General features: G+C 67.4%; 48 protein-coding genes and 1 pseudogene (1 of these 49 cut by a window edge). 31 read left to right on the top strand and 18 right to left on the bottom strand.

What is annotated here, in order from left to right; translation table 11 throughout:
* Positions 1–873, bottom strand: partial view of an ABC transporter ATP-binding protein gene (locus AB0N75_RS16475; RefSeq protein WP_364652026.1) — the 5' portion only. 93 nt of this gene lie to the left of the window's left edge; 873 of the gene's 966 nt are visible here — the first part of the coding sequence; it begins with the start codon at positions 871–873; its stop codon lies off the left edge, out of view.
* Positions 870–1,964 carry a hypothetical protein gene (locus AB0N75_RS16470; RefSeq protein ID WP_364652025.1) on the bottom strand — a complete coding sequence of 365 codons (1,095 nt, stop codon included), beginning with the start codon at positions 1,962–1,964 and terminating at the stop codon, positions 870–872. Before AB0N75_RS16470 ends, AB0N75_RS16475 begins: the two co-directional genes overlap by 4 nt.
* A 284-nt stretch (positions 1,965–2,248) precedes the next feature.
* On the opposite strand from AB0N75_RS16470, the gene AB0N75_RS16465 reads away from it, so the two are divergent.
* The gene (locus AB0N75_RS16465) at positions 2,249–3,391 is read left to right on the top strand and encodes an acyl-CoA dehydrogenase family protein (protein WP_364652050.1); all 1,143 of its coding nucleotides are present in this window, start codon (positions 2,249–2,251) and stop codon (positions 3,389–3,391) included.
* A gap of 27 nt (positions 3,392–3,418) precedes the next feature.
* On the opposite strand, the gene hrpB is transcribed toward AB0N75_RS16465, so the two are convergent.
* Entirely contained in the window at positions 3,419–6,154 is a 2,736-nt protein-coding gene (gene hrpB, locus AB0N75_RS16460; RefSeq protein WP_364652024.1) for an ATP-dependent helicase HrpB, read from the bottom strand.
* Between the two features lie 143 nt (positions 6,155–6,297).
* Here hrpB and AB0N75_RS16455 point away from each other — a divergent pair, with 143 nt between their 5' ends.
* The 3 genes from AB0N75_RS16455 to AB0N75_RS16445 all read left to right on the top strand — a co-directional run bounded on the left by AB0N75_RS16455 (position 6,298) and on the right by AB0N75_RS16445 (position 8,429).
* Positions 6,298–6,714: a ChaB family protein gene (locus tag AB0N75_RS16455; protein ID WP_364652023.1), complete on the top strand. Its 417-nt coding sequence runs from the start codon at positions 6,298–6,300 to the stop codon at positions 6,712–6,714.
* A gap of 54 nt (positions 6,715–6,768) precedes the next feature.
* On the top strand, positions 6,769–7,704 hold the full coding sequence (locus AB0N75_RS16450) for a hypothetical protein (protein WP_364652022.1): 936 nt from the start codon (positions 6,769–6,771) through the stop codon (positions 7,702–7,704).
* Positions 7,705–7,823: 119 nt separating this feature from the next.
* Positions 7,824–8,429, top strand: a complete 606-nt coding sequence (locus AB0N75_RS16445) for an isochorismatase family cysteine hydrolase (RefSeq protein ID WP_364652021.1) — start codon at positions 7,824–7,826, stop codon at positions 8,427–8,429.
* Between the two features lie 14 nt (positions 8,430–8,443).
* Here AB0N75_RS16445 and AB0N75_RS16440 read toward each other — a convergent pair whose 3' ends face one another.
* Complete coding sequence (locus AB0N75_RS16440) at positions 8,444–8,935, bottom strand: DUF2127 domain-containing protein (RefSeq protein WP_364652020.1); 492 nt, start codon at positions 8,933–8,935, stop codon at positions 8,444–8,446.
* 42 nt (positions 8,936–8,977) lie between these two features.
* On the opposite strand from AB0N75_RS16440, the gene AB0N75_RS16435 reads away from it, so the two are divergent.
* The 12 genes from AB0N75_RS16435 to AB0N75_RS16380 all read left to right on the top strand — a co-directional run bounded on the left by AB0N75_RS16435 (position 8,978) and on the right by AB0N75_RS16380 (position 21,915).
* Positions 8,978–9,568 (top strand): helix-turn-helix transcriptional regulator, encoded by a 591-nt coding sequence (locus AB0N75_RS16435; protein ID WP_364652019.1) that lies wholly within the window; start codon positions 8,978–8,980, stop codon positions 9,566–9,568.
* A gap of 312 nt (positions 9,569–9,880) precedes the next feature.
* Positions 9,881–11,188, top strand: coding sequence for an ABC transporter substrate-binding protein (locus tag AB0N75_RS16430; protein WP_364652018.1), 1,308 nt, complete (start codon positions 9,881–9,883; stop codon positions 11,186–11,188).
* A complete protein-coding gene (locus AB0N75_RS16425; RefSeq protein ID WP_364652017.1) occupies positions 11,185–12,012 on the top strand; it encodes an ABC transporter ATP-binding protein in 828 nt (275 codons plus the stop codon). The genes AB0N75_RS16430 and AB0N75_RS16425 overlap by 4 nt, the downstream gene beginning before the upstream one ends.
* A complete protein-coding gene (locus AB0N75_RS16420) occupies positions 12,009–12,734 on the top strand; it encodes an ABC transporter ATP-binding protein (RefSeq protein WP_364652016.1) in 726 nt (241 codons plus the stop codon). The genes AB0N75_RS16425 and AB0N75_RS16420 overlap by 4 nt, the downstream gene beginning before the upstream one ends.
* A gap of 7 nt (positions 12,735–12,741) precedes the next feature.
* Positions 12,742–13,608: a branched-chain amino acid ABC transporter permease gene (locus tag AB0N75_RS16415; protein WP_364652015.1), complete on the top strand. Its 867-nt coding sequence runs from the start codon at positions 12,742–12,744 to the stop codon at positions 13,606–13,608.
* Positions 13,609–13,610: 2 nt separating this feature from the next.
* Complete coding sequence (locus AB0N75_RS16410) at positions 13,611–14,693, top strand: branched-chain amino acid ABC transporter permease (RefSeq protein ID WP_364652014.1); 1,083 nt, start codon at positions 13,611–13,613, stop codon at positions 14,691–14,693.
* Between the two features lie 140 nt (positions 14,694–14,833).
* Positions 14,834–15,949 carry an NAD(P)-dependent alcohol dehydrogenase gene (locus AB0N75_RS16405; RefSeq protein ID WP_364652013.1) on the top strand — a complete coding sequence of 372 codons (1,116 nt, stop codon included), beginning with the start codon at positions 14,834–14,836 and terminating at the stop codon, positions 15,947–15,949.
* A gap of 65 nt (positions 15,950–16,014) precedes the next feature.
* Complete coding sequence (locus AB0N75_RS16400) at positions 16,015–17,472, top strand: benzaldehyde dehydrogenase (RefSeq protein ID WP_364652012.1); 1,458 nt, start codon at positions 16,015–16,017, stop codon at positions 17,470–17,472.
* Positions 17,473–17,662: 190 nt separating this feature from the next.
* On the top strand, positions 17,663–18,319 hold the full coding sequence (locus AB0N75_RS16395) for a maleylpyruvate isomerase family mycothiol-dependent enzyme (RefSeq protein ID WP_364652011.1): 657 nt from the start codon (positions 17,663–17,665) through the stop codon (positions 18,317–18,319).
* A gap of 145 nt (positions 18,320–18,464) precedes the next feature.
* A complete protein-coding gene (locus AB0N75_RS16390; protein WP_364652010.1) occupies positions 18,465–19,691 on the top strand; it encodes an amidohydrolase in 1,227 nt (408 codons plus the stop codon).
* Positions 19,692–19,704: 13 nt separating this feature from the next.
* Positions 19,705–21,234 (top strand): MFS transporter, encoded by a 1,530-nt coding sequence (locus AB0N75_RS16385; protein WP_364652009.1) that lies wholly within the window; start codon positions 19,705–19,707, stop codon positions 21,232–21,234.
* Between the two features lie 81 nt (positions 21,235–21,315).
* Positions 21,316–21,915, top strand: a complete 600-nt coding sequence (locus AB0N75_RS16380; protein ID WP_364652008.1) for a protoglobin domain-containing protein — start codon at positions 21,316–21,318, stop codon at positions 21,913–21,915.
* Positions 21,916–21,989: 74 nt separating this feature from the next.
* On the opposite strand, the gene AB0N75_RS16375 is transcribed toward AB0N75_RS16380, so the two are convergent.
* From AB0N75_RS16375 to AB0N75_RS16360, 4 genes are all read right to left on the bottom strand, one after another.
* A complete protein-coding gene (locus AB0N75_RS16375; RefSeq protein WP_364652007.1) occupies positions 21,990–22,460 on the bottom strand; it encodes a hypothetical protein in 471 nt (156 codons plus the stop codon).
* Between the two features lie 43 nt (positions 22,461–22,503).
* Complete coding sequence (locus tag AB0N75_RS16370; protein ID WP_364652006.1) at positions 22,504–23,736, bottom strand: cytochrome P450; 1,233 nt, start codon at positions 23,734–23,736, stop codon at positions 22,504–22,506.
* Positions 23,733–25,421, bottom strand: a complete 1,689-nt coding sequence (locus AB0N75_RS16365; RefSeq protein WP_364652005.1) for an FAD-dependent oxidoreductase — start codon at positions 25,419–25,421, stop codon at positions 23,733–23,735. Before AB0N75_RS16365 ends, AB0N75_RS16370 begins: the two co-directional genes overlap by 4 nt.
* A 189-nt stretch (positions 25,422–25,610) precedes the next feature.
* The gene (locus AB0N75_RS16360) at positions 25,611–26,900 is read right to left on the bottom strand and encodes an MFS transporter (RefSeq protein ID WP_364652004.1); all 1,290 of its coding nucleotides are present in this window, start codon (positions 26,898–26,900) and stop codon (positions 25,611–25,613) included.
* A gap of 302 nt (positions 26,901–27,202) precedes the next feature.
* Between AB0N75_RS16360 and hpaH the strand changes: the two genes are divergently transcribed.
* The 4 genes from hpaH to AB0N75_RS16340 all read left to right on the top strand — a co-directional run bounded on the left by hpaH (position 27,203) and on the right by AB0N75_RS16340 (position 30,828).
* Entirely contained in the window at positions 27,203–27,988 is a 786-nt protein-coding gene (hpaH, locus tag AB0N75_RS16355; RefSeq protein WP_127512373.1) for a 2-oxo-hept-4-ene-1,7-dioate hydratase, read from the top strand.
* The gene (locus AB0N75_RS16350) at positions 27,973–28,791 is read left to right on the top strand and encodes an HpcH/HpaI aldolase/citrate lyase family protein (RefSeq protein ID WP_364652003.1); all 819 of its coding nucleotides are present in this window, start codon (positions 27,973–27,975) and stop codon (positions 28,789–28,791) included. The genes hpaH and AB0N75_RS16350 overlap by 16 nt, the downstream gene beginning before the upstream one ends.
* Before the next feature lie 167 nt (positions 28,792–28,958).
* Positions 28,959–30,026, top strand: coding sequence for an alcohol dehydrogenase catalytic domain-containing protein (locus tag AB0N75_RS16345; protein WP_364652002.1), 1,068 nt, complete (start codon positions 28,959–28,961; stop codon positions 30,024–30,026).
* Positions 30,027–30,075: 49 nt separating this feature from the next.
* Entirely contained in the window at positions 30,076–30,828 is a 753-nt protein-coding gene (locus AB0N75_RS16340; RefSeq protein WP_364652001.1) for an SRPBCC domain-containing protein, read from the top strand.
* 208 nt (positions 30,829–31,036) lie between these two features.
* Here AB0N75_RS16340 and gap read toward each other — a convergent pair whose 3' ends face one another.
* The gene (gene gap, locus AB0N75_RS16335) at positions 31,037–32,056 is read right to left on the bottom strand and encodes a type I glyceraldehyde-3-phosphate dehydrogenase (RefSeq protein ID WP_364652000.1); all 1,020 of its coding nucleotides are present in this window, start codon (positions 32,054–32,056) and stop codon (positions 31,037–31,039) included.
* 52 nt (positions 32,057–32,108) lie between these two features.
* Here gap and AB0N75_RS16330 point away from each other — a divergent pair, with 52 nt between their 5' ends.
* The gene (locus AB0N75_RS16330; protein ID WP_364651999.1) at positions 32,109–33,347 is read left to right on the top strand and encodes an ROK family transcriptional regulator; all 1,239 of its coding nucleotides are present in this window, start codon (positions 32,109–32,111) and stop codon (positions 33,345–33,347) included.
* A 54-nt stretch (positions 33,348–33,401) separates the two neighbouring features.
* Here AB0N75_RS16330 and AB0N75_RS16325 read toward each other — a convergent pair whose 3' ends face one another.
* Together AB0N75_RS16325 and AB0N75_RS16320 are read right to left on the bottom strand one after the other, a co-directional pair.
* Complete coding sequence (locus AB0N75_RS16325; RefSeq protein ID WP_364651998.1) at positions 33,402–34,349, bottom strand: D-2-hydroxyacid dehydrogenase family protein; 948 nt, start codon at positions 34,347–34,349, stop codon at positions 33,402–33,404.
* Between the two features lie 143 nt (positions 34,350–34,492).
* On the bottom strand, positions 34,493–35,035 hold the full coding sequence (locus AB0N75_RS16320) for a YceI family protein (RefSeq protein ID WP_364651997.1): 543 nt from the start codon (positions 35,033–35,035) through the stop codon (positions 34,493–34,495).
* 407 nt (positions 35,036–35,442) lie between these two features.
* Between AB0N75_RS16320 and AB0N75_RS16315 the strand changes: the two genes are divergently transcribed.
* The 6 genes from AB0N75_RS16315 to AB0N75_RS16290 all read left to right on the top strand — a co-directional run bounded on the left by AB0N75_RS16315 (position 35,443) and on the right by AB0N75_RS16290 (position 42,578).
* The gene (locus AB0N75_RS16315; protein ID WP_364651996.1) at positions 35,443–37,071 is read left to right on the top strand and encodes a molybdopterin-dependent oxidoreductase; all 1,629 of its coding nucleotides are present in this window, start codon (positions 35,443–35,445) and stop codon (positions 37,069–37,071) included.
* 212 nt (positions 37,072–37,283) lie between these two features.
* Positions 37,284–37,919 carry a uracil-DNA glycosylase gene (locus tag AB0N75_RS16310; RefSeq protein WP_364651995.1) on the top strand — a complete coding sequence of 212 codons (636 nt, stop codon included), beginning with the start codon at positions 37,284–37,286 and terminating at the stop codon, positions 37,917–37,919.
* Between the two features lie 160 nt (positions 37,920–38,079).
* The gene (locus AB0N75_RS16305; RefSeq protein WP_364651994.1) at positions 38,080–38,829 is read left to right on the top strand and encodes a ZIP family zinc transporter; all 750 of its coding nucleotides are present in this window, start codon (positions 38,080–38,082) and stop codon (positions 38,827–38,829) included.
* A 25-nt stretch (positions 38,830–38,854) separates the two neighbouring features.
* Positions 38,855–39,814 carry a cation diffusion facilitator family transporter gene (locus AB0N75_RS16300; protein ID WP_364651993.1) on the top strand — a complete coding sequence of 320 codons (960 nt, stop codon included), beginning with the start codon at positions 38,855–38,857 and terminating at the stop codon, positions 39,812–39,814.
* A gap of 110 nt (positions 39,815–39,924) precedes the next feature.
* Entirely contained in the window at positions 39,925–41,898 is a 1,974-nt protein-coding gene (locus AB0N75_RS16295) for an amino acid transporter (protein WP_364651992.1), read from the top strand.
* 62 nt (positions 41,899–41,960) lie between these two features.
* A complete protein-coding gene (locus tag AB0N75_RS16290; protein ID WP_364651991.1) occupies positions 41,961–42,578 on the top strand; it encodes a hypothetical protein in 618 nt (205 codons plus the stop codon).
* Here AB0N75_RS16290 and AB0N75_RS16285 read toward each other — a convergent pair.
* From AB0N75_RS16285 to AB0N75_RS16265, 5 genes are all read right to left on the bottom strand, one after another.
* Positions 42,486–44,060: a dynamin family protein gene (locus tag AB0N75_RS16285; protein ID WP_364651990.1), complete on the bottom strand. Its 1,575-nt coding sequence runs from the start codon at positions 44,058–44,060 to the stop codon at positions 42,486–42,488. The two genes, AB0N75_RS16290 and AB0N75_RS16285, sit on opposite strands and share 93 nt — an antisense overlap.
* The gene (locus tag AB0N75_RS16280; RefSeq protein ID WP_364651989.1) at positions 44,057–45,886 is read right to left on the bottom strand and encodes a dynamin family protein; all 1,830 of its coding nucleotides are present in this window, start codon (positions 45,884–45,886) and stop codon (positions 44,057–44,059) included. Before AB0N75_RS16280 ends, AB0N75_RS16285 begins: the two co-directional genes overlap by 4 nt.
* 110 nt (positions 45,887–45,996) lie before the next feature.
* On the bottom strand, positions 45,997–47,316 hold the full coding sequence (locus AB0N75_RS16275) for an IniB N-terminal domain-containing protein (protein WP_364651988.1): 1,320 nt from the start codon (positions 47,314–47,316) through the stop codon (positions 45,997–45,999).
* Positions 47,317–47,526: 210 nt separating this feature from the next.
* Positions 47,527–50,094, bottom strand: coding sequence for a LuxR C-terminal-related transcriptional regulator (locus AB0N75_RS16270; RefSeq protein ID WP_364651987.1), 2,568 nt, complete (start codon positions 50,092–50,094; stop codon positions 47,527–47,529).
* Between the two features lie 20 nt (positions 50,095–50,114).
* A complete protein-coding gene (locus tag AB0N75_RS16265) occupies positions 50,115–52,115 on the bottom strand; it encodes an Hsp70 family protein (RefSeq protein ID WP_364651986.1) in 2,001 nt (666 codons plus the stop codon).
* Positions 52,116–52,583: 468 nt separating this feature from the next.
* On the opposite strand from AB0N75_RS16265, the gene AB0N75_RS16260 reads away from it, so the two are divergent.
* The gene (locus AB0N75_RS16260; RefSeq protein ID WP_364651985.1) at positions 52,584–53,153 is read left to right on the top strand and encodes a DUF1697 domain-containing protein; all 570 of its coding nucleotides are present in this window, start codon (positions 52,584–52,586) and stop codon (positions 53,151–53,153) included.
* Positions 53,154–53,312: 159 nt separating this feature from the next.
* A complete protein-coding gene (locus AB0N75_RS16255; protein WP_364651984.1) occupies positions 53,313–53,576 on the top strand; it encodes a PLD nuclease N-terminal domain-containing protein in 264 nt (87 codons plus the stop codon).
* Here AB0N75_RS16255 and AB0N75_RS16250 read toward each other — a convergent pair.
* Entirely contained in the window at positions 53,549–54,469 is a 921-nt protein-coding gene (locus tag AB0N75_RS16250; protein ID WP_364651983.1) for a LysR substrate-binding domain-containing protein, read from the bottom strand. The genes AB0N75_RS16255 and AB0N75_RS16250 overlap by 28 nt on opposite strands.
* A gap of 106 nt (positions 54,470–54,575) precedes the next feature.
* On the opposite strand from AB0N75_RS16250, the gene AB0N75_RS16245 reads away from it, so the two are divergent.
* Positions 54,576–55,898 (top strand): glucarate dehydratase family protein, encoded by a 1,323-nt coding sequence (locus AB0N75_RS16245; RefSeq protein WP_364651982.1) that lies wholly within the window; start codon positions 54,576–54,578, stop codon positions 55,896–55,898.
* On the top strand, positions 55,892–56,917 hold the full coding sequence (locus tag AB0N75_RS16240) for a 2-hydroxyacid dehydrogenase (protein ID WP_364651981.1): 1,026 nt from the start codon (positions 55,892–55,894) through the stop codon (positions 56,915–56,917). Before AB0N75_RS16245 ends, AB0N75_RS16240 begins: the two co-directional genes overlap by 7 nt.
* Before the next feature lie 48 nt (positions 56,918–56,965).
* Here the strand turns inward: AB0N75_RS16240 and AB0N75_RS16235 are convergent.
* A pseudogene (locus AB0N75_RS16235) lies at positions 56,966–57,151 on the bottom strand (integrase core domain-containing protein); the annotation flags it as partial.

The following is a 57,151-nucleotide window of genomic DNA, read 5'->3' as shown; positions in this document are numbered from 1 at the left end:
GTCCGCCACCAGCGCGGCGGCGATGTCCTCGGGCAGCAGCTCGGGACGGTTCATCGGAGTGCTGACGTGTCCGTCGAGTGCCGCTTCAGGACCTTCGGGTTCCAGGCCGAGCCGGCGAAGCACGCCGCGGGCAGCCTCGGTGTCGGGCGTCTGGATGCTCAGGTGGGTCAGGCCCACGCGGCGCAGTTCGTTCAGGGTCCCCTGCGCCACCAGCTGGCCGGCGCGCATCACGGCGGCGTGGCTGCAGATCTGTTCCACCTCGGAGAGCAGGTGGCTGGAGACGAACACCGTGGTTCCTTCGCCGGCCAGCGAGCGCACCAAGCTGCGGACCTCACGGGTACCCTGCGGATCCAGCCCGTTGGTGGGTTCGTCCAGTACCAGAAGTTGGCGAGGCATCAGCAGCGCGTTGGCGATGCCCAGCCGCTGCTTCATGCCCAGCGAATAGGCACGCACCTTCTTGTTGGCCGCATGCGTCAGCCCGACCCGCTCCAACGCCTCGCCGGTCCGGCGGCGGCGCGTTGCTGCCGGGGCGTACCGGTCGGCGGTATCCAGCCGGTGCAGGTTCGCGGCGCCGGAGAGGAAAGGGTAGAACGCCGGGCCTTCGATCAGTGCCCCTACCCGCGGAAGCACGCACCGCAGCGACCCGGGCATGTCCTGGCCGAGGATCCGGATGCTCCCGCCGGTGGCGCCGGCCAGCCCGAGCATCACCCGGATGGTGGTGGTCTTCCCGGAGCCGTTCGGGCCCAGGAAGCCGAAGACCGAGCCGTGCGGCACGGCCAGATCGAGGGAGTCGACGGCGGTCTGCCGGCCGAAGCGTTTGGTCAGTCCGGAGGTTTCGATGGCCAGCGCGGCAGAAGTGCCGCTGCCGTTCACCGGCCCTCCGCGGCTGCCTGCAACTGCCCCAGCGGAACGGAGCCGGCGAAGACGCGGCCGTCGTCGGTCAAGTAGACGTTGACCAGCGACGTGGAGATCAGCCGGCCGCCGTCCACTGCTTGCGTGGCCTGGGCCAGCAGCGGAGAATCCGCCCAGCCGTCCGGCAGAGCCGCCGCGGGAACTTCCGTCACGGTTTCCCAGCCGGTGCCGTGCTTGGTGACCTGATCCCGAGCGCCCGCACCACCGTCGTTGCCTTTGTGCTGAGGCATCTTGGCGTCCGGGCTGTGCTGCGGCACCGCGTGCTCGGTCACGGTGGCGCCGGCCGGCGGGGTGAAGTCGAACAGGTTGGCGTCCGGCGCCCCGAGGGTCAGCTTGGTGTAACCCAGCTGGAACGCCGGCTCCTGCTGTCCGCGTGCCTGCACTTGGACGTTCAGCGGCAGGCCGGTCTCGGCGTCGATGGCCACCACCATGGACCCGACCAGCGTTTCGGTACTGTTGGGCTCCACCACCAACTGGTACGCGCTGCGGCCGGCGACCGAGGTGTCGTTGCCGACGGACACCCTGGATTCCGGCGTGATGTTCTGCAGCAGGTGATCGGAGAGACGCTCCGGCGTGTACTCCTCGGCTCGCGGGGAGGCGCCGCCGTCGGATTTTTCCCCCGTGCCAGCCGGCAGGGTGAGACGGACAGCCTCGTTCTTCTTCGAGTCGTAGAACCAAGCCGTGCTTCCGTTGCGGATCACGTCACGCTCGGCAAAGCGGTCGAAAACCTGCAGCCGCGCCCGGTCCGGGCCGTCCAGATAGACGCGGGCGGAGTGGGAGCCGGTGAGCAGTGCGAGCGCATCCGCCACCTGGCCGCCCTCGCCCGCGGGCTTGTCCTGCGGCAGTTCGGGAAGCCCCAGCGCGGAATCCTGCACCACCGTCCCGGCCAATTCCCGGACGTCGCTGCCCGCCGCCATCTCCAGCAACTGCTGCGGAGTTTTATCCGGCAAATCGGCGGCGGCGTTGGCCTGCAGCGAACCGGTGAGCACGCCGCCGGCAATCACGGCAGGCACGACGGCGGCTGGCACCCACCGCTTCCAGGTCCGGGCCATGTCACATCACCTTCCGATGCTGAAGCGCTGGGTCCCAGACTACGCCCGCCGGACGCCGCGGTCACTGGGCAAGCGAACCCGGACCGTTGGACGGCACTCGGCGAACTTGGCGCGGCGGCCGGGATCGTGATGTGCATGTGCTTGTACCCGCCCGGGGCCCGTGTTGTAGTTGACGCACGCAATGAACATACGGATACTCCGCGGCTCGGCGGCGAACCTGCCGGCGCTGTGGACATCCTGAAGCCGGCCAATACCCAGGCCGGCAGCCGGAGGAGTGAGTGACGATGGTTGTGCAGCGCTTGTTGCCAACGGAGGAAGCGCAGGACCTGCTCGAACTGGTGCGCGACCTCGCCGCCCGCGAACTGATGCCGCAGGCCGCCGCAGCCGAAGAAGCCGAACGGTTCCCGCGCGAGGTCTTCCGGACGCTGGGGGAAGCCGGGCTGCTCAGCCTCCCGTACCCGGAAGAGTTCGGCGGGGGCAGCCAGCCGGCCGAGATCTACCTGCAGGTCCTTGAGGAACTCGGCGCGGCTTGGAGCAGCGTGGCCGTGGGCGTCAGCGTGCACGCCCTCTCCTGTTTCCCGCTGGTTCACTTCGGCAGCGATGCGCAGCGCAAGACCTGGCTGCCGGACATGCTCTCGGGCGAAACTTTGGGCGCCTATTGCCTCTCGGAGGCGCACGCCGGCTCCGATCCGTCGGCGATGCGGACCCGGGCCGTGCGGCACGGCGACGGCTATCTGATCCGTGGCGCGAAGGCCTGGACCACGCATGCCGGCCAGGCCGACTTCTACACGGTCATGGCCAGGACCTCCGACGATCCGCGGCGCGGGGTCTCGTGCTTTCTGGTGCCGGCCGACGCCGCCGGACTGACGGCCGCGCCGCCGGAACACAAGATGGGCCTGACCGGCTCCACCACGGCCACCATGCATTTCGACGACGTCCACGTTGCCGCCGACCGGATGATCGGCGAGGAAGGCCAGGGCCTGGCCATCGCTTTCGCCGCGCTCGATTCCGGCCGGCTGGGCATTGCCGCTGTGGCCACCGGGCTGGCGCAGGCCGCGCTGGACCTGGCGGCGTCCTACGCCAACGAACGGGAAGCGTTCGGCAAGCGGCTGATCGAGCACGAGGGGCTGGCCTTCCTGCTCGCCGACATGGCCGTGGAAACGGAGACCGCGCGCGCCGTGTACCTATCCGCCGCCCGGTTGAAGGACGCCGGACTGCCGTACGGCCGGGAGGCCTCGATCGCCAAACTGGTGGCGACGGACAATGCCATGAGCGTGACCACCAATGCGGTGCAGGTGCTGGGCGGGGCCGGCTACACCCGGGACTTCCCGGCGGAGCGGTACATGCGCGAGGCGAAGGTGATGCAGATCTTCGAAGGCACCAATCAGATCCAGCGCCTGCTGATCTCCCGCCAACTCACGCGGTAACCCCTCTGCCCTCGCCCCGTGTGGGGGCTACATCCGGTTCTTGGTCCGGGCGGTGGCCGGCGCCGTCCACGGGTCCTCCGGCCACGGATGCTTCGGGTACCGGCCGCGCATTTCGGCGCGCACCTGGGCATACGGTCCGGACCAGAACGACGCCAGGTCGTCGGTCACGGCCAGCGGCCGGCCCGCGGGCGAGAGCAGGTGGAACAGCACCGGGACCCGGCCGTCCACCAGTCGGGGCGTATCCGCCCAGCCGAAGCATTCCTGCAGTTTCACCGCCACCACCGGGCGGCCGGCGCCATCCGGTGCCGGGTAGTCGATCCGCACCCGCGAGCCGCTGGGCACCTGGAGGCGCTCGGGCGCCAAGTCATCGAAGCGGGCGGCGTCGGGCCAGGGCAGCAGCCGGCGCAGCGGTTCGACCAGGTTCACCGCCGCGGCCGGCTTGCCGCCGGCCAGCGCCTCCAGTTCCGGCGAGAGCCAGTCGGAGAGCCGGGCCAGCAGTGCCGGTTCCGCAACATCCGGCCACGGCTCCCCCAACTCGCGGTGCAGCAGGGCCAGCCGGCTGCGCAGCGCCTCGGCCTGTTCCGACCAGCCGATGATGCCCAGCCCGCCAAACTCCAGCGCGCGCGCCACCGCTTCCCGGCCTTCGGCCGCCGAGGCTTTGACCGGCGTCGAGGACAGCACAATCGCCCCCAGCCGGCGTTCGCGGCGGGCGGCCACCCTGCCCGCGTCGAACCGCGCCTCCACCCGGTCGCTCAGCAGCGTGCCCGCGGCGGCTTCAGCCGTGTCCTCCTCAAGCGGGGCCGCGGCACGGATCACCGCCCCGGTCCCGGCGGCGTCGCGGCCCTGAGCCCGGGACACTTCGGCCACGGCCAGCCATTCGTGGCCGGCCAGCGAACTGCCCGCGGGCAACCCGGCACGGGTCCCGGACGCCAGCAGGTAGGTCTGGCCGGCACCGCCGGTGACGCGGCGGGCGACCCGCTCGGGGAAGGCCAGCGCCACAATATGTCCCGCAGTTTCCGCCGTGCCCACCGGTACACCGCTGCGGGAAGGCACGACGGCGGTGCCCTCCTGCCGTGCGATCTCCGCCAGCCGCCGTGCCTCCTCGCGCCAGCGCCGGGCTGCCGGGTCGCCCCGGCCGGCGGAGCGGAGGGACGCCAGCAGCCTGGCCAGGTCGGCGCCGGGCGCGCGTTGGTCTCCGGCCACCAGCGCCACCACGTCGGCGGCGCCCTGCGGCCCGGCGACCGCCGCGCCGTCCAACAGCGCCCGGCCCAGCCGCGGGTCGGCCGGTACCCGGGAGAGCGTCCGGCCCAGCCCGGTGGCCCGGCCGTCGTCGTCGATGGCACCCAGATCGTGCAGGGTGCGCAGCGCATCCGCCATGGCCGCGGCCGGCGGCGGGTCCGGAAGCTGCAGCCCCTCGCCGCCGGGGGCGCCCCAGCAGGCCAGCACCAGGGCGGCGGCGGTGAGGTCGGCGACGGCGATCTCCGGCGTGGGGTGCGCCGGGGCGGCACCGAAAGTCTTTTGGTCGTAGCAGCGCAGCACCATGCCCGGCCCCTGGCGCGCGGCGCGGCCTGCGCGCTGCTCGGCCGAGGCGCGCGAGGCGGAGACGGTGACCAACCCGGACATCCCCCGGGCGGCATCCCGGCGCGGTTCCCGCGACAATCCGGAGTCAATGACCAGCCTCACTCCGGGCACCGTGAGCGAGGACTCGGCCAGCGAGGTGGAAACGATGACGCGCGCCGCGCCGCCGGGTTCCCGCCCGGAGACGGCACGGTCCTGCGTGGCGGCATCGGCCTGGCCGTGCAGTTCCAGCACCTCGGTGTTCCGGATGCTGGCCTCAGTGGCACCGGTGCGGCCGCCGGCGTTGCGAACCTTGTCCCGGATCAGCGCCGCCACCTGCTGTACTTCCCACGCCCCGGGAACGAAGACCAGGGCATCCACGGCGGGATCGCCGGCGAGAGCTTCGGCATGGGCGGCTGCCGCGGTGGAGGCAATGTGGTCCAGGAAACCACGCGCCACGCCCCGCTCGTCGAGGCGCGGTCCGGCCGCAGGCGCCCACCGGACCTCCAAGGGGTGCAGAGCGGAAGAGCAGTCGACCACCGGAGCCGGCCCATCGCCGTCGTGCGCGCCGATCAGGGCCGCGAAGCGCGGCGCATCCAGGGTGGCGGACATCGCCACCAGCGTGAGCTCCGCGCGCAGCTGGCGCACCTCGCCGAGCATGCCCAGCAGCAGGTCGGTTTCCAGCCCGCGCTCGTGCACTTCGTCCAGGATCACCGCGTCCGTGCCCTCCAGGCCGGGGTCGGAGAGCAGCCGGCGCAGCAGAATCCCCGGCGTGGCAAACTCGACCAGGGTCTGCGCCCCGGCCTGGCGCTCGCCGCGGACCGTGTAGCCGACTCGGCCGCCCAGCTTGCTGCCGTCCAGGAAGGCCAGCCGCCGTGCTGCCGACCGGGCCGCGACCCGACGCGGCTGGGTGACCACGATCCGCGGCTGGCGGCCGGCCGCGGTTCCAGCCGCCAGGTTCGCCACCAGCGGCGGCACCAGCGTGGTCTTGCCAGTGCCGGGCGGAGCCTGTACGACGGCGGTGCCGCCCTGAAGGGGCTCCGTTGCGGAAGTGCCGGGCGCGGAAGCCGCCGCGCCCGCCGTCAGCGCCGTGGCCAGATCGTCCACGGACCGGGCGAAAACCAATCCCGCGCCGATGGTTTCCAGATTGAACGGCCGGAACCGGCTGCGTGGAGGTTCGGTGGTGCGGGAGGCTGGCTGGGTCACCCTTCCATTGTGCCGTGGTGGGGTGCGGTCTCTCGGCCCTCCTTCCCCTCCACAAGCGCGCTTTGTCCCTTGGCAGAGCCGGGGAACTGTGCCACGTTGGAAGTGGAAACGGAAACAATCTCTGGTGAAGGGACGTGGTCCGGATGCCGAAGACGACCAAGAGCGGGAAGCCGAAGCAGAGCGAGCTGCCGAGCACGCTGCAGCGTTCGGGTAAGAAGGCGCAGGAGACGTTCGCGGAGGCCCATGATTCGGCCGCCGAAACGTACGGCGACGAGGAACGCGCGCACCGCGTGGCCTACAGCGCGCTCAAGCACTCGCACGAAAAAGTCGGCGACCATTGGGAGCCGAAGGATGAATACGGCCCCTCGGACCAGCAGGCCAAGGGCGGCAAGGGCACCTCGCGGGAGACCAAGGGCGGCGTGGATGCGAACGCCTCCAAGGAGCACCTCTACGACCTGGCGAAGAAGCTTGACGTTCCCGGCCGGTCCAAGATGGACAAGTCCGAGCTGGTCGAGGCGCTGCGCAAGGCCAACGACCGGGAGACTCGGAAGTCCCGGTAGGCGGCTGCGCCGTGCCTAGGAGTCGTCGGGGACAGGCCCGATTAGGCTAGGCGCATGGACCTGGAGAGCGCGGCGCGGGAGTTGTATGCGCTGTTGCCCGGCGACTTCACCGCCGCCCGGAATGCGAAGGCCAAGGAAGCCGCTCAGGACGGAGACAAGGCCTTGGCCGCCCGGCTGCGCAGCCTGCCGAAACCGACGGCGGCGGCATGGCTGCTCAACATGATGGCACGCCACCGCCACGACGAGATTGACGGGGTCATCGAGTTGGGCGCGGCGATGAGCCAGGCGCAGCAGGAACTGGATCCGGATCAGATGCGGACACTGGGCGATCAGCGCCGCGGGCTGCTGTCCGCCATGGCGTTGAGCGGCCGGCAGTTGGCCGACGAACTGGGTCATCCGGTCAGCTCGGCCGTCGTCACCGAAGTGGAGCAGACACTGCGTGCCGCAATGTCCGACCCTGCGGCGGGAGCTGCGCTGGCCAGCGGACTGCTCACCGAGTCGTTCTCCTCGACCGGTTTGGACCCGGTGGACCTGGACGGCATCGTGGCCGTGCCGGAAGCCGTCGGATCGCCGGCGCCGGCGTCCGCTGCCCCGACCCGCCGCAGCCCCAAGGCTCCGGGGCGGGACGAGCTCGCCGAACGCCGGACTGCCAGGGCCGACCGGGCCGCCAAACAGGAAGCCGAGGAGGCGGAGCGGCGGCGCCGGCTGGCCCGGGCCGAGGTGGAGAAAGCCGAGCAGCGCAAAGAGGACGCCGAAGCGAAGGAACAGAAGGTCCTGGACAAGCTGGACCAACTGCAGAACCGCCGCGATGCCCTCGCCGGCGAACTCACCGAACTGAAACAGCGCATCGAAGAGCTGAAGCGCGAGGTCGCCGCCACCGACCGAAAGATCGAAGCGGCCGAAGAAGATCTGGTGTCTGCGGCCAGAACCGCCGACCGGACGCGGAAAGCTGCCGCCGCCGCACAACGGGAGCTGGAAGAGCAGGCGTAGCCCACCCGTCACCGCCCGCCGGCGCTGCCGGCTGCCGGTTGCCCGTGCGGGGCCATGTACCCTAGGTCTCAAGTCCAGTCAGCTGCCGCGCGCCGGCCAGAACCTCATCAGGGGGCACCATGTGGAGTATTGATGCGGCCAGGTCCGCGCTGCTGGTGATCGATATGCAGAACGATTTTGTGTTGGAGGGCGCGCCGATGGAGGTGCCGATGGCACGCAGGCGGCTGCCCGAGATGGTGACCGCCGTCGCCGCCTGCCGGCAGGCCGGCATCCCGGTGATCTACACCCGGCACGTGCTGCTGGACTCGTTCGATGTGTCGCCGCTGGAGACCACCTACAACCAGCGGCTGCAGACGGTGGGCATGCGCCGCGGAACCACCGGCGTGGAAGTGGTCGAGGAACTGAAGCCCGAAGCCGAGGACTACGTACTGGACAAGCACCGCTACGACGCGTTCCACAACACCCCGCTCAAGAGCGTGCTGGCCACCATCCGCGGGCTCAACACCGTGGATACGGTGATCATCGCCGGCACACTGACCGAAGTCTGCTGCGAGTCCACCGCCCGAAGCGCCTACATGAATGACTACAAAGTAGCGTTCCTGTCGGACGCCACCGGCGGCCGGTCCGAGGCAGCCCAAGCCGCCACGCTGGACGCCGTCGGCACGTTCTTCGGCCGGGTGCTGAGCACGGCGGACATGGAACGGGAAATCGGCACCACGGCGTAGCCCGCCGTCACCGGTCAGGCGAAGCGGCGTTCCCGCTGCCGGCGGTATTCGTGCCAGGTCAGCACCACCACCAGTGCGTCGAAGACGGTCAGCGCAACCAGGCCCGGCGTGGGCGAGACCGCGAACTGGTACAACTGGTACGCGATGAACGCCACCAGGACCGCGATCATCCACGGATACGCCCAGAGCTTGTTCATCAACACGGCCGTCACCAGCACAACCTTCACCGCCCCGTGCACCAGCAGGTAGACGGCCGCATACGCCACGGCGCTGCCGGTCAAGCTGCCCGATGCGTGCAGCAGATGCGAGGCGATGAAGTCTTGCGGGTCTTCAGCGAGTTCGGGCTGGGTCAGCCGCAGGACAAGGCCGTGGATCTGCGCTGGATCGGCCACCAGCAGCAGCAAGCCGCCGATGATTTCGATTGCTCCGTCCAGTCCCTTGAGGATCACTCCGGCGATGAACAGCCAATCCCACCAGTCCTTGGACTCGCCCCTCCACAGGCCCACGTTCCGAATGTACAGCTTTCATGCGTAGTGCAGAATGTTTCCATGAGTGAGCTTTTGGAGCATCTGGCTGCCAACGTCCGCCGGTTGCGCGATGTCCATGGGATGTCGCTGTCCCAGCTGGGCGAAAAGTCAGGCGTGGCCAAGGGGACCCTGTTCAAAGTGGAACGGGCCCAAACGAACGCAAACATCGAGACGCTGCAGGCAATCGCGCAGACGTTCGACATCCACGTCACCGAACTGCTGTCGCCGCCGCAGGCCCCCGCCGTCGAGATCATGCTGGACGGCGAAGGCGAGGAAATCACCGATGAAGCCGCCGTCGGCCATGTGCTGCGACGGCAACTGGTCGGTGCCGGAACTGTGGAAATCCATGCCAAGACGTTCCACCACGGGAAGGTACAGCTCTCCGTCTCCCACGGTCCGGGCACGCGCGAACATGTATTCATCCGGACCGGTTCCATCCGGTTGGGACCGCTCGGGCAGGAGGTCCTGGTCCACGCCGGCACCTACGTCACCTACCTCGCCGACCAGTCGCACCGCTGGCAGGCCGAGGGCGGCGACTGCACCCTGTGGATCGTGCACACCTTCCCGCGAACCACGGCGCTGAAAGAAGTTCCGGCACCCGAAAACGGCTGAGCCGGCTAGCGGAGCGCCTCGAACAGCGGCCGGCTAGCCCGGTTGTTCAGCGGGCGCCACATTCACCGAAGAAGGTCCAGCATCCCTCTCCGCGGAACGGGGATACCAGCCCCGCCGGACACCGAACGGTCGACGGCGCCTCCGCATCGTGACGCGAATGTGATCCAGACCATTTGACCTGCGGTGATGTGCACCATATCTTGGTGTGGTCAGTGTTCATTCAGTAATGTTGGTTGTTCATTCGGCGGTTACGCCGGGTTCGTGTTCCGGCGCCCACCCCGTTCACATTCTTGTGCGTCAAAGGAGACACGTATGTCCAAAACGATCGTCGGCGGCATGGACCGCCGCCAGCTGCTCAAGGTCCTCGGCCTGAGCGCTGCCGCGATCGGCGGCGCTTCCACGCTCACCGCCTGCGGTGGCCTGAAGGGTTCAGCCGGCAGCACCAGCGATGTACTCAAGATCGGCTTTGTGAGCCCGCAGACCGGGCCGCTGGCCAGCTTCGCCAGCGCGGACAACTACGTGGTCAAGCAGGTCCAGCAGGCGCTGGCGAAGGGATTCTCCGCCGGCGGCTCCACCCGGCAGATCGAAATCATCGTCAAGGACACCCAGTCCAACTCCACCCGCGCCACCGCCGTGACCAAGGAACTGATCACCCAGGACCAGGTGGACATCGTGGTCGGTTCCGGCACCCCGGACACCACCAACCCGGTGGCCGACCAGTGTGAAGCGTCAGGCGTCCCGAACATCACCACCATTGCGCCATGGGAGGCTTGGTTCCACGGCCGTAGCGGCGTCGCCGGCGAGGGCTTCAAGTACACCACCCTGTTCTTCTTCGGCATGCAGGAATTCGCTGACTGCTTCACCCCGATGTGGAAGCGCATGGACGTGGCGAACCAGAATGTTGCGGCGCTGTGGCCGGACGACACGGACGCCAATGCCTTCCGCAAGGGCCTCACCCCGCTGGCCGAAGCGCAGGGCTTCAAGATGATCGACGGCGGTGCCTTCCAGAACGGCGCCAGCGATTACAGCTCTCAGATTGCCAAGTTCAAGGGCGAAAACGCCGAGCTGTTCACCTGCACCCCGATCCCGCCGGACTTCCAGACCTTCTGGAAGCAGGCCGCGCAGCAGGACTACCGGCCGAAGCTGGCCACGGTGGCCAAGGTGATGCTGTTTCCGTCCGAGGCCGAGGCGCTGGGCAAGCTGTCCAACAACATCGCCACTGACATCTGGTGGAGCCCGTACCACCCCTACCAGTCCTCGCTGGACGGCACCACCGCGCAGCAGCTGGCCGACGGCTTCGCCGAAGAGACCGGCAACCAGTGGACCCAGGCCCTGGGCTCGGTCTACTCGCTGTTCGAACTGGCGGTTGAAGGTTTCAAACAGGCCAGCGACCCCAAGGACCGCGACGACGTGGCCGACAAGCTGCGCAACATGAACACCGTGGGCATGTCCGGTCCGCTGGACTTCACCAAGGGACCGGAGCCGGGCATTGCAGTCCAGCACCCGGTGGGCGGCCAGTGGCGCAAGGGCACCAAGTTCGACTGGGACATCACCATTGTGGACAACACGCCCAACCCGGACGTCCCGGTCGGCGGCGATCTCGAGGCGACCAACGCGTGAGTCCTTTGCTCCAACTGTCCGGACTGGACAAGCGCTTCGGCCAGGTAGTGGTGGCCGAAGCGCTTGACCTCACCGTCGCCGAAGGCGAGGCCGTCGGCATCGTCGGGCCCAACGGCGCCGGGAAGTCATCGCTGTTCGCGATGGTTTCCGGCGACCTGAAGCCCGACGCCGGCCGGGTCGCCTTCGACGGCGAGGATGTCACCTCCCGCCCGGCGCACCAGCGCTGCCGGGCGGGCATCGGCCGCACCTACCAGGTGCCGCGGCCCTTCGAGGGGATGTCCGTCTTCGAGAACGTGCTCGTCTCCGCCGCCCAGGGCGCCGGGCTGCACGGGCGCACCGCGCAGCAGCAGGCCGCCGAAGTGCTGGCCGAATGCGGCCTGGCCGGCGCGGCGAACCAGCGCGCCGGCTCCTTGTCGCTGCTGCAGCGCAAGCGGCTGGAGGTGGCCCGCGGCCTCGCCACCGGCCCCAAGCTGCTGCTGCTGGACGAAGTCGCCGGCGGGCTGACCGAGCCCGAAGTGCTCGAACTGGTCGAACTGATCGGCCGGGTCAAGGCCCGCGGCGTCGCCGTGGTCTGGATCGAACACGTGGTCCACGCCCTGGTGAAATCCGTGGACCGGCTGCTTTGCCTGGCCGGCGGCCGTTTCATTGCCGACGGCGATCCCGCCACTGTGCTGGCCGATCCGCAGGTGCTGGAACTGTACTTCGGTTCCGGCCCCGAGGCCGTCACCATCCCGGACGAGGATGCGGCCGGCAGCCCAGCGGAAGGCGGAGCGCCGGCGTCGCAATCCCTGCCTGCCGCACCCGGAGAGGAGGCGGCGCGATGACGCTGCTGGAAGTTGAGAACCTGGACGTCCATCACGGCCAGCTGCATGCCGTGCGCGGTTTCAGCCTGTCGGTGGAACCCGGTGCCACGGTCGCGGTGATCGGCGCCAACGGTGCCGGCAAGTCCACCCTGATGCGCGCCATCGCCGGCTCGCACCTGCCCACCGCCGGCACCATCCGGCTGGACGGCAAGGACATTACCGGGCTTCCCGCGCACCGCCGCGTGGCTCAGGGCATTTCACTGGTGCCCGAGGGCCGCCGGCTGTTCAAGTCGCTGAGCGTGCAGGAAAACCTGGAAACCGGCGCCTACCGCGCGGCCACCGGGCCGTGGAACGTGGACGCGGTGATGGAACTGTTCGCGTGGATGCGCGAACGCGCCCGGCAGAACGCCGCCTCGCTCTCCGGCGGCCAGCAACAGGCCGTCGCGATCGGCCGGGCCCTGGTCGCCAACCCTAAGGTCCTGCTGATCGACGAGCTCTCCCTCGGCCTGGCCCCGGCCGTGGTCAAGCAGATGTACGCGCTGCTGCCGCGCATCGTCGAACGCGGCACCGCCGTGCTGCTGGTCGAACAAGACGTCTCCCAGGCCCTGGCCGCCGCCGACCTGGTGCATTGCCTGCTCGAAGGCCGCACCGTGCTCACCGGCAACCCGCACGATCTCACCCCCGCCCAGGTGGAACAGGCCTACTTCGGTTTGGCCCACGCCGGCGGCCCGGAAGGACACTGACTACCCCATGGATCTGCTCAATACCCTGGTGCAGGGGCTGATGCTCGGCGGCCTCTACGCCCTGTTCGCCGCCGGCCTGTCCATCATGTTCGGCGTGATGCGCATGGTGAACCTGGCCCACGGCGACCTGGCCGTGATCGCCGGCTATCTGGTCCTGGTGCTGCTCGGCGGCACCATGTTCCCGCTCTGGCTGGTCGTGCTGGTCACCCTGCCACTCTTCGCCGTGATCGGCTACGGCATCCACCGCAGCCTGTTCAGCCGCAGCCTCAAGGCCGGCCCGCTCTCCGCCCTGCTGGTGACGTTCGGCCTGTCGATCGTGATCCAGAACGGGTTGCTGGAAGGCTTCTCCGCCGACACCCGCACCATCGACATGGGCGCCCTGAACACCGGAGCCTTCCACCTCAACAACCAGCTCTCCATCTCCTATCTGGGCCTGCTCACGCTGGTCCTGGCCGTCGTGGTGATCGTGGGCGTGCAACTTTTCCTCTCCCGCACCAGGACGGGAAAGATGATGCGCGCGGTCTCCGACGACGCCGACACCGCCTCGCTGGTGGGCGCCAACTCCAAACACCTGTATGCGATCGCCACCGCCATCGCGTTCGGCACGGTGGCGCTGGCCGGCATCATGTCCGGTGCGCGGTCCTCCTTCGATCCGTCGATCGGACCCACCCAGCTGATCTTCGCGTTCGAGGCAGTGGTCATCGGCGGCCTCGGCTCGCTCTGGGGAACCCTGGCCGGCGGCGTCGTCCTCGGCCTGACCCAGGCCTTCGCCGCGCACCTGGACCCGTCCTTCACCATCCTGGCCGGACATCTGGTCTTCCTGGCCGTGCTCGCCTTCCGCCCGCAGGGCCTGATCCCGCAAAGGACGGTGTGACCATGGCACACACCCCGCAACCCACCAAACAAAGCACGACGCCGGCCCCGGCCGCCGCCACTGGATCCCCTTCTTTCGCAGGCGCCCTGGTCACCCGCGCCGGACGCGCCTCCAAGGCCAGCGCCGGCCTGCTGGCCCTGGCCGTCATCGTGCTCGCGGCGCTGCCCTACATCGCGTTCGCCGGCACCACCAGCTCCATGGTCACCTTCTTCGTGCTGCTGATCATGGCCAGCATGTGGAACCTGCTCGCCGGCTTCGGCGGCATGGTCTCCGTGGGCCAGCAGGCCTTCGTCGGCGTCGGTGCCTACACCGTGCTGGCCTTCGCCAACTTGGGCATGAATCCGTTCGTCGCGCTGCCGCTGGCGGCCCTGACGTGCGCGGTGTTCGCCATTCCCACCTCCTGGCTGGCCTTCCGCCTGCGCGGCGACTACTTCGCCGTCGGCACCTGGGTCATCGCCGAGGTCTACCGGCTGATCATCATCCGCTTCGACAGCCTGGGCGGGCCAAGCGGCATGTCCCTGCCCGGCCTGACCGGGATGGACCCGGTGCTGCGCGGCGCGCTGACGTACTGGGCCGCGCTGGCCCTGGCCGCCCTGACCATCCTGGGCTGCTACCTGCTGATGCGCGGCCGCACCGGCCTGGCACTGACCGCCGTGCGCGACGACGAAACCGCCGCCCGCGCCAACGGCGTGGACGTCACCTGGTCCAAACGCCTGGTATATCTGGTCTCCGCCGCCGGCTGCGGCGCCGCCGGCGGCATCCTGATCATCGACTCGCTCAGCGTCCAGCCCAACGCCATCTTCTCCGTCCAATGGTCTGCCTACATGATCTTCATCGTCATCATCGGCGGCATCGGCTACCTCGAAGGCCCCTTGCTCGGAGCCATCGTCTTCTACGCCCTGCAGCAGCTGCTCGCCGGCTACGGCTCCTGGTACATGATCATCCTCGGCGCCATCGGCATCGCCGGAGCCATCTGGCTCCCCCGCGGCCTCTGGGGCACCATCACCAACAAAACCGGCATCCAGCTCTTCCCCGTCGGCTACCGCCTCAACCAACCATGGACCACGCAGCCAACCCTGCGGTAAACAGGGAACGCGTCCAGCGGACACTGCCGGCACTTGGGACGCCACCCGCGGTGACGCCACGCCGGAGGGCTTGCGCCGCCGTCGTCCGTTGGACTACTGATTGACATATCAACAAACTTCCGCAGGGCTAGGAGCAGGACATGAAGATCAATGCGCTGGTAGTCGAGGAGAAGAACGCCTCGTTCGTGCCCGAGCAGCTGGAGCTGGACGCGCCCGGGCCGGGCGAGGTGCTGGTGAAGGTTGCCGCCGTCGGGCTGTGCCACACGGACCTGATCACCCAGGCCGGCGATATGCCGCTGCCGCTGCCCGGCGTGCTGGGCCATGAAGGCTCCGGCGTGGTGGAGGCCATCGGCGCCGGCGTGACCAACGTTGCCGTAGGCGACCACGTGATCATGGGCTGGCCGTACTGTGGCGAGTGCAAGAACTGCCTGCGCGGCGAACACCGATACTGCCTGCGGCTGGGCGAGGCGCTGGTCAGCGGCACCCGGTTCAAGGGTCCGGATGCGGGGGCGTCCGCCTACACCCGGGCCGACGGCAGCAAGATGTCCGGCCACTTCTTCGGGCAGTCCTCCTTCGCGGACTATTCGCTGGCGCTGGCCACGTCGCTGGTAAAGGTGGATCAGGACATTCCGCTGGAGCTGGTGGGACCGCTGGCCTGCGGCATCACCACCGGGGCGGGCGCGGTCTTCAACACGGCCAAGCCGGAGCCAGGCCAGTCGCTGGTGGTCTACGGTGCCGGCGCGGTGGGCCTGGCCGCCATCATGGCCGCGAAGAACACGCCGGCGGCCACCATCATCGCCATCGACCTGCACGATTCGCGGCTGGAACTGGCCCGCGAACTCGGCGCCACGCACACCATCAACTCCCGCCAGACCAATGCACTGGAAGAGATCCAGCGCATTTGCGGCGGCCCCGCCGACTACGTGCTGGAGTGCACCGGCAACATCAAGGTGCTGGAGGAAGCCGCAGAGGCGGTGGGCATGCTCGGAACGCTGATCCTGATCGGCGGTGCGCCCGCCGAGGCGCGGTTCTCGGTGGACCACCTACGCACGCTCTGGGGCAAGCGCATCATCGGCACACTGGGCGGCTCCAGCACTTCCGCGCAGCTGATCCCCGGTCTGATCGCACTGTACAAGGCCGGCCGGTTCCCGTTCGACAAGCTGGTGAAGTACTACGACTTCGACCAGATCGACACGGCCGTGGCCGACTCCACCTCCGGCAGCACCATCAAGGCCGTGCTGAAGAACGCCGGCTAATACCCAGACCCCGGGCCGCTTCGTTGCGGCCGGAACATAACTACCCATGATTGAAAGGACGGGACATGTCCCTGCTTGATGCCTCCCTGTGGGAGGGCAAGATCTACCTCAACGGCTGGCGCGACGGCGGTGCCGGCACCGCTGCATCCGTGGAACCTGCCACCGGCGACACCCTGGGCACCTACGGCGTGGCCTCGGTCGAGGACGTGCACGAGGCAGCGGCCGTTGCCGCCGCCGCGCAGAAGGAATGGGCCGCCCGCAAACCCGAAGAACGCGCCGCGGTGCTGCGCCGCGCCGGCATGCTCTGGGAAGAACACGCGGAGGAAATCCAGTCCTGGATCGTCCGCGAATCCGGCGGCATCGGCCCCAAGGCCGGACTGGAAACCCACATCGCTGCCAACGAATGCTACGAAGCCGCCGCGCTGCCCTCGCTGCCGGCCGGCGACGTGCTGACCTCCAACGAGGACCGCTGGTCGTTCGCCCGCCGCCGCCCGGTCGGCGTCGTGTCCGTGATTGCGCCGTTCAACTTCCCGCTGATCCTCTCCATCCGCGCCGTCGCCCCGGCGCTGGCACTGGGCAACGCGGTGCTGCTCAAGCCCGACCCCCGCACCGCCGTCTGCGGCGGCGTTACCCTGATGCGCATCTTCGAAGAAGCCGGCCTGCCCGCCGGACTGCTCTCCCTGCTGCCCGGCGGCGCGGACATCGGCGCCGCCGTGGTCGAGGCCCCCGAGGTCCGGGTCATCTCCTTCACCGGCTCCACCGCCGCCGGCCGGAAGATCGGCGAATCCGCCGCCCGCCACCTCAAGCGCGCGCACCTGGAACTGGGCGGAAACAACGCCATGATCGTGCTGCCCGGCGCCGACCTGGCCAAGGCCGCCTCCGCCGCCGCGTTCGGCTCGTTCATGCACCAGGGCCAGATCTGCATGACCACCGGCCGGCACATCGTCCACGAAGACATCTACGAGGACTACGTCGCCGCCCTCGCCGAGAAGGCCAAGAACCTGCCCGTCGGCGACCCGAAGACCGGCACCGTGGCGCTCGGACCGATCATCGACGAGAACCAGCTCAAGCGCATCGACTCGATCGTGCAGGACGCGGTCGCCACCGGTGCCCGGCTGGCTGCCGGCGGCACGAACGAGGGCCCGTTCTACTCCCCCACCGTGCTCGCCGACCTCGACCCGGAGAACACCGCGTGGAAGGACGAGATCTTCGGCCCGGTCGCCCCGGTGATCAAGTTCTCCACCATCGACGAAGCAGTCGACCTGGCCAACGCCAACGAGTACGGACTCTCCCTGTCCATCCTCGGCGACGTGGGACTGGCCATGCAGGTGGCCGACAAGGTGGACTCCGGCAAGGTCCACATCAACGAACAAACCGTCTCCGACGAAGCCAACTCCCCGTTCGGCGGCACCAAGAACTCCGGCAACGGCTCCCGGATCGGCGGCCACCAGGCCAACATGGAATCCTTCACCGAAACCCAGTGGCTCACCGTCCGCCCGGACATCGCGCAGTACCCGTTCTAAGCAACACTGCTTATAACGACGACGGTGCGGCCGGCTGACGGCGGCGTCGCGCGACTCACTCAGCCGACGGCACCCGCGTTCCCACTGCCGGAACCCGGGTGCCGTCGTCGTACTTCCGGTCCGACGAATGCCGTAGAGTTCCGGCCAGTAGTCGTTTCCGGAAAAGCAGCTGACCCGAGTAGGAGCCGGTATGCGCGTGGCCGCGGCAGCGATCTGGCAGGTCGTCCACTCCGAGAGGCGTCGGCTCGCCACAGATCTCTCCGGGCTGCGGGAGGAACAGTGGCGCCTCCCGTCTCTTTGCCCGGGATGGGATATCCACGATGTCCTTGCCCATCTTGTTGACACTGCCCGGACCAGCAGGTCCTCTTTCATCCTTGACCTCGTCAAGGCGCGCCTGGACTTCGATCGCGCGAACGAGAACGGCATCGCCCGGGAGAAGCGGCCGGATCCTCGAGACACGATCGCGGCTCTGACGGACGCTGCGAGCCTCACGCGAACACCGCCTGCGCACCTCGCAACGCGTCTGGTCGAGGCGATCGTGCACGGAGAGGACATCCGCAGGCCGCTGGGCATTGCCGGAAGCTACCCCGAAAGTGCGGTTTCGCAGGGCTTGGCTTACCAACTGCGCACCCCAGTATCCTTCGGAGGAGGACGCGAGCGTGCGGCAGGCCTTCGACTGGTCGACCGGAAGACCGGAGCGGTTTGGGGGCAGGGGGACGAGGTCGAAGCTGATTCCATCGATTTGCTGCTCGCAGTCTCCGGGCGACCGGTGGACCGGGAGCGGCTTAAGGGAAGCGGTGCTGACCGTCTCGCCGATGCTGCGGCGGGCACATCGACGAAACCCTGAGTCGCGCGGCCGATGAGCCGCCAATGCCCCACCGAGGCACCGGCGTCGTTGTATGCAGGCAAGCCCGGGTCTACGTTAAGGGAAACCGCGCCTCCGGGAGCCGCGTGCCCGCGCTTCCCGTGCCGGCGGAGGAGAAGGGCGCACTATGGCGATCACGGATGACGTTTTTACGTCCCTGGAGCAAGGGCTGGACTGGCAACGGGACCTGTACAAGGAACTGCACCGGGCCCCCGAGCTCAGCATGGAAGAACACCGCACGGCCGACCGGATCGAACAGGAGCTGACCGGCTTCGGCTATCAGGTCCAGCGGATCGGCGGCACCGGAGTCGTCGGCGTCTTGGACAACGGATCGGGCCGCACAGTGCTGGCCAGGGCGGATACGGATGCGCTGCCGATTGCTGAGGCCACCGGGCTGGACTACGCCTCCGAAACCGGCGGGGTCATGCACGCCTGCGGCCATGACCTGCACATCGTCTCCTTGCTCGGAGCTGCCAAGCTGATGGCCACGCACCGGGACGGGTGGGCGGGCACGTACGTGGCGCTCTTCCAGCCCGGCGAAGAGATTGCCGCCGGGGCGCAGGCGATGGTCGATGACGGTCTGGCCGCCAAACTGCCCAAGCCCGACGTCGTCCTCGCCCAGCACGTGATGCCTTTCGAAGCAGGCACGATCGGAACCACGGCGGGGCCGATCCTCTCGGCCGGCGACTCGCTGAAGGTCACGGTCCACGGTCGCGGTGCGCACGGCTCGATGCCGCACAACGCCGTGGACCCGGTGGTGCTGGCCGCGTCGATTGTGCTGCGGCTGCAGACCATCGTCTCCCGCGAGACCAAGCCGGGCGAGTTCGCGGTGGTGACAGTCGGTGCCTCCAACGCGGGCACCAAGTCCAACATCATTCCGGATCGCGCGGAGCTGCTGCTGAACCTGCGCACCTACGATGTGGCGCTGCGGGAACGGATCATGGCATCGATCGAACGGATTGTCCGGGGCGAGTGCGCGGCCGCCGGATCGCCCCGCGACCCTGAATTCAAGTACTACGACCAGTTCCCGCTGACCAGCAACGACGCCGAAACCACCCAGAAGGTCACCGCAGCGTTCATCGAGCATTTCGGTGGCGACCGGGTCTTCCACGCCGAACCAGTCACGGCCTCCGAAGACTTTAGCCGCATTCCGGACGCCCTCGGCGCTCCGTACACCTACTGGACGGTCGGCTCCGTCCCGGCCGACAAGTACCGGAAAGCCGTGGAGAACGGCACTGTCTCGGCAGACATTCCGGCAAATCATTCACCATTCTTCGCTCCCGCCATCGACCCGACCCTCTCCGTCGCCACTCAGGCGCAGGTAGTGGCTTCGCTGGCGTACCTGGCACCGTAAGGGGTTGTTCCCCATGACCTCGTCAACATCGGTCCCCACTCGGACCGAATGGAAACCAACCGACAAGTGGCTGCTGGGCATCGTCCTGGCCGTCATTAACTTCTGGCTCTTCGCCCAGACGCTGCTCAACGTCATCCCCGGCATCAAGGACCAGCTCGGCGTCGAACAGACACTGGCCAACCTGGCCGTCTCGATCACGTCGCTGTTTTCCGGCATCTTCATCGTCGTCGCCGGAGGACTCGCCGACCGGATCGGCCGGGCAAAGATCATGTACATCGGCATCTACCTGAGCATCCTGGGCTCGCTGCTGATCGCCCTGACGCCGGAAAACCTCGGCGGGCTGACCACGGCCATGCTGCTGGGCGGCCGTGCCATCCAAGGCTTGTCCGCGGCGTGCATCATGCCCTCCACCATGGCGCTGATTAAGAGCTACTACGAGGGTAAGGACCGGCAACGCGCACTGTCGTTTTGGTCCATTGGTTCCTGGGGCGGATCCGGATTCTGCGCGCTGTTCGGCGGCTTGATGGCCTCCTCCTTCCTCGGCTGGCGGTCCATCTTCTGGATTTCGATCGTGTTGTCCGTGCTGGCGCTGTTCCTGCTCCGCGGCACCCCGGAATCGCGAGCCCCGGCCGATCCCAACGCCGGCGAGCGCCACTTCGACTGGTCCGGCCTGGCTTGCTTCATCATCATGCTGGTGGCCATCAACATCTACATTTCGCAGGGCCCGGCCATCGGCTGGTTCAGCTGGACCGGCTTGGGCCTGGTGGCCGCGTTCGTAGTGTTCGGCTTGCTCTTCCTACAGATCGAGAGCCACCGCAGCTTCGCCTTCGTGGACCTGAAGCTCTTCAGCAACGGCACCTTCACTGGCGCAACGTTGTCCAACTTCCTGCTCAACGGCGCTGCGGGCACCCTGATCGTCTCGCTGGGTCTGGTCCAGGTGGCCGCCGGGATGAATTCGCTGCAGTCGGGCCTCCTGACGCTCGGCTATCTGATCGCCATCCTGGCCACCATCCGCGTCGGCGAGAAACTGCTGCAGCGGTTCGGTCCGAAGAAACCGATGCTGTGGGGCAGCATGATCACCGGCGTCGGCATCCTGCTGTGCTCCACTACCTTCCTGCTCATTGGCCAGTACATCGTGCTCACGTTCATCGGCTTCACGCTCTTCGGCGTGGGCCTGGGCTTCTACGCCACCCCGTCCACCGATGCGGCGCTGTCCAACGTCCCGGATTCCCAGGTCGGCGCGGCCTCCGGTATTTACAAGATGGCGTCCTCGCTGGGCAACGCCATCGGCGTCGCGATTTCCGCGGCCCTGTACGTGGCCGCCCAGGCGGTGAACCCGGAGATCATCCAGTCCTGGGGACTGTTCCTCGGCCGGCAGGACAACGTGGCGCTGCGCTTCGGCGGGGCCGTCGGGCTGCTGTTCAACGTGTTCATGGTCGTCGTCGCCATCGCCTCGATCATCGTCACGGTCCCATCCCAGCGGAGCAAGGAAGAGGAGGAAGCCCGGCCCGACGAAGTCGCTCCACCGGCCTTCGGCAACTGACTCGTTGACCGTACCGGCGCCGCGGAGTATTAATGGCCGTTCAGGGCGCCCCGCGCCAATCCCTTCAGTGGAGGCACTGCCATGTCCGTCCATGCATCCGACGGTTCGAGCATTCCGGGCTATGAGTACGGCGCGGTATCCCAATCACCGGTCACGCTGGCCGAGCTCGAAGGCCTCAAAGCGACTGTCATGCTGCGAGAAGAGGACGCTGCCATGCTGCGCCGTGCCGGCGAGATCCTCGACGATCAGGTCGAGGACGTCCTCGACGTCTGGTACCGCTTCATCGCCGGGCAGCCCCACCTGGTGGCCCACTTTTCCCGGCCGGATGGCCCACCGATCGAGGACTACCTGGGGGCGGTTCGCCTGCGGTTCGGCCAGTGGATCCGGGACACCTGCACCAAACCCTACGATCAGGAGTGGCTGGACTACCAGAACGAGATCGCCCTGCGCCACGCCCCCGAGCATAAGAACAACACCGACCATGTCGGCTCCACCCAGGTTGTCCCGTTGCGGTATCTCATCGCGCTGATCGGGCCGGTGGTGGCCACCATGCGGCCCTTCCTATCCCGTGGCAGTGATTCCGCGCAGGAGGTGGACGCGATGATGCAGGCCTGGCTGAAGGCGGTGGTCCTGCAGATTGCGTTGTGGTCCCGGCCCTACGCGCTCCACGGCGAGTGGTAACCGGCGGTTATTTAGACGGGGCCGGCTACGACTAGTGATGCGGCCCGGCCGACGTTGGCAGTTTGGCAGGAGGTTCAGCGCCGGCGCCGCTCCGTTTCGACAACCGGCGTCGGCACCCAGCGGCGCGCCGCGGCGACGAGCATGAGCACCAGCAGCACGATCAGGACGCCGTCTGCCGCAATGTAGAGGTAGTGGAGGGCGGAACCGCCGTCGTCGGTGCCTGCCAGCACCATGTCCGTCCGATGGTTAAGGAGAGGCCGGATCACCATCACCTTGGCCAAGAGCACGACGACGGCGCCACCCACCAGCGCCCAGAACCGGCGATCCACGCGCTGCCCGATGAGGGACAGCAGCAGCAGCCCGGCGAGGACCAGCTCCACAATGTTCATTGCGGTGAAAACCAGCCGGCCGATGCCCAGCCCCAGCGGAATGGTGATGCCGGGAGCCTGGAATTTCAGCGGTGCCTCGATCAGCGAAATTCCGATGATCAGGCCGAGCCAGAGGGCCGGCAGCACCAGCCGTGCGGCAAGGCGCAAGCGAATCATGAGGGGCCTCCTTTATCCGGCCCCATCCTACGTTCCGGTCGGCCTAGCCCGAGATCCCGTCAATGTCTACCGCGAGGTGGGACGGTCCGCGCAGGAACGGGCTCGGCCGGTATGGAGGCGGGTCGTCCACCAGCCGCGGGTTCTCGATTCTGCTGGCGAATTCGGTGAGGGCGATCTGGGCTTCCAGCCGGGCCAGGGGTGCTCCGAAGCAGAGGTGGATGCCGCCTCCGAAACCCAGGTGGCCGTTATTGGGCCGGTCCGGGATGAAGAGGTCGGGGTCGGTGGCGTGGGCTGGGTCGCGGTTGGCGGCGGCCAGGAGCAGCGTCAAGGACGCCCCGGCCGGGATGATCGTGCCGCCGATGTCGATATTGTCGAGCGCGGTGCGGAAGGGGACGAAATGCACGGGCGGCTCGTAGCGGAGCAGTTCCTCCACCATCGGGATGGCCAAGTCTGGGTCGTTCCGCAGCCTCTGAAGCTCGTGCGGGTGACGGAGCAAGGTCAGTGCGCCGTTGGCGATGAGGTTCACTGTGGTTTCGTGTCCGGCGATGAGCAGTAGCAGTCCGGTGCCCACCAGTTGCTCCGCCGGCAGGCTGCCTTCCGGGCTGTCGTCGGTGGCCATCGCCGAGAGCATGTCCTCGCCCGGTGACTTCCGGTGGGACTCGACCAACTCCTCCATAAAGGCGCGAAGCTCCGCACCGGCTTCCGCCCGCTTTTTCTGCTGGGTTTCCGGATCGAGGCCGGGATCGGTGGACTGCAGGGCGACGTCCACCCAGACCCGGAAGCGCTGCCTGTCGCTCGGAGGCACACCGAGCAGCTCGCAGATCACCGTGACCGGCAGTGGATAGGCCAGCTCATCGACGACGTCGATCCTGCTGCGGCCCGCCATCTTGTCGATCAGGTCGGTGACGATCTCCTTCATCCGGGGCTCCAGCCCGGCGATCCGTCCGGGAGTCGCGGGCGGCCCGAAGTGGCGCATGGTCATCCGGCGAAACTTGTCATGATCCGGCGGATCCATGCTCAGGAACGTCGGCGTCATGTCGGCGCCGTCGCCCTCGTTCGCGGAGACGCCCGCGGCGGCGGTGGCCGGATTGCGACTGATCTCGGAACTCACCCGCGGATCGTGCAGCAGCGAGGCAATCTCGGCGTAGGTGCTGACCAGGTAGGTTCCGTCCGGTAGCCGCGTCACCGGTGACCTGCGGAGTTCAGCGTAAAACGGGTAGGGGTTGGCCCGATTGGAGTAGTCGAGGACCTGCTCCCAGGAGCTTGCTTGGTTCATGGTGAATGCTCCTTTGATCGCGGGGCGGTTTCCGCCGGTCTCCGGGACGGCGTGTCACCGGCGGCGGGATTGGTCAGTCTGGCGCGGCGTTCGTTGGGGTCGTGGCCGGTCACCACCACGGTGGCGTCCTGCGTGGGGCTGACCGCCGGCTTGAAACCGGCCGGTACTGCGTGTCCATCGGCCGACTCGTCCACGTGGTGGAACGAGGGCGGGAAGGGCGCGGCCTGCTCGATCAGCGGTTCGTAGAATTCAAGCCACTTGTTCTGGTTGAAGGCGACCGCTGCCACGATGCGGCCCTTGTAGCCGTAGACGGCGAGGAAGCGTCGCTCTGCCACCGATCCCTGGACGATGGCGACTTCATCCGCGGCCGAGGGAACACCGACGCTCTTGATTTCGGTGCCGAACTGCACCGACCAGAATTGCGGCACCGCCAGGTGCGGCCAGCGGTCGGTCTCGCGGCTGACCATATTGTGCGCCGCAACCTCCGTCTGTGAGATGGCGTTGCCCCAATGCTCAACGGCCAGGAACTGGTAGCCGTACATCGGCTGCGGGGCTCGCGCTATGTCCCCGGCGACGAAGACGTCATCGGTGACCAGCCCGTTGGCGTCGAAGGCGCGGCAGCCGGCGTCGCAGGCAACGCCCCACACGCCGCAGGCCAGCCCGGAATCTGCGAGCCACTCGACATTGCGCACGGAGCCCAGCGCGGCGACCGCCACGTCGACCTCGACCGTGGTCCCGTCGGAGAGCACGGCCCGGCGCAGCTGTCCTCCGGCATCGCCTTCGAGGGAAGTGACCCGGACGCCGCAGCGCAGGTCCACACCCTTCTCGAGATGCAGCTCACCGGCGATGGCGCCGATGGTACCGCCGAGGGCAGCGACGAGCGGGGCCGGCCCGGCCTCTGCGACGGTGACCGGCAGGCCGAGTTCGCGGCACACGGACGCGACCTCGCAACCGATGAATCCCGCGCCGATCACCAGCACCCGGCGCGGGCGCTCGGCCAGGATCTGCCGGAGTTTCGAGGCGTCTTCCCGGGTGCGCAAGGTCAACACACCGTCCAGTGCTGCCTCCGCCGGGTTCGGCCAGGGGCGCGAACGCAAGCCTGTGGCGATCAACAACTTGTCGAATTCGATCCGGCTGCCGTCGGCGAGCCGGACTTGCTTCGCCGGCAGGTCCAGACCGGTCGCCGCGACGCCCAGCCGCCAGTTGGCGCGGATGTCCCGGCGGCGGGGCAGCGAGGTATCCGCCGAGCGCAGCGTCCCGGCCAGCAACTGTTTGGACAGCGGCGGCCGGTCGTAGGGCTCGTGGGGTTCCTCGCCGACCAGGGTCAGCGAGCCGGTGAAGCCTTCCTCGCGCAGCCGTTCCGCCGCATGCAGCCCCGTCAGGGAGGCACCAACGATGACGATCCGTCCTGTTTTCTTGAACGTGTTGTCGCCGTCCCCGGCGGGGTCAGCCGTCCCCGGGCGCGTATCCAGATGCTGTGATCCGTTCGGCCCGTCCATCTGTTCGAGGGTGATGGCCTGGACCGGACACGCGGCGGCGGCCCGCCGGATCCGGGTGCGCTGCGCCCCGTCCGGATCCGGGTCGTAGGTGAGCGCCTCGTCCCCCTGGATGCGGAAGACGTCCGGGGCAAGAAAGGCGCACTGGGCATACCCCTGGCATTTAGTGAGATCGACGGCGATCCGCATGCCGCACTTCTTCCTCTTGCCGGCTTCCGGCCGCGATCCGCTGATCGGCCGGCGCCTCAGGAGTGAACCGTGATGGCCCCCGTCCCGGCAGGCCTTAAGGCCCCGAGGCGGGCCCGGGTGGGGGCCCCAGCGTGATTCATGATCAAGTGAATCGAGTCTAGGCCGCGTAGACGGGGCGGCGGAAGGGCCTTACCGGCGCGCGTCTTGTCGATCCGTGCCGCCCACCGGGTGGAGCACAGCCTTGCGCCTGCGGCCGGCTCCCGGCGGGTCCTCAATGCGGCGCGGACCGTTGATCATGACCGCCCCTACCAGCATCACCACGATGCAGGCGCCCAGCATGGCAAAGGAAGCGGTCCACGAACCGGTGGATTCGTGCACCACCCCGAACAGGAGCGGGGCCACGCTGGCGCCGGCGTAACCGATGCCCTGGCTGAAGCCGGACAGCACCGCCGAACCGTGCGTGGTGCGCGAGCGCAGGTTGACCATCAGCAGTGCGGTGGCGAAGGTGCCCTGGCCCAGCCCGGACAGTGTCACCCACCACCAGGTGCCCGCGTCCGGCGACAGCAGCAGGCCCGTATGCCCGCCGATCCAGCAAGCGGTGAAGACCAGGATGGCGGTGATCGGCTGCTTCAGCCGCGGCACAATCAGCGGCACCAGCAGGCTGACCGGCAGCCCCAGGATGGCGAAGTAGGCCAAGGCCGAACCGGCCGTCGCGGCGTCGACTCCGTGCTCGGTCAGGTACGGCGGCAACCAGGTGAAGTACACGTAGGTCTGCGCGGAGTTGCCGGCCAGGAAAATCGCCAGCCCCCAGGCCACCGGCGAGCGCCAGGGATTCAGCTTTCCGGGCGCAGGCGAGGAAGCCGCCGAAGCCGCGGCACCGCCGTCGTACGTCCTGCCCTTCCGCCGGTCGCGCGCCGCCTGTACCGCCCACGGGATGAGCACCACGGCGCTGACCGAGGCCCAGAGCGCTAGCGATACCCGCCAGCCGGCGGCGTCCGCCAACGGGACCGAAAACTGTGGGCTCATCGCGGTGCCCACTGCCAACAGCGTCACGTAGCCGGCGGTGACCACGCCGATGCGATCCGGGAAGTACTTCCGCACCAGCGGAGGCAGCACCACATTGCCGATGCCATAACCGGCCATCACCACCCCGCTGAGGGCCAGGAAGGGCCAGACCCCGTCGACGGCGGCGCGGCCCAGTTGTCCGGCAACCGCCAGCAGCACGGCCGCCACCAGCACCTTTTCCAGCCCGAGCCAGCGGATCAGGGCCGGAGTGCACAGGCCAGCCACTGCGAAGACCAGCGGCGGCAGCATGGCCAGCGCACCGATGGTGGTCGCGTCGAAGCCCAATTCCGGCCCCAGTTCACCCAACAGCGGACCCACCGCGGAGACCGCTGCGCGCAGGCTCAGCGCCATGGTCAGGATGCCCAGCAGCGCACCGATCCGCCCAGTCCAGGGCTTGCGGAGGAAGGAGTTCACCTGCCTACCCTAGCCGGGTGTTGCCCCCATCACCCGGCGGGAGCCGGAGCGCGGCGCGGCAGCCGGGCCAGATGAACGGCACGGCGGCGGTTGCCGTGCAGTCGCTGTTCCCGCCGCCGTGGCCGGTGCCCTCGGAGGCACCGCCGTCGTTGTTCCCTCCCGTCGTAACCAACTTACAAAGGGTGACACGCGCCACCGTAAGATGGTGCTGGCGCCCTCCCCCTGCGGCGCCGGGACCGCAGCAACGCCCTCTCGGGCAAGGTAGGCGGCCGCCCGAGAAACAAGGAAGTGGTGCCACAAGCATGCTTGACCAGTCAACGATCGAGTCCATCGCCGACGAACTGGTGGAGGCGGGACGGACCCGGACGCCGGTGCAACGGCTGACCGCCCGCTACCCGGAGATGACCATTGAGGACTCCTACAAGGTGCAGAACCTGTGGCGGGAGCGCAGCGAAGCCGCCGGGCGGACCCTGGCCGGCCGCAAGATCGGGCTGACCTCCAAGGCCATGCAGTACGCCACCGGCATCAGCGAACCGGACTACGGGATCATCTTCGACGACATGATCCTGGAAAACGGCTGCACGGTGAAGTGGGACCAGTACACCCACCCGCGCATCGAAGTTGAACTGGCCTTTGTGCTCAACCGCGACGTCAAGGGCCCCAACGCCACCATCTTCGACGTCCTCAACGCCACCGAATACGTGGTTCCCGCGCTGGAGATCCTGGACTCGCGGATCGAGATGGAAGGCCGCACCATCGTGGACACCATCTCGGACAACGCCGCGATGGGCGCCATGGTGATCGGCGGCAACCCGGTCCGGCCGCAGGACGTTGACCTGCGCTGGATCTCCGCCATCCTGTACAAGAACCAGACGGTGGAGGAGACCGGCGTGGCCGCCGGCGTGCTCAACCACCCGGCCGCCGGCGTCTACTGGCTGGCCAACAAGATCGCCCCGCACGGCGACCACCTCAAGGCCGGCGAGACTATCTTGGCCGGCTCCTTCACCCGGCCCATGTGGGTGCACGAAGGGGACACCGTGTTCGCCGACTACGGACAGCTGGGAACCATCACATGCCGTTTCGAGTAGAACCTGATCCGTCCTTCAAGGACGCGCTGGCCGCCGCCGACCGCCCGCTGGCGGGCATCTGGGTCTGCTCCGGCTCGCCCCTGATCGCGGAGCTGTGCGCCGGCGCCGGCTTCGACTGGATCTTCATTGACGCCGAGCACTCCCCCAATGGGCTGGAGTCCGTGCTGGCCCAGCTGCAGGCGGTGCGCGGCTACCCCGGCATCCCGGTGGTCCGGCCGGCGGTCAACGACACCGTGCTGATCAAGCAGTACCTGGACTTGGGCGCGCAGACGCTGATCATCCCGATGGTGCACACCGCCGAGCAGGCGCGGGCGGCCGTGGCAGCGACCCGCTACCCGCCGGCCGGCGTGCGCGGCGTCGGTTCCGCGCTGGCCCGGTCGGCCCGCTGGAACCGGATCCCGGACTACCTCACCCGGGCGGAGGAAACGCTGACGCTGATCGTGCAGATCGAGTCCGCGGAGGCCGTGGAGAACGCGGCCGAGATCGCCGCGGTGGACGGCGTGGACGGCGTGTTCATCGGCCCGTCCGATCTGGCCGCGTCGATGGGCGTGATCGGACAGCAGGAGCACCCCGAGGTGGTTGCCGGCGTGGAGAAGGCGCTGAAGGCGGCCAAGGCGGCCGGCAAGTTTGTGGGGGTCAACGCCTTCGCCGAGGCCTCGGCCCGCCGCTACATGGAGTGGGGCGCGGACTTTGTGGGCGTCGGCGCCGACGTGGCGCTGCTGGCCCGAGGTTCCGAGGCCCTGGCCGCCAAGTACCTCCCGGCGGACGGAGACGGCGCCGCCGGGACACCTGCCAGCTACTGATCGTGCAGATCACGACGGCGGTGCTTCGGTTGGGTTTCCCGGCCCACCGAAGCGCCGCCGTCGTCGTACCGGGCTGTCGTCGTCGTCCCGCGCCGCCGGGGTTCAGGCCGCCCCGGCGGAGTTAAGATCGGAGCAACGAATCTGCGCGTGGTCGAGGAGAGTGAAAAGTGGCAGCTGCAGGCGGCCGTACGCTCGGTAAAGCGGCCATGAACCCCGCCCTGGCACGCACCTCGGCTGAGCCCGGCGGTGTCGGGTTGATGGACCACCCGCTCCGCGCACCAGGGGCAGACGAGGTGGAAGTGCGGGTCAGTCTCTGCGGGCTGTGCGGATCGGACGTCATCATCTACCGTGCCGACCCGGCCGCGGCGACGGTTCCGCTCGGCATGGTGCTCGGCCACGAGTCGGTCGGCTCGGTGGTCCGCACCGGGCTGCTGGTTCCGGAATGGCTCGCGCCGGGGACCCGGGTGGTGCCGATTTCCACAGTAGGCTGCGGCCACTGTGAGGCATGCCGGGCGGACCAACCGCACCTGTGCCCCAGGCGGACCGGCCTGGGCCTGACCCAGCACGGCCAGGCAGCCTCGCGGGCGCTGGTCCCGTGGCGCAATGTGGTACCCGTGCCCGAGTCAATTCCGGATACTACCGCCGTGCTCGCCGAGCCTGCTTCCATTGCCTGGCGCGCGGTCTCCACAGTGGCCCGGATCCAGCCCGGCGAGCGGGTGGCGGTTTCGACCACCCGCAGTATTGGCCTGCTCGCCGGCTTGATGGCACAGCGCGCCGGTGCCGCGGTGACGATGATCGGCCGCGAAGGTCCCGGCCACGCGGCTCGAGTCGAATTGGCCGCGAGCCTTGGCTTGGAGAGCACCACCGGACAGCAGCCCGACACCTATGATGTGTGGATCGAAGCGACCGGTGCGGGTGTTCATCTGGCACGGGCTGTCGAGGAACTGCGGCCCCACGGCCGCCTGGTCATGGTGGCGATGTATGCCACCGGTACCGCCCCCGCGCCGGTGGTCCGGACCAGCAAGAATCTTGACGTCCTGCACAGCTTCATCTCCACCCGGCAGGATTTCGAGCAGGCCCTTGCTTTCCTTGCCACCCTGCCGGCGTTGGGCGAGCGCCTGATCACGACCTATTCGATGGACCGGGCCGTGGAAGCGCTGCGGCTCACCGCGGACGGCAGCACCGACGCCGCCGGACGGCCGCTGATCAAGGCCGTGTTGCAGCCCAACCCCTGACCCGAAAAGTCCTCGACATGTGACTGTTTGGTCACCTATCATGGATCCCATGGATGCCGTGTTCAAAGCGTTGGCGGATCCCACCCGGCGTGAACTGCTGGATGAACTGTTCCGCGAGGACGGGCAGACCCTCACCGCGCTCGAAGCGCACTTCGACATCACGCGTTTCGGCGTCATGAAGCACCTGAAGCAGTTGGAAGCGGCCAACTTGGTTCTGACCCGCCGCCGCGGCCGGGAGAAACTCCACTTCCTCAATCCGGTGCCCATCCGGCTCATCCACGACCGGTGGGTGAGCAAGTATGCACAGCCGTGGGCCGCTGGACTCAGCGACCTCAAATCCCGATTGGAAAATCCGATGGAAAAGATCTTTGAGATCTACATCCGCACCACCCCGGAAAAGCTCTGGGAGGCCATCACGGACAGCGAGATCAGGAGCAAGTACTCCTTCGGCAACCGGGTCCAGACCGACTGGACACCGGGCTCCGGCTACACCATGACCAATCCCAGGGCGGATGCCCCGTTGGGCGAAGGCGAGAACCTGGAAGTGGACCCACCGCGCAAGTTGGTGCAGACCATGCGTGCGCTCTGGGGCGAGGACGTGATCGCCGAGGGCACCTCACGGGTGACCTGGGAGATCGAGCAGGTGGAAGACTCCTGCCGGCTTACCGTCACGCACGACCAGCTGCGCGAAGGCGCCAATGACCAGCTGTACGGCGGCTGGCCCATGATCCTCTCCGGACTGAAGACCTGGCTGGAAACCGGCGAGCTGCTGACCACCCCCGGTTCATTGATGTACACCTGAGCCGGGTTGATGCGCCGCCGCACCGGCCGAAGAGGAGCCAGAAATTTTTGGCCGCGGTGACGGCGGCATGTTAACTCCAATCGAAGAATCAGCAGGCGCCCTTTTCACGGCTGAAAAGGGCGCCTGCTGAATAGTCATCCCGGGGTGAGGGTTCCGAGATGAGTTTTCCGGCTGGATGTTCCGGCCGGGCTCGCGTTTCGGGGTCGGGTCAGGAGAGCTTGGACGCCACCAGCGAGGTCAGGTCCACCAGACGGTTGGAGTAGCCCCACTCGTTGTCGTACCAGCCAATGACCTTGACCTGGTTGCCCATCACCTTGGTCAGGCCGGAGTCGAAGATGGCCGACGCCGGGTCGGTGACGATGTCTGAGGAAACGATCGGGTCCTCGGTGTAGGTGAGGATGCCGGCCAGCCGCGGGTCGGCGGCGGCGGCCTTGAACGCGTCGTTGACCTCCTCCACGGTGACCTCGCGGCCCACGGTCACGGTCAGGTCGGTGGCGGAGCCGGTGGGCACCGGCACGCGGATGGCAAACCCGTCCAGCTTGCCCTTCAGCTCCGGCAGCACTTGCCCGATCGCCTTCGCTGCGCCGGTGGAGGTGGGAACCATGTTGATGGCGGCGGCGCGGGCGCGGCGCAGGTCGCGGTGCGGGCCGTCCTGCAGGTTCTGGTCCGCCGTGTAGGCGTGGATGGTGGTCATCAGCCCCTGCTCGATGCCGAAGTTCTCGTGCAGCACCTTGGCCAGCGGGGCCAGGCAGTTGGTGGTGCAGGAAGCGTTGGACACGATGTGGTGCGTCCCGTCGTCGTACTCCCCGTCGTTGACGCCCATCACCACGCTGAGCACGTCCCCCTTGGCGGGGGCGGAGATCAGCACCTTGCGGGCGCCGGCCACCAGATGCTTTTCCGCATCCGCTGCGGTGGTGAAGCGGCCGGTTGACTCGATCACCACGTCGACTCCGAGTTCCCGCCAGGGCAGATTTCCGGGATCACGTTCGGCGAGGACCTTGACGACCTTGCCGTCCACCACCAGATCGCCATCGGCAACCGCAACCTCGGCGGCCAGCCGGCCGACCACCGAATCGTACTTGAGCAGATGCGCCAGAGTCTCCGGCGAGCCGAGGTCGTTAATGGCCACGATCTCCAGATCGGAACCCAGTTTGCCCTGCGCCAGGGCGGCCCGGAAGTAGTTGCGGCCGATCCGCCCGAAACCGTTGATGCCAACCCGAACTGCCATGGGAACTCCTTTTATTTAGCGCCTAAATTTATGTTCCATTACTATTATCCTGATGCTGCCCGACAAGGTCAAGGGGAACGATGTGAGCACCACAGCCACCACTCCGCAGGTGCTGCGGCTGGCCAATCTGAAGGCGGTGTTGTCGGTGATGCGGGCGAACGGCGCGGTCACCGGCACGGACCTGATCGAGGCCACCGGACTCACCCGGGCGACCGCCATCGCGGTCTGCGACGACCTGGCGGCCCGCGGCTGGGTCCGGGAGCTGCCGGGTGAACGCCTGGTGGGCACCACGAAGGGCAGACCGGCACGGCGGTTCGAATTCAACCCGGCGGCCGGCTGCGTACTGGGGATGGACGTGGGCATGGCCACCGCCACCGTGCTGGTGGCCGATCTGAAGGGCCGGACGCTGGCCAGGGTGTCCGAGCGGTTCGAGAAGCCGCCCGCCAGCGCCGCCTCGCGCCGGGCCACGATCAAACAGGTTGTCGCCAGCGCGCTGGCTGAGGCGGAACTCCCGCCGTCCGCCGTGCTGGCCGCCGCCATCGGCGTCTCCACGGTGGTGGACCGGCACGGCAACGTGGCCGCCGGGCACGAGCTGTCCGAGCACTTCGACATCGGCCTGCAGAGCGAAGTCTTCGCCGACCACGGCTGGCCGGTGCTGCTGGAGAACGATGCGAACCTGGCGGCGCTGGCCGAGCGCTGGAGCGGCGTCGGAACCGGCGTCGACGATCTGGCCGTTATGCTGGCCGGCGAGCGTCTGGGCACCGGACTGATTGAATCGGGCCGGCTGCTGCACGGCTGCAATGGCGGCGCCGGCGAAGTGGGCACGCTCGAACTGGTGGACGGGGTGGGCAGCCAGGACGGCATCGCCCGGCTTGCCCGCTACTGGGGCAACGAAGCCCTCGCCGCTGACACACCAACGCTGATCCGCGAACTGGTCGGCCCGGGAACCAGCCGGGTGTCGGCGCGCTTTGTGTTCGAGGCGGCGGCCCGTGGCGACGAGGTGGCCCAGGGGATCTTGGAACGGATTGGCCTGCGCATGGCCCGGGTGATCGCAGTGCTCGGGACCTTCTTCAACCCGGAACTGGTGGTCATCGGCGGCGCGGTGGCGGCCTCGGCATCAGCCCTGCTGCCCACCATCACCCGCGAACTCCCCCGCCTCACCGCGACGCCTCCGCGAGTGGCGGTGTCCGAGTTCGGCGATGCGATTGTGGCGGCCGGCGCCGTACGCCTGGCACTGGACTACGTGGAGGAACACGCCATGGAATTGGCACCGGCCGAGGCACCGGCCTGATCCACAGCATGACGGCGGTGTCGCCGGTGCCCGGGGCGGATGCCGCCGGAGAGGTCAGGTCAGGACGTTGATCGGTGCGCCGTCGAGGTAGGCCAGGATGCCCTCCAGCATCTGGGTGTAGCCCAGCCGGTGGGCCTCCACCGTGACGAAACCGATGTGCGGGCTGATAATCAGGTTGGGCACGTCGAGCAGCGGACTGTCCCGCGGGAGCGGCTCCACGTCGAAGACATCCAGTGCTGCCGCGGCGATCCTCCCGTCGGCCAGCGCGGCGACCAGGGCCGCCTCGTCCACCAACGGGCCACGCGACGTGTTGACCAGCCGGCCTGCCGGACCGAGCAGGTCCAGTTCCGCGGCGCCGACCATTCCCACGGTCGACTCCGCGAGCTTCAGGTGGATGCTGACGATGTCCGAGCGGCGGAACAAATCCTCCTTGGACACCAACTGCGCCCCGTGTTCGGCGGCGCGCCCCGTGGTCAGGTGCGGACTCCAGGCCAGCACCTCCATCCCAAAGGCCGCGGCGTAGCCAGCCATCAGCTGGCCTAACCGGCCGAGTCCAAGCAGCCCGATTGTTGACCCGGCCAGATCGATTCCCATCCGGGCCTGCCAGATTCCGGCGCGCACATCCCGGTCATTCTGCGGGATCTCCCGCGCCACCGCCATCACCAGCGCCCAGGCCAGTTCGGCCGGCGCCGCCGTGCCCTTCTGCGTTCCACACACGGTCACGCCGCGCTGGCGCGCCGCGTCCAGGTCGATCGAGGCGTTGCGCATTCCGGTGGTGGTGACCAGCTTGAGGCCCGGCAACCGGTCCATCAGTTCGGCGGTGATCGGCGTCCGCTCGCGCATGGTGACCACCACCTGCGCGCCGGCCAGGCGCTCGGCGAGGGCATCGACGTCGTCAAGATGGTCGGTAAAACGTTCGACGGCGATGCCCGCCGGCAGCTGCTCCCACGGGGCGCTGCTGAGCGCTACGTCCTGATAATCGTCGAGGATGGCGATCTTCACGAGGCCAGCCTAGCGGCAGGCGGGGCCGGCCACCCGGAGGAGGACCACTCCGGATGATGAGAGGGTGCCGGAGCCATCACGGCACGTTAAACGCCGCAGGCAGGGCCCGGATGCTTCCGGACCCTGCCTGCGTGGCGCGGGAATTAGTTGGACGGCAGAACGAAGGCCGAGTCCACGGTGATGGTGACCTTGTCGCCCACCAGTACGCCGCCGGCTTCCAGGGCAGCGTTCCAGGTGATGCCGAATTCCTTGCGGGAAATCTGCGTGGTGGCGGAGAAGCCGGCGCGGGTGGCACCGAACGGGTCCACTGCCATGCCGCCGAATTCAACGTCGAAGACCACGGGCTTGGTGGTGTCCTTGATGGTCAGCTCGCCGGCCAGCTTGAACTCTTCCGGGTTGCCCTCGACATTGGTGGCCTTGAAGGTCATGTTCGGGTACTGCTCCACGTTGAAGAAGTCCTCGCCCTTGACGTGGGCGTCGCGGTTGTCATCGTTGGAGTCGAAGGAGGCGGTCTTTACGACGGCCTCGACGGAGGACGTGCCCAGGCTGTCGCCGACCACCAGGGTGGCGTCGGCGTCGGTGAACTGGCCGCGCACCTTGCTGATGCCGGCGTGGCGGACGGAGAAGCCGACCTCGGTGTGGGACTTGTCGAGGTTCCAAGTTCCTGGGGTGAGCTGTACGGCCATGTGGTGCCTCCTGGTTGAAGTCTGGGTTTGAAGCTCAGGTGAACTTCATGCTTATGCATCTACAATATCACCTGATAGTTGAAGTGTCAACCAATTTTCCCTGAACAGACGGGAAATTGTTCGCCCGGCGCCACATTGCCTGCCCTGCCGGAGCAAAACTCCGCATCTCCGGAACAACTGCCACTTCGAAGCCGTAGTTGCGGAAGCTGTCCAGGCTGTGACGCGCCAATGTGACGCCGGATGAACATCTGTGGCGCTCGGTGAGCCGAACCCGAATCCGGCTGGTCGGAGAATCAGCCGGGAGCGGTTGTGTTGCCGACATGCCGGGTAGATGATCGAACCAGGGTCCAAGCTGTCTCTCGTCCGGAGATGCAGGGTCCGGGACCGATGGAAGGGCAAGGGCCGGCATGGCAGCACCGCCAGTGTCGAAAGCTGCAGTGTTGACGGCGTGGATGCCAGCAATGTTGGCGGGCATCGTCTCGGCCGCGGTGCTCTTTGCCGTGGCAGAGCTGGCCGCGGCGTTCTTCGGTCCGGCCGCCTCACCGTTCGGCTCGGTGGGCGCCGCCGTGGTCGAACTGTCACCGCCGTGGCTGACCGAGTTTGCCATCACCACGTTCGCGACGGCGGACAAACTGGTCTTGTTCGTCTCCATGGGGATCGGCGCAACTCTTCTGGCCGCGGGCATCGGCGTGCTGGCCCTCCGGAACTGGACCGCCGGCGCGCTAGTGGTGGCAGCGCTGGGCGTGGGCATGGTGGTGTGCGTCCTCACCCGGGCCGGCGCCGTCCCTGCTGATGCCATCCCGACAGCGCTGGGCACCGCCGTTGGCCTGTTCTGCCTACGCTGGCTGATCCGGCTCCTGCCCGGTCCGGCGGTTCCAGCCGACCGAACTGCCGTCCCGGCCGGCGGAGTGGGCGTCCCAGCCGGAGCGGCAGCCGATCCGGCCACAGCCACCCGGGAGGCGGATCCGGGGCGTCGCACCTTCCTCGCGACAGCGGGGGTGATGGCGGGCGCCGCTGTTGTCATGGGGATTGCCGCCGGCGCAATCTCCGCAGCCCGGAACGGCGCACGGCAGGTGCGCGAGGCTCTGGGCCTGCCGGCGGCGGCGCGGCCCGCCAAGCCGTTGCCGGCAGGCGTGCAGGCTCCGGTGGACGGGGCCATTCCGTTCGTGACGCCGAACGCGCAGTTCTACCGCATCGACACGGCCCTGTTTGTCCCGTCGGTGGACCCGGCGCAGTGGACACTGCGCGTCCACGGTCTGGTGGAGGAAGAGGTCAGCGTCGGCTTCCAGGACTTGCTCGAGGCCGATCTGCTGGAGAGCTACACCACCCTGACCTGCGTTTCGAATGAGGTGGGCGGGGGGCTCGCGGGGAATGCCCGCTGGCTGGGCTATCCACTGCGCGAACTGCTCGCGCGGGCTCGGCCGCTGCCCGAGGCGGACATGGTGCTATCCACCAGCATCGACGGGTTCACGGCTTCCACTCCGCTGGCAGTGCTCACCGATGCGCGGAACGCGTTGCTCGCGATCGGAATGAACGGCGAACCGCTGCCGCTGGAACATGGTTTCCCGGTGCGGATGGTGGTGCCGGGACTGTACGGCTACGTGTCCGCCACCAAGTGGGTGGTGGACCTGGAAGTCACCCGGTTTGAGGACAAAACTGCGTACTGGACCAGCCGCGGTTGGTCGGACCATGGACCCATCAAGACCGCCTCACGGATCGACGTGCCGCGCGCCGGGTCCCGCGTAGCCGCCGGCCGGACGCCCTTCGCGGGAACGGCGTGGGCACAACACCGGGGTATCTCGAAAGTTCAGGTGCAGTTGGACGACGGCGATTGGGCCGACGCCAAACTGGCCGCGGAGGCCTCAGTGGACACATGGCGCCAGTGGTATCTGGTACGGGACGATGTGCCCGCCGGCCAGCACATGCTGCGGGTCCGGGCCTGGGACGGCGACGGCAAGCTGCAGACGGAAACTCCGGCGCCGCCGGCCCCGAATGGCGCCAGCGGTTGGCACAGTATTGAATTCACCGCGGATTAGCGTCCGGGTCATCTTGGTCACAGGACGGCCATGCCGGGCGCGAGAATCCGCACCGCGGGGTCGGGAGGCTCCCAGCTTCGGTTGCTATGCTCAATAGCCGCCTCCCCGCAGCGGCAGGCGGACTTCCGCCACAGGCGGGCACCGCCGTCGTTCTCGGCAGACCGATTCGCCTACCGTTCACTTCCCCTTCCTTTCAGGAGACCCACACCCCGATGAGCAGCCCGGCAGTATCCGATCAGCACAAGGACCTCATGGACCGCAGGTACGATTCCGGCGTCGCCGACATCAACCACCTGATTGACGAACTGCGCGAGCAGAAGCCGGGCACCGAGGTCCCGTACGTGGACCCGATCCACAACGCCGACGAATGCCGGATTGTGTCGCTGTACTCCAACATCGGGCAGGCATCGGACACTGGCTTCATCTGGCCCGGCGATCAGGAAGCGACCACCCGAATGCTTGGGCTGCAGTGGCAACTGGGCCTGCGCCCGGAATACGTCATGCCTTGGAATGTGCACCCGTGGTTCGTCCCGGGCGAGGCCAACGGCAAGCTGACGCCGAACCAGATCAGCGCCGGACTCAAGCCCCTGCTGCGGATGCTGGCGCTGGTGCCGCGGGCATCCGTGCTGGTGGCTCACGGAACCGAAGCCCAGCGGCTCGCTGCGCTGCTGCTGAAGACGGAGAACCCGCTGCTCTGGCGGCGCGGCTTTAAGACTTTCAAGGTCCGGGCGCTCAGCGGCCGGGCGTTCGCCGGTTCTCCGACCCGCCAGCAGGAATGGCTGGACGTCATGCATGAGGCCTACGCGGATGGGATGGCGCGCACCGGATTGGGCCGCCCGGGCAAGTAGCACGCCGGCGCCCCGACACTAGCGCCCGCAACGCCCAGCCTCCCCGCCACCCCGGCTTCCCGGCTTCCCGGGGACACCTTCCTCCTTGCGACCCCGCGGCTTCGAGCCGTAGCGATTTCGCCGCCCCGCCGTTAGCCTGAGCTGGACGGGAGGAGCGCCAATGCCCTTGTGGATGACCGCGTTTGCTTTCGGGTTGCTCGGCGGGGCCGCGCTGGTGATTGGCTGTGCCGTCGCCTGGAAGTGGACCCTTCCCGCCAAGGTCGTCTCCACCATCATGGCTTTCGGCGCCGGCGTCCTGATCTCGGCTCTCGCCTTCGAGCTGGTCGATGAAGCGGTGAACACCGGCGGAATCGGCGCTACCATCATCGGTTTCCTCGTCGGCGCCGGCCTTTTTGTGGGCGCCAACGCGCTGCTGGCCAGGAACGGCGCGAAACATCGCAAGCGGTCGGGCGATCAGCAGCCTACCGAGGGCCAGAATCCGGGCAGCGGCACGGCGATCGCCGTGGGCGCCCTACTGGACGGAATCCCGGAATCCTTGGTGCTCGGCCTGGGCTTGGTCGGCGGAGGAACCGTCAGCCCGGCGATGCTGGGGGCGGTCTTTATTTCCAATGTCCCCGAAGGGCTCTCCAGCACGGCGGGGATGAAGAAAGCCGGGCGCAGCGGCCGCTATGTCTTTGGCGTGTGGAGCGGAATTGCCGTTCTGTCCGGCATCAGCGCGCTGGTCGGCTACCTTGCGCTCCAGGACGCCCGGCCGGAGACCGTGGCCTTCATTAACGCGCTGGCTGCCGGTGCGATTCTTGCCATGATCGCCGACACCATGATTCCCGAAGCCTTCGAAACGCATCACCTCCTCACCGGCTTCACCGCGGCGCTGGGCTTTGCCACCGCATTGGTCCTCGAGGGCCTATGACCGCGCCAGCCAACCCGATCCGGCCATGAAGACCACCATGCCGGCCCGCAAGGCGGAGGAGAGGTCGGGCGTCCTGACCGTCATCATTGCCTTCTGCGCCAACGCGCTGGTGGCGGTGGCAAAGTCCGTCGCGGCGGCCCTGACCGGGTCTGCGTCGATGACGGCGGAGGCAGCGCACTCGTGGGCGGATACCGGGAACCAAGTCTTCTTATTGATTGCCGAGCGCCGGTCGAACAAGCCGCGGGATGCACGCCACCCGCTCGGCTACGGGCGCGAAGCCTACGTCTGGTCGATGTTCGCCGCCTTCGGTTTGTTCACTGCCGGGGCGGTGGTCTCGGTGTGGCACGGCATCCAGGTCCTGGCCAATCCCGAGCCGGCCAGCGACTTCATCGTGGCCTACGTGGTGTTGGCGCTGGCGTTCGTGCTGGAAGGAATTTCCTTTGCCCAAGCACTGCGCCAAGCCCGGAAAGGAGCCAGACGCTACCGGCGCCACACGTTGGAGTATGTTGTCGTCAGTTCCAATCCCACGTTGCGGGCGGTGTTCGCCGAAGACTTTGCGGCCCTGATCGGCATTGCCATAGCCGCGTCGGGCGTCGCCCTGCATCAAATCACCGGGTCCCCCGTTCCCGATGCCATCGGCTCCATCCTGGTGGGTCTGCTGCTGGGCACCATAGCGGTGGTGCTGATCGACCGTAACCGCAAGTTCCTGGTCGGTGAACCCGCAACCGGCGAGGCGCGCTCCGCCGTCGTCAATTTGCTGTTGCAGAACCCGGACGTGGACCGGGTGACCTACCTGCACATGGAATTCGTCGGGCCCTCCCGGCTGTACGTGGTGGCAGCGGTAGACATGGCCGGCGACCTGCCCGAGCACGATGTGGCGGTGGCGCTGCGTCGGGTGGAACGCACCCTCGAGGAACACGACCTGATCGAAGAAGCCGTCCTGACCCTGGCGACACCGGGCGAACAGCCGCTGCTGGGTGATTGAAGCGACCCAATAACCGCTCGTGCCCCGCCCACGACGGATCTATACTGTGGGAACGCCCCGCGACAGGGCCTCAAACCGGGGTCCGCCGGCCGGGGCAACTGGAGAATCCGGTGCGTTGGTCGCTTGAACATACGGTCCCGGCCGTTGTGCCGAGGCCGACTCCCCCGCCGCCGCTCCGCCACCCGCTGAGCCGCTGGCTGGTGAAGGAAAAGGTTCCGCCGGTGGGCCGGGAAAGCGTTCCGGGAACCGCGTCCTACCCCTGGTGGAAGGTCGTATGCCTAACCGGCGTCGACTATTTTTCGACCCTCTCCTACCTTCCCGGCATCGCCCTGATCGCCGTCGGGCCGCTGTCGCCGCTGGCCACGCTGCTGATCGTGGCGCTCACCCTGCTGGGCATGCTCCCGCTCTACCGGCGGGTGGCCGCCGAGAGCCCTTACGGCCAGGGGTCGGTGGCCATGCTTGACCGGCTGTTGCCGTTCTGGAAGGGCAAGGTGATCATCCTCGTCCTGCTCGGCTTCATCGCCACCTCGTGGATCGTCACCATCACGCTTTCCGCCGCCGATGCAACCGTCCACGTGCTCGAAAATCCATACGTCCCCGATTTCCTACAGGGCGGCGCCGTTCCCGTGACCATCATCCTGCTGCTTGTCCTCGGTGGCATCTTCCTGACAGGCTTCAGCGAGGCGGTGGCCCTAGCCGTACCGCTGGTTTCCGTATTCCTGGTCATGAACGCCATCGTGATCGCGGCGGGACTGGCGACGATCGCGCAGGAACCTGGTCTGGTCTCCGATTGGACCCACGCGGTGACGTCCGCGGGCGCAGGCCCTGGCAGCCTGGCCCTGACCCTGCTGCTGGCGTTTCCCCTGCTGGTCCTGGGGCTGTCCGGATTCGAGACGGGCGTGAGCATGATGCCGCTGGTCGCCTGCACCGGCGACACCCGGGCCCAGCGCCTGGCCTCGCGCATCCACAACAGCAGGAAGCTGCTCACCTGCGCGGCAGGAGTGATGAGCGGTTTCCTGCTGGGCAGCAGCTTCGTCACCGCGGTCCTGGTCCCGCCGGATGCCTATGCCCCCGGCGGCCCCGCCGACGGCAGGGCACTGTCTTATCTGGCGCACGGAATGTTCGGCGAGGGCATCGGGACGTTCTACGACGCGGCAACCATCCTGATCCTGTGGTTCGCCGGAGCCTCGGCCATGGCGGGGCTGATCAACATCGTCCCGCGATACCTGCCCCGATTCGGCATGGCGCCCGAATGGACCCGGGCCATCCGGCCGGTAGTCCTGGTCTACACCGGCGTCAGCATCCTGATCACCCTGGGCTTCCGTGCCGACGTCAATGCCCAGGCCGGGGCCTACGCCACCGGGATCTTGGCCATGATGGTCTCAGCGGCCATCGCGGTGACCTTCACCGTGGCCCGCCGGCAAAAGCGCCGCGCCGCCGCCGGCTATGCCGCGCTGAGCTTGGTGCTGCTGTATGCGCTGCTGGCCAACATCGTGGAAAAGCCGGACGGCATCGCCATCTGCGGACTCTTCGTCCTCGGCATGGTCACGGTCTCGCTGGTCTCCCGGGTTACCCGGACGACGGAACTGCGCACCGAACGAATCGAGTTCGACCAGGCCGCCCGGCGCTTCATCAGCGATTCACTGGACTACGACGGCGCGCTGGACATCATTGCCAAACGCCGCCGCGGCAGCCAGGCCGACTACAGCGCCAAAGAGGCTTCCCAGCGGTACATGAATGCCGTCCCGGGAACGGCGGATGTCTTGTTCCTCGAGATTGACATTGTGGACCCGTCTGCCTTCACCAAGGTGCTGCGCGTCCGCGGCGTCGACATCGATGGGTACCGGGTGCTGCGGGCGGACAGTCCCGCCGTGCCGAACGCGATCGCGTCCATACTCCTAGCGGTCCGGGACGCGACCGGCGTCCGGCCTCATGCCTATTTCGAATGGTCCGAGGGCAACCCGCTCGGCCACCTCTTCCGCTATCTGCTCTTGGGACAGGGGGACACCGCGCCGGTGGTCCGCGAAATCATCCGCCAGAACGAGCCCGATCCCGCCCGTCGCCCCGGTATCCATGTGGGCTGATAGCACCCCGAGGCGCTGGCGGCGCCATTGCGGTCCGAAAGGTCGGCGGTTAGATTACTGGCATGTCTCATGAACCAGGAATGGGGGCGCCTGGAGCTCAGGGAACCGGGGATTTGTCCGGCGAACCGGAACGTCCCGCGCCGCCGCGCCCGCCCCTGTCCGACCACACCCCGGCACCCATCAAAGAGATCCTCACGCTGCCGCCTGCAGTCAAGAGGGTCCGCTTCCTGTGGATCCTGAGTTTCGCGTCCGGGCTGATCGCGGGGATCTTCGCGTTCTTCGCCCGGGATGCCATCGTGGAACACGTGCGCGGCCTCATCGACGGCTTGGAACGGGGCGACGACCAGGAGACCGTGGAGGCCCTCGCGATAGTGGTTTTTTGGGGTACGTTGGGCATGCTGGCGCTGGTCATCCTGATCGAGGCAGTGCTGCTGCTTGTCCTGCTGCGCCGGCATGGGAAAGTGCGCTTTGTGCTGCTGGCCATGTTGTTTGTCCAAGGAGTGGTGACGCTGGTGGCCGATGCGTTCCTGGCGGCCCCCGGCGATCAAGAGTTCGGCATCAGAGTCCTGCTGGTGCTACAGCTGGCCCTAGCCGGCGCGGCGGTGGTCGCCAGCGTCCTGCACGGGGCCAGCCAATGGTTCCGAGCCGAGAACCAGACGCGCGGCCGCCCGGCCACTTGAGGCTGGCTGCATGCCGGCCAGCAGTTCCTCGCAGCTTCGGACCACCGTCTGGCAGGCTTCGGCGACGGCCCGGCCGCGCAGCGGATCAGCGGCTACCGCGTGCCAACGCCGCAGGCACGCCAAGGCGTGTTCGCGCAGCCCCTCGTCGGATGTGTCCCGAGGCAGCCCCAGTCGTTCATGGGCAGCAACCCCGTCGCCGCCGATCACGCGTTCGGCTTCGGCGGCCAACTGCGGTTCCAGCGGCAGCCCCGTGGTACGCGCCAGGGCCAGCAGCCGCAGTTCGCGGAAGGCGTGGGCGCCGGCAAGCAGCCGTTCCAGGGTCGCCGCGACGACGTCTGTGCCCGGACGCGGATGGTCCTTCAGCAGCTTCTCGATGCCGATCAGGGCGGTGCGGGCTTTCAGCTGTCCGGCGCGGGCCTGGAACTGCCCGGTGATCACGGCCAGCAGTTCGTCCAGCCCACTTCGGCGGGCCAGCTCGTGGGCCAGCACGGTCGGATCCGAGATGCCGCCGCGGAGCAGCGCGGCTGCCATCCTGACCCCGAAGACCCCGAACCGGTCCAGCAAGTCCGCACGCGCCTCCGGCGTCGCTGTCAGCGGGCCTCCGGGGCGGACGAACCGGTCGGCGGACAGCAGAAGGCGCTCCCGCTCCCGCCTGTCCAGGGCTGCCAGTTCGGTGAGGATGGAGAACTCCGCCTGCCTCAGGCTGCGGGCCGTTTGCGCCAGCAGGCCGGCGATCGGGACCACCCCCAGCGCCAACGAGCGCAAGGCGCCATCGCGGCGGTAGCGCGCGGCTATGTCCTGGGCGGAGAGCAGGGCATCGATCCGGCCGGCACCCACCTCGTCCGCGCGGGACAGCACCGCCAGCGCGTTCACGGTGCCGCTTTGTCCTGCCGCGGTGTCCCGGAACGACTCCAAAAAGCCCAGGTCCGATGCGTGGAGGTGCCGCAGCAGGTAGATGATGGCGTCAGCTTCCGAGGGCGCGTCGGTGGGCACCAGGAACTCGGTGGAGCGGGCCGACACATCCTGCGAGAGCGAGGCGATGCCTGGCGTGTCGATCAGCGTGACGCCCCGTAGGGTCCTCGACGGCCAGTCCACTACCAGCCGCGCGACGTCGGCGGCCTCGGTCCCGCCGAGCTCGAAGACCAGCCGGCCGTTCGTTCGCCTGATCGGCACGTTCCGTGGCGGTCCAACCCGCGGGTGCAGGGTGATCCGCGGAGTGTCGCTGTGGCGATACCAGGTGACCACCCTGGTGCACTCCCCCGTGTCCGTCGGCGCGATCTCCTCCCCAATGATGGCGTTGAGCAGCGTCGATTTGCCGGCCTTCACCATGCCGGCGATGGCCACCCGCAAGGGCTCGTCGAGCCGGCGCGCGTAGTCCTCCAGCACCTGGCGCACGGCCGGATCGTCGCGGTAGGCGTCAATCGCCTCCCGGACCAGTCCGCGGGCCGCTTCCAGATCCGCCCCCGCGGCCGCTCCGTTCATGCCTGTGCCGCCAACTGGGGCGCCGGATCCAGCGCCAAGGCCTGTTTGCGCAGCGATTCCACCAGGGCGAGCGACGCCTTGATCTCGCGGATCCGCAGGTCGCGTTCCTGGTTGAAATGGCTCGCTGCCTTCTGTGCGGCCAGTACCGAATCGGCGAGTGAGCGGTGGTGCTCTTCGGCCAGCGCGGTGAAATGATCGCGAGTGGCCCGCTGGACCATCCGCAGCCGGTCCTTAAGCTGCTTGCCCACCTGGAACACCACCTCGTCAACCTGCTTGCGGACCAATGCCTTGGCTTCCTGCTGGCGCCGCTTCAGCCGGGCTTCCTTGTCTTCCCGGTACGCCTTGCCGCCGAGCAGCAGGCCGGCGCCGACCGAGATCGGATTGATCAAGGCGAGGCCCATAATTCCGGTCAACAGGCCGAACATCAGCACTCCGCCGTAGGAGCCGCGCATGCCAATCAGGATTTTCTGGACCGGCCCCATCCGGCCGGGATCCAGGTCCGGGATCCCCTCCACCGGGTCCAGCACGTTCTCCGTGGAGTCCACTTGCAGCAACGGCAGGGTCACCTCGTCCCGGTTGAAGTGCTCGGCGACGTTTTCCGCCAGCCACAGCGACCGTTCGTTCGTCCACACAAAGGTGTCCGATACGGCCGAAGCGACCCGCTGCTCCAGCCAGTGCACGAACTGGTCCCACTGCGGCCCGGGATCGCCTGCATCGATGGCCTGCTCCGCGTCCCGCATAATGCTGCGCAGCCGGTCACGCAGGTCATGTTCCATGTCCGAGATGAGATCGCTCATACCGTCGTTGAGCGTGACCTGCCAACGGGAAGAACGACGGCGGAGCTCATCTGCGCGTTCCTTGGCCGCTTCCAGTTCGGCGAGCATTTCCGGTGTGCCGTCCGGATTTTCCAGCGCGCTCAGTTCGGATTTCAGCGAGAGCCGCAAATGGTCAGTCGCCGAGACCAAGACCTGCGCCACCGACCGCCGCTGGAGCCGCTCGCTCTGGGCCAGGATGTTGTTCCGCAGGTAGGCCACCAGTTCCGGAAAGCCGGATTCGGCGTTCAGTTCGTTATCGTGCAGGGCGGCGGCCTGCAGGCGCAGTTCCGAGGAGAGCGGGATCAGCGGCATGTCCGCCCCGATCCGCTGCAGATGGCCCCGATCAAGATCCGCCACCTTCCGCCACTGCGGATACAGGTCGGTCTTGGACAGGACACCGGCCACATTTGGGCAGATCCGCTGGGCCTGCCGGAGAAACCGAAGTTCTGGTTCGGTGAACTCCTGCGATGCATCGGAGACCAGCAGCATGGCGTCCGCCGTCGGCAGCGCGGTCAGCGTGGTCAGGGAGTGCGCCGAGTCCAGTCCGCCGACGCCCGGGGAGTCCACCAGTGCCAGCCCGCCGCCTAGTACCTTGCGCGGCAGCAAGACCTCTGCGGCTGCCAATCGGCGCTCATTGCCCGGGTTTCCCCGTTCCGAAACGTACTGGGCGAGCTCTTCGAGAGCGATCGGGCGACGTTCCAGTTCGCCTTCCCCGTCCGCGGTTTCGCTGCCGTCCTTCGGCACCAGGATCACGGCCGAGGCTGGATCCCCTTGCTTCACCACGGTAGGCACGGAGGTGGCGACGTCGTCGTCGATAGGACAGACCGGCGCATGGACCAGTGCGTTGATCAGCTGGCTCTTGCCCTGCTTGAATTCGCCGACGACGATCACCCTGGTGGTCGGGTCCTTCAGCCGCTTGCGGGTTTGTTCAAGGCGCCGCTGCAAGTCTGCGCGTTCGCCCTTCTTGGCCAGTTCCAGGCCCTGATCCACCAGCTTGACGAGCTCGGCCACCGTATCCCCTCCTGTTTTCCGGCCCTAGCCGGACCGTGACGCTGTCCAGCAGGAGGTCCCCCGGCCCCCTGCTGGACAGCTGATCTGTCGTGATTCAGTTGTCAGATCGGTTACTCGACCACAACATCTGCGTCGACGACGTCGTTATCGGTCAGCAGATCGTTGTTGTCGTTGTCCGCGATGATCACCGAGTCGTTGACCGACTCGTCGATCCCGGTGAACTCCAACTCGTTGTCGATCGCGTTGCCGACGTTACCGATGGCGTTGTCGTCGTTGTCGATCGCATTACCGTCATTGCCGACCACGTTGCCAATGGCGTCGTTGTCGATCGCATTGCCGTCGTTGCCGATCACGTTGCCGTTGCCGACGTTGTCCAAGGAGTTGTCGTTGCCGACGTTGTCCAAGGCGTTGCCGTTGCCGTCGTTATCGATCGCATTGCCGTCATTGCCGACAACGTTGCCGTTGCCGTCGATCCCGTCATTGTCCTGCGATGCGTCGACGTCGATGTCCCCGGTCGTGACGTCGATCCCATCGTTGTCCTGCGAGGCATCGATGTCACCGACTGTAAGGTCGTTGTCCTCGTTGCCAACGTTGTTCAGGTCGATGTCCTTGGAGTTGTCGTTGAAGGAGTCCTCGACCTCGACGTCCAGGTCCACATCGGTGTTGTAGGAGTCCGTGATGGAGTTATCGACGGAGTTATCCTCATTGCCGATCGCGATGCCGCCGCCGACGTCACCCGTCGTCAGGTTGATCGAGTGGTTGTTCTCGTCGCCGGTGGAATTATCCACATCGCCGCCGGCCGCGTTCGAGTCGTCGCCCGACGCCACCACGGCGTCGTTGTCGAACCACTGATTGACGTCGCCGTTGGCCCAGATGTTCTGGTTCACGGACTGGTCGGTGATGGTGTCCCGATCGTCAACGACGGAGGTGTAGGAGTAGTTGTTGACGATGTGCGTCAACTGCTGCACCGCATGGTCATGGTCGTCATCGCCATGGTCGCCGCGGCCCCCACCGCCGTGGCCATGGTCATCGTCGTCGTCCCGGCCACGTCCACCACGGTCGTCATCGTCGTCGTCCCGGCCACGACCACCACGGTCGTCATCGTCGTCGTCCCGGCCCCGTCCGTGCCCATGGTCGTCATCGTCGTCGTCGCGTCCGTTGCCCCAGCCACTGTTGTCGCTGGACCAATCGCCGGAGTTGCCACCGTGGTTGTCACCGGTGTTGTACTCGCGGTCGAAGGACGACCCGGAGCCGACCGGGGCGTAGTCCAGGATGACCGGCATGATCGCGTCAACATCATCCGAGCACACGTTGGACAGGCCGGCGCTGGCCAGGGCTGCGTCCGGGTCTGCGTTGAATTCGTCGGCAGCGCGCGGATCCCGGAGCAGGTTCATGATGAATTCGAGAAGTGAGCTTGCAAGCGTAGGCATTATGTTGATTCCCCAATCTAGGTCCTACTGGATGTGGCCAAAACTATGGATGGTGGCCCGCCGAGCTAGGTTGCTTGGCTTGATTCAAAGCTACGGTCGGGGTGCTGCTGCCGGCATCGGGGCTTCCTCCCCCGCTCCCCGGCCCCCGGAGGGGGATTGCGGCTTCCAGGGGCTAGGTAGGCTGCGGCCAAGCCCCGGTACGGAGCGGAACTACGGGCCTTGGGAGCCGTCTTCACCCAGGGCAAGCCGCAGTTGGGTCAACAGCTCGGAGCGGTTTGATGCCCCCAACCGCCGGCGGATCCGGGCGATGTGATGTTCGGCGGTCCGCGGCGAAATGAAAATCGCGGCGCCGATCTCCCGGTAGGTCTTGCCCTCCAGAACCAACCGGGCCACTTCACGCTCCCGCTCGCTCAAGGCTGTGCTCTCCGGGGCTGATGCTCTTGGTGTGGTCACGGTCAGCTGCGGCTCGGACTCAGCGGCGGTGGACTGGGCTAAATGGGTAGCCTCGGTTGTGCCTCGCGTCCCCGGGTGCAGGTCCCGGGCGCAGGCCAAGAGGCGGCTCATGTCTTTGCGCTCTTCGGCGTGTGCTGCCGCATGTCCGGCCAGCCGGGCCCCGTCCCAAGTCAGGCCGACGGCTGCGAGCGCGCGGGCGGATTCCTCGACGGCCCGCGGTTCGATCCTGCCCGCGAGAACGGATACCCAGGACCGGCCGGCTGCCGCAAGCACAGCGGCAAGGTGATACTTTCCGGACGCGCGCACCAATGCGGAGGCATGGGGCGCCAGCTCGGTAGGCTTCTCCGCCAGAATAGCGGCCTGGACGGCGTACCAGCGCAGCGGAGTGGACCACAAAGCAGGTTCGTCCAGCTTTTCCAACAGCGCCCACGCGTCGGCCAAATGCGGCCGAAGCCGTTCGGAATCGCGCAAGCGTGCGGCGGCCACCGCCAGTTCACCCAGCGGCAACAGGTTATAGAGATCGACGGCGACGTGCAGCAGCCGTCCGCGCGCCCGTTCCCAGGCACGCACCAAGCCAGCCATGTCGTCGGTCCGTCGGGCCAGGCCCACGTGCAAGGCGTCCAGCAATAATTCGTCCCGCGGTGTGGGACAGGTTCCGCCGGCGGCCGCCTCCGCTATTGCAGCCCCGGCGTTGTCCGGATGGTCCTGCAGCATGGCAACCCACGCGCGCAGGAGCAGCAACCGGAGCCGCCCTGCCGGCCCGCCCTGGCCTCCGCGCAGCGCATCGTCGAGCACCGATTCGGCCACCGAAAGCTCCCCGCTGTGCAGTGCCACCAGTGCGGCAAGTGCCGCGGGGCTGTCGGGCAGCGGGATCGAGGCGCCGGAGGCAGTCAGCATGTCGGAAGCACGGACCAGGGCTGGAAGTGCGCGCTCGGTGTATTCGCCAACGGACTCAGCCACGCCTTGTCCCATGAGTGAAAGGGCCACGTTGGTCAGCGTTGGTGATTCTTCCAGCCGGTCGGCGGCGAGCAGGCTCCGGGCAGCGTCGCGATCACCGGTGCCGATCATCACGACGGCGGCGAGAGCCTTGGAGGCATCCCCGGCCGGCGCGCCAACCCAGCGGTAAACCTGGGCACTCCGCGCCAGCATGCCCCGCTGGGCCCACAACGACGCTGCCACGTCCGCACCCCGGTGCTTGTCCGGTGCCTCGGGCTGCGACAGGAGAGGGTCCACCAGCCGACCGGCGCTGTCAAGGTCTCCGGTGGCCAAGGCCGCCTGGGCACGGCGCGCCGCCGTCGACGCCCCCGGTGCACCGGCAGCGGTCGCTTCCTCGTAGAGCGTTGCGGCCAAGTGCGGCTCCGTTGCCAGAGCACTATCGCCGGCCGATTGGAGGGTCCTGGCCACCCGCGCATCCTGGAGTCCGCTTTGGGCAAGACCACGGGCTACGTCAGTGGGATCCGGGGTCTCGCCGGTAGACAGGAGGTCGGCCAAGGCATGCTGGGCCGTCCGCACGTGATGCAGCGGGGTGGTCTGAAGCAGGACGCTGCGCATCAGCGGGGGAAGGGTTCCCTCCGGCAGGATCAAACCCGCTGCCGCCGCCTGAGTCATTAGAGGGTCGATGCCTCCCTCCGTCTGCTCAACCTCGGCCGGCAGCGGCCCGGCTGGGTCGAAACCGACAGCCAGCGCCAGCAGCAGTTCGCGAAGGTCCGGTGCCAACCGTTCCAGTTCATGGCCCACCTGATCGACTAGTCCGCCGAACTCCAGCGGATCTTGCGGCAGCGTGCGGCCCCTATCGCCCATCGCTTCCAGAGCATGCTGGACCAACCACGGCATACCACCCGTGAGCTCGAAGATCCGGTCAATGACGGAACCGGGAAGCGGTTCGCCCTGGGTGGCGGAAGTGTGGGCGGCGACCTCGTCCCGGGTCCACGGTCCCAGCAGGATCGGCCGGCGGTGGGTCTCAAGGGTTGTCGTCAGCCGTTTCAACGCTGGAAGCTGGGGCCACATGCGATACGCGACGACGACGTTGACCGGCTGCCCGTCGACCAGCTGCTGGATGCGTTCCAGTTCAGGGTCGTTCCATTGGTGTGCATCGTCGATCAGCACGGTGCTGCCCTCGTCCACTGCGCCTTGCTGCAGGACTTGCCTTCCCGTACTCACGGGGATGCCTGCCTCGCTGTAGACAACCGCCAGGTTCTCCAGCAGGGTGCTCTTGCCTGAGCCGCCCGGTCCTGACACGCTGGCCAGCAATTGCGAACGAGGATCTGTCGAGGCCTCGGTCAACAATTTCGCGGCCTTCCGGTTGACCAGCCGCCTAGCGGCCACGTGGACGGTCCTCGCAGCCGTCATGCCGGCACCGAGGGAGTCGACTCGTCGGCTGGAGCAGACGGTTGTTCGGTCTCGGTCGAAGCCGGTGATGTCGGGGCGTCGGCTGGCGGAGCATCGACGGCGGCCGTCTCTGACGGCGTCGGCTCCGGCGCGGAAGTTGTCTCCGCCGGCACAGGTTCTGGTTCGGTTGTCGGCTCAGGAGTAACAACCGGGGCCGGCGTGGGATTGGTCGGGGGCGGCGCCGGACTCGGCTGTGGTGGTTGGGTCGGCGCCGGAGTTCCAGGCTGTGCGGGAGCAGAAGTGCCGGTGCCGCTGTTGGTGCCCGAATCGGATGCCGTGCCGGGGCTGCCAGGCGCTGTGCTGCCGGTACCCGTGGTGGGCGTGCCGCCCGGAGCCGTCCCCGGTGTTCCGTTCGGCGACGTCGTTGATGTTCGCGCCGCCTTATCCTCCGGGGCGTTCCCGGAGGCGCCGGACTTGGGCGTGTCCTCGGCGCTCCGGCCGGTCTTGTCGGCATCCGGGTTGTCCCACGAAACAACAGGACTCATACCGGGCGGGGGTGCCTCGTCGGCCAGCACGGAGTTTGCCGGCCCGGCGCCTTCGCTCTGCTGCGGCAAACCTCCGGGTATGTAGCTGTTTCGTTCCGCGGCACTGCCCTGGGCCATGCCCGGCAAGGAGCCGAACAGACCAAAATCTTGGGGACTTTGAGCGGCCGTTGCGGTCAACGCCGTCAGGGTGGCCACCGCCAGTGTCACAGCGGCTGCGCGCATCGCGAAGGCTGGCTTCCGGGAGTTCTCCACGCCGTCGGTCGCCGATGCGGCGTCGGCAGGAAGACCGAAGGACGGGCCCTTCCGTTCGTCCGCCAAATTCGTGCTGGCTGCTGCCGCCTCCGCACTGTGTTCCTGGACCTTAGCGTGCTCGTTAGCCAGAGCCAGACGGTTTCGTGCCACGAAGTAGGCGGCGCCCAGGCTGATAGATGCCTTCGGATCCGCGTCTACGGCGATGGGACGCCCTAACTCGGTGGACAGCATTTGAGCGACCAGCGGGATCCGTGACGAGCCACCAGTCAGCAGAACCGCGGTCAGTTCGGCGGCGGTAACGTCCGCCGCCTCCAGGGCCCGGGCCAGGGAACCGATGGTGTCATGCACCAGAGGCTCGACCAGGCCTTCGAATTCTGTCCGCACCAGGCGGATTCCAGTCTGCACGTGCGGCAGCAAAACGGGGATCGTCGCCTCTGAGTCCGCCGAGAGCGCTTCCTTGGCTTCGACGCACTCGCGCCTGATTCGCTCCAGTGCCAACCGTGTCTGCGGGGCGCTCAGATCTACACCGCTGAGTCCGCCGTCCAGGCTGGCGGCCACGTGGGAAAAGACAAGATCATCCACATCCGCTCCGCCCACCCGCTCCAGCCCTTCGGGCCTGCCCAGCAGTGCGAACGAGGAGGCATCGTCCTTGCGCAAAACGGCAGCATCAAAGGTGCCGCCGCCGAAGTCGTAGACCGCGATCAGGCTTCCGGCCGGCACCCTTGTCTGCGAGGCGTAGTGCAAGGCGGCAGCTTCAGGCTCGCTCAGCAGCACCACGTCAGCCAGTCCGACGGCGGCCAAGGCGTCCCGGATCAGCCCCGTCTTGTAGTCGCCCCAGCTGGCCGGATGGGAGACCGCCACGCCCTCCGGGGGTTCGCCCTCGCGTTCCTGTGTCCGGTCGACGACCCACCGGACGATGGTGGCAAAAATGCTCTCGGGGGTAACGAAAAGCTCGCCCACCATGATCGGCACAGAATCGCCGATCCGGCGCTTGAATTCTCGAACCACCCGCTCAGGGGAGCTGGTTCCCCGCCTTTCGGCGGCCTCACCAACCAGGACGGTACCGTCATCGCCTAGATAAATGGCTGACGGCACGGCTGCCGCCCGTGACCCCAAGCCAACGGCCTGTGGCTGCTGAGCGTCAAGATCCCCTTCCCCATATCGGACAGTCGCTGCTGCCGTGAAACTTGTGCCGACATCGACACTCAGTACATAGGCCATGAATCCCCCATTGGACGTCCAGCGAGGAACGTCCCCCACCGCTCTTCATACCTGTTTCCAGCGCCCCGCTCTGCTTCCCCCGAGGCCGGTCCGAATCGATAGGCAGTCACTCCGAATGACACCCTCAACTGTCAGCCGCGCGCCCCAAAAAGTGACTTCGGCATCTGCGCGGTGCCGCTCCAACACAGATCAGCGTAGGAGGGCTTCAGAGCTAAAACAAGGGAAAATTTCAGGCCGCAGCCCCGGATCCGCTCCTTCCATATTTGGTTAATGGTTCACTCCGATTATGGTGAATGGTTACCACAGGTCCCACTGGCTTTGCTGCCATTGCAATGCCTCTTTGCTACATATGCCGCTCTTTGCATCTAGTGGGTTCCAACTGCGCACCGGCCCGCGGGTCAACCGATTACACCTGCTGCATACAACGTAAAACCGACCCGTCCTCGACGCTCGGGAGAGAATAAAAATATGTCTGTCACAACCCGGCCCTCGGACACCTTTGCGGTCTTCCTGCGGGGCATCAACGTCGGCGGAATTCGGATTGCCATGAAGGATTTGAGCCAGGCCCTCGCCGGATCCGGCTTCTCCCAAGTGCAGACAGTCCTGGCATCGGGGAACGTAGTACTCCGTGCCGAGACGGATGATCCGGCAGCCGTCAAGGAAAGCGTCCAGGCCACCCTGCGTGCAGCCTTCGGCTACGACGCCTGGGTGATTGTCAAGAGCAGGGAACAGGTAGCTGGCATCATCGATGGCTACCCTTTCACACCGGCCAACGACGGAGTCCCCCGGCATGCCTACGCGGTGCTGACCACCGGCCAAGACGTAGTGAGACAGCTGCTCGAGGACTCCCCCGGCCTTTCACCCGAGGAGCGTGCGGCTGCTGGCGGTGACGTCTTGTACTGGGAAGTCCCCAAAGGCAGCACGTTGGAGTCCAAACTTTCCAAGCACCTAGCGAAGGCGAAGTACAAGCCGCTGACCACCACCAGGAACCTCAACACCATGCACAAGGTGCTGGCCAAGTTTCCGCCCCTGCGCTAAAGGTCGCCGACGGCACCTCCCACCACGGGCGGAGAGGGCCCGATCGGAAATTCATCCTCACGGAGGATGGCCCGCAGCATGGAGGCGATTCTAGACTCGTAACTGGCAGTCCATGAACCGGCGCAGCCGGCTCTATGGCTATTCAGGGAGGGGGGTCCTTTGCTGTTCGACTCAGTCACGTGGATATCGGCACTCGTCTGTGCCGGTCCGTTTGCCCTTCTCCTGGCCGTCGGAGCGCTTGTCAGCATTTGGCGGAGCAACCGGCAGCGCACCGCCAAGTCGGGCTGGTCCCTGGTGGTGCTGGCACTGCCACTTCTCGGCCCGTTGGTCTGGTTCCTGACCGCATCGCGCTGGGCGGCCGCCGCTGTCCCCCGGCCGGACATCACTCCCGCAAATCAGGCCACCGGGCCAGTGGCCCCCTGAGAGTCGTCCAAGATCAGCTCCAGCAAGCGAATCACCGCCGGGTTCGCGGTGGCCTCGCTCCAGGCCACGTGCAGGTCAGCCCGATTGAGGTCGGCGAGCCCGGAATGCCCCCGCAATTCTTCGAAGCTAACGCCGGGTGGCGCGAAGTCCATAGATGAGCCCGGTACCAGGGTCACCCCCAGCCCGGCGGCCACGAAGGCCAACAATGCCGGTGCCTGGCTGGCGAACTGGGTGATGTTCGCTTGTACCCCAGCGCTTTCATAGAGCCGCATCACCAGATCGTGGAAATATCGGGCTTCGGCAGTTGAATACATCATCAGTGGCAGCCCGTCCAACTGCTTGAGGAATACCCCGTTTCCGGTCGCCAGCGCGTGCCCCTCAGGCAGGGCAACTACCAGCCGGTCCTCCATGAACGGCCGCGTGGCCACTCCCGGACGGGCGACGATGGGCCGCAGCAAACCGATATCGATTGACCCCCGGGAGAGCGCTTCCAACTGGTCGACCGAGACCGCTTCGCGTAGGACCAGGGACACTCCTGCGATCTGTTCACCGGCTTTGCGGAGGATCCCCGGCAAGGCCGCCTGTCCGGCTATCGCCGTGTAGCCGATGACAATGGAACCGGCATCGCCGGTGGCCACCCGACGCACATCCAGCGACGTCTTCGTGCACAGGTCCAAGATCCGGCGCGCACTGGGCAGCAGCACCTTGCCGGCTGCCGTCAGCTCGACCTTCCGGCTGCTCCGTTCAAACAATTGGGCATCGAGTTCGCGTTCCAGCAGCTGGATCTGGCGGCTCAGCGGTGGCTGCGTCATGTTGAGCCGCGCCGCGGCCGCACCAAAGTGCAGTTCCTCCGCCACGGCCACAAATGACTCCAGCTGGATTAGCGAAAACATCAATACACTCCTTGCATGGTTTCGTGCATATCTTAGCTTGGACAGGCATGGATCGAGGCCCTTAGCGTGAAGGGAGTCACTCTCCCAGCCGCCAGAAAGGACTGCGATGTCCACCGTCTTCGAATCCCAGGGCCTCCACCACGACAGCACCTCACCGATCGGTCAGACCTCCGTCACAGGGGTCACCATCACGCCGGTAGCCTTTGCCGATCCGCCGCTGCTGAATACTGTGGGCGTCCACGAACCATATGCGCTCCGGGCGATCGTGCAACTCCACACGGACGCGGGCATCACCGGGCTGGGCGAGACCTACGGGGATGCAGCCCATCTGGCGCGCCTCCGGATGGCCGCCAACGCCATCACCGGCGCCGACCCGTTTAACATCAACGACCTTCGCGCCCGCGTTGCCCGGGCATTGGCCGCCGACAGCACTCGGGGCGGCCATGGGATGAGCGGTATGGTCACCGGCTCCTCGACGGCGGACCGAGTGTTCTCGCCGTTCGATGTGGCGGCCCTTGATATTCAGGGCAAGCTGCTCGGCTTGCCGGTCAGCGCGCTGCTGGGCGGCGCGGTCCGCGACGCTGTACCGTTCAGCGGCTACCTGTTCTACAAGTGGGGGGGCCACCCCGGGCTGGCCGACGACGAGTGGGGCGCGGCGCTGGATCCCGACGGAATCGTGGCCCAGGCGCGGCGCATGGTTGAGACCTACGGCTTCACGGCCCTTAAGCTCAAGGGCGGCGTTTTTGAGCCCGACGCCGAGGCTGCCGCCATCGAAGCCCTGCGCGCGGAGTTCCCCGACCTCCCGCTGCGGATCGATCCCAATGCCGCGTGGACTGTTGAAACCTCCATCCGCGTTGGCCGCCGGCTCGAGGGAATCGTTGAGTATCTGGAGGACCCCACACCCGGGATCGAGGGCATGGCCGAAGTCCGCCGCCAGGTGCCGCTGCCCCTGGCCACCAACATGTGCGTGGTCAGCTTCAACGACCTCCCGCCGGCGGTGGCTGCCGGCGCCGTGGACGTGGTGCTCTCCGACCACCACTTCTGGGGCGGGTTGCGCCGGTCGCAGACCCTGGCCGGCATCGCCGAAACGTTCGGTCTGGGCCTGTCCATGCACTCCAACTCGCATCTGGGCATCAGCCTGGCCGCCATGGTCCATCTGGCCTCGGCCACCCCCAACCTGGACTACGCGTGCGATACCCACTGGCCATGGAAGCGCGCGGACGAGGACATTGTGCTTCCCGGTGCCTTGGCATTCAGCAACGGCGCGGTGACCGTCCCCACGGCGCCCGGTCTTGGTGTGGAACTGGATCCTGAAGCGCTGGAACGATTGCACCGGCAGTATTTGGCCAGCGGCATCACCGAACGCGACGACACCGGCTATATGCGGCGGATCCTGCCCGGCTATGAGCCCAAGAGTCCGCGGTGGTAACCGCCGAAGCCGCCACGCCAAGCGTCCCGGCGCCCGCGGATCCGGCCGTGCTGGACGTGGTGGTCACCGATCCGATCATTTCCCGCTTCTCCGAACGCCTCCTGGCCCGCGCGCCCCGGCACCGATGGCGCTTCCTGGCCGACGCGCCGCCTGAGGTGAGGTCGCGTGCCCTCGCAGGCGCCGACGTCGTGGTGTGCGCACGGATGGACGCGAAGGAGGCAACCGCCTGCAACGCCCGTCTGGTACAGGTGACCGGCGCCGGCCTGGACCGGGTGGCGTTGGCCGCGCTGCGGCCCGCCGTGGTGGTTGCCAACACCTTTCATCATGAGCGGCCCATTGCCGAGCATGTGCTGATGTCCATTCTGGCCCTAACCCGTCGGCTTCCCGCCGTCAGCGGCGAACTGCGCGCTGGCGTGTGGCGGACCATTGCGACCGACGACGCCGTCCCGCTGCACCGCACGCTGGACAGCATGACGTTGGGGGTGGTGGGCTTTGGCGGCATCGGCCGCGAAACCGCTCGGCTGGCAGCCGCACTGGGCATGGATGTGATGGCCGTGCGGAACCGGCCGGATGCCCCGCTGTCAAAGGGTGCCCTACCGCGCTGGGTGGGCGGCGTCGGCGACCTTCCCCGGTTGCTGGCAGAGTCCGACGTCGTGGTGGTCACCGTTCCGCTCAACGACGCCACCGTGGGCCTGATCGGTCCCGCCGAGTTCGCCGCCATGCGGCAGGATGCCGTGCTGGTCAATGTGGCGCGCGGGCCGGTGGTGGATCAGGCAGCCCTTTATCGGGCACTGGTGGACCAGCAGATCGGCGGCGCAGCCATCGACGTCTGGTGGGGTGCGCCGGAAGCGGGACGCACGCCGCCGGCCGACTTCCCGTTCAGCGAACTGCCAAATGTGGTGCTGACGCCGCACTACTCCGGTCATGCACGTTCCACGTTCGAACTGCGGGCCGACGATATTGCGGGGAATGTCAACCGCGTCGCCGCGGGAGAGCCGGTGCGGAACCAGGTGCGCTGACCGGAAGCGCTGGCTGGGGCCCGGCTGTCTCCGGCGACCGGCCAACGCCTAGCTGTACTTAGACAGCAGGTTGTTTACACCGGCTGATGGGTGGGCGGCCTCCGATGGCACTGTGTGCCCGGTGGTGGTTGTAGAAGTTTAGCCATGTCGGCAGGGCGTCGGTGCGTTCCTGGTTGGAGGCGTAGGGGCGGCGGTAGGCCCAGCCTTCCTGGAGTGTGCGGTTGAAGCGTTCGG

Source organism: Arthrobacter sp. NPDC089319, from assembly GCF_040684925.1.
Taxonomy (GTDB): Bacteria; Actinomycetota; Actinomycetes; order Actinomycetales; family Micrococcaceae; genus Crystallibacter.
Note: the sequence above shows the minus strand (reverse complement) of the source record. Positions and strands in the feature narration are given on the sequence as shown.

Excerpts from the sequence above, each read along its gene's own strand:
- AB0N75_RS16470 (WP_364652025.1), bottom strand. The coding sequence starts at position 1,964 with ATGGCCCGGACCTGGAAGCGGTGGGTGCCAGCCGCCGTCGTGCCTGCC.
- AB0N75_RS16465 (WP_364652050.1), top strand. The coding sequence starts at position 2,249 with ATGGTTGTGCAGCGCTTGTTGCCAACGGAGGAAGCGCAGGACCTGCTC.
- AB0N75_RS16455 (WP_364652023.1), top strand. The coding sequence starts at position 6,298 with ATGCCGAAGACGACCAAGAGCGGGAAGCCGAAGCAGAGCGAGCTGCCG.
- AB0N75_RS16450 (WP_364652022.1), top strand. The coding sequence starts at position 6,769 with ATGGACCTGGAGAGCGCGGCGCGGGAGTTGTATGCGCTGTTGCCCGGC.
- AB0N75_RS16445 (WP_364652021.1), top strand. The coding sequence starts at position 7,824 with ATGTGGAGTATTGATGCGGCCAGGTCCGCGCTGCTGGTGATCGATATG.
- AB0N75_RS16435 (WP_364652019.1), top strand. The coding sequence starts at position 8,978 with ATGAGTGAGCTTTTGGAGCATCTGGCTGCCAACGTCCGCCGGTTGCGC.
- AB0N75_RS16430 (WP_364652018.1), top strand. The coding sequence starts at position 9,881 with ATGTCCAAAACGATCGTCGGCGGCATGGACCGCCGCCAGCTGCTCAAG.
- AB0N75_RS16420 (WP_364652016.1), top strand. The coding sequence starts at position 12,009 with ATGACGCTGCTGGAAGTTGAGAACCTGGACGTCCATCACGGCCAGCTG.
- AB0N75_RS16415 (WP_364652015.1), top strand. The coding sequence starts at position 12,742 with ATGGATCTGCTCAATACCCTGGTGCAGGGGCTGATGCTCGGCGGCCTC.
- AB0N75_RS16410 (WP_364652014.1), top strand. The coding sequence starts at position 13,611 with ATGGCACACACCCCGCAACCCACCAAACAAAGCACGACGCCGGCCCCG.
- AB0N75_RS16405 (WP_364652013.1), top strand. The coding sequence starts at position 14,834 with ATGAAGATCAATGCGCTGGTAGTCGAGGAGAAGAACGCCTCGTTCGTG.
- AB0N75_RS16400 (WP_364652012.1), top strand. The coding sequence starts at position 16,015 with ATGTCCCTGCTTGATGCCTCCCTGTGGGAGGGCAAGATCTACCTCAAC.
- AB0N75_RS16395 (WP_364652011.1), top strand. The coding sequence starts at position 17,663 with ATGCGCGTGGCCGCGGCAGCGATCTGGCAGGTCGTCCACTCCGAGAGG.
- AB0N75_RS16390 (WP_364652010.1), top strand. The coding sequence starts at position 18,465 with ATGGCGATCACGGATGACGTTTTTACGTCCCTGGAGCAAGGGCTGGAC.
- AB0N75_RS16385 (WP_364652009.1), top strand. The coding sequence starts at position 19,705 with ATGACCTCGTCAACATCGGTCCCCACTCGGACCGAATGGAAACCAACC.
- AB0N75_RS16380 (WP_364652008.1), top strand. The coding sequence starts at position 21,316 with ATGTCCGTCCATGCATCCGACGGTTCGAGCATTCCGGGCTATGAGTAC.
- AB0N75_RS16375 (WP_364652007.1), bottom strand. The coding sequence starts at position 22,460 with ATGATTCGCTTGCGCCTTGCCGCACGGCTGGTGCTGCCGGCCCTCTGG.
- AB0N75_RS16370 (WP_364652006.1), bottom strand. The coding sequence starts at position 23,736 with ATGAACCAAGCAAGCTCCTGGGAGCAGGTCCTCGACTACTCCAATCGG.
- AB0N75_RS16365 (WP_364652005.1), bottom strand. The coding sequence starts at position 25,421 with ATGCGGATCGCCGTCGATCTCACTAAATGCCAGGGGTATGCCCAGTGC.
- hpaH (WP_127512373.1), top strand. The coding sequence starts at position 27,203 with ATGCTTGACCAGTCAACGATCGAGTCCATCGCCGACGAACTGGTGGAG.
- AB0N75_RS16350 (WP_364652003.1), top strand. The coding sequence starts at position 27,973 with ATGCCGTTTCGAGTAGAACCTGATCCGTCCTTCAAGGACGCGCTGGCC.
- AB0N75_RS16340 (WP_364652001.1), top strand. The coding sequence starts at position 30,076 with ATGGATGCCGTGTTCAAAGCGTTGGCGGATCCCACCCGGCGTGAACTG.
- gap (WP_364652000.1), bottom strand. The coding sequence starts at position 32,056 with ATGGCAGTTCGGGTTGGCATCAACGGTTTCGGGCGGATCGGCCGCAAC.
- AB0N75_RS16330 (WP_364651999.1), top strand. The coding sequence starts at position 32,109 with ATGCTGCCCGACAAGGTCAAGGGGAACGATGTGAGCACCACAGCCACC.
- AB0N75_RS16320 (WP_364651997.1), bottom strand. The coding sequence starts at position 35,035 with ATGGCCGTACAGCTCACCCCAGGAACTTGGAACCTCGACAAGTCCCAC.
- AB0N75_RS16315 (WP_364651996.1), top strand. The coding sequence starts at position 35,443 with ATGGCAGCACCGCCAGTGTCGAAAGCTGCAGTGTTGACGGCGTGGATG.
- AB0N75_RS16310 (WP_364651995.1), top strand. The coding sequence starts at position 37,284 with ATGAGCAGCCCGGCAGTATCCGATCAGCACAAGGACCTCATGGACCGC.
- AB0N75_RS16305 (WP_364651994.1), top strand. The coding sequence starts at position 38,080 with ATGCCCTTGTGGATGACCGCGTTTGCTTTCGGGTTGCTCGGCGGGGCC.
- AB0N75_RS16300 (WP_364651993.1), top strand. The coding sequence starts at position 38,855 with ATGAAGACCACCATGCCGGCCCGCAAGGCGGAGGAGAGGTCGGGCGTC.
- AB0N75_RS16290 (WP_364651991.1), top strand. The coding sequence starts at position 41,961 with ATGTCTCATGAACCAGGAATGGGGGCGCCTGGAGCTCAGGGAACCGGG.
- AB0N75_RS16285 (WP_364651990.1), bottom strand. The coding sequence starts at position 44,060 with ATGAACGGAGCGGCCGCGGGGGCGGATCTGGAAGCGGCCCGCGGACTG.
- AB0N75_RS16275 (WP_364651988.1), bottom strand. The coding sequence starts at position 47,316 with ATGCCTACGCTTGCAAGCTCACTTCTCGAATTCATCATGAACCTGCTC.
- AB0N75_RS16265 (WP_364651986.1), bottom strand. The coding sequence starts at position 52,115 with ATGGCCTATGTACTGAGTGTCGATGTCGGCACAAGTTTCACGGCAGCA.
- AB0N75_RS16260 (WP_364651985.1), top strand. The coding sequence starts at position 52,584 with ATGTCTGTCACAACCCGGCCCTCGGACACCTTTGCGGTCTTCCTGCGG.
- AB0N75_RS16250 (WP_364651983.1), bottom strand. The coding sequence starts at position 54,469 with ATGTTTTCGCTAATCCAGCTGGAGTCATTTGTGGCCGTGGCGGAGGAA.
- AB0N75_RS16245 (WP_364651982.1), top strand. The coding sequence starts at position 54,576 with ATGTCCACCGTCTTCGAATCCCAGGGCCTCCACCACGACAGCACCTCA.